Annotated in this window: 53 protein-coding genes (1 of these 53 running past the window's edge); 24 read left to right on the top strand and 29 right to left on the bottom strand. The window is 57.5% G+C overall.

The window, feature by feature from the left end:
* Positions 1–1240, top strand: the 3' portion of a protein-coding gene (locus tag BV390_RS12305; protein ID WP_032697185.1) for a bifunctional 5-dehydro-2-deoxygluconokinase/5-dehydro-2-deoxyphosphogluconate aldolase. The gene continues 674 nt to the left of window position 1, outside the view; only the last 1240 of its 1914 coding nucleotides appear in the window; its start codon lies beyond the left edge, outside the window; the stop codon is at positions 1238–1240.
* Positions 1241–1389: 149 nt separating this feature from the next.
* The gene (locus tag BV390_RS12300; protein WP_032689755.1) at positions 1390–2250 is read left to right on the top strand and encodes a MurR/RpiR family transcriptional regulator; all 861 of its coding nucleotides are present in this window, start codon (positions 1390–1392) and stop codon (positions 2248–2250) included.
* Between the two features lie 65 nt (positions 2251–2315).
* Here the strand turns inward: BV390_RS12300 and BV390_RS31815 are convergent, their stop codons facing one another.
* The 3 genes from BV390_RS31815 to BV390_RS12290 form a co-directional block, all read right to left on the bottom strand.
* Positions 2316–2450: a hypothetical protein gene (locus BV390_RS31815; RefSeq protein ID WP_255379615.1), complete on the bottom strand. Its 135-nt coding sequence runs from the start codon at positions 2448–2450 to the stop codon at positions 2316–2318.
* Between the two features lie 371 nt (positions 2451–2821).
* The gene (gene iolB, locus BV390_RS12295; RefSeq protein ID WP_032689761.1) at positions 2822–3631 is read right to left on the bottom strand and encodes a 5-deoxy-glucuronate isomerase; all 810 of its coding nucleotides are present in this window, start codon (positions 3629–3631) and stop codon (positions 2822–2824) included.
* A gap of 18 nt (positions 3632–3649) precedes the next feature.
* Positions 3650–5155, bottom strand: coding sequence for a CoA-acylating methylmalonate-semialdehyde dehydrogenase (locus BV390_RS12290; protein ID WP_032689762.1), 1506 nt, complete (start codon positions 5153–5155; stop codon positions 3650–3652).
* A 352-nt stretch (positions 5156–5507) separates the two neighbouring features.
* Between BV390_RS12290 and BV390_RS12285 the strand changes: the two genes are divergently transcribed.
* Together BV390_RS12285 and BV390_RS12280 are read left to right on the top strand one after the other, a co-directional pair.
* On the top strand, positions 5508–6329 hold the full coding sequence (locus tag BV390_RS12285) for a TIM barrel protein (protein WP_032698302.1): 822 nt from the start codon (positions 5508–5510) through the stop codon (positions 6327–6329).
* Between the two features lie 98 nt (positions 6330–6427).
* Positions 6428–7930 carry a helicase HerA-like C-terminal domain-containing protein gene (locus BV390_RS12280; RefSeq protein ID WP_047663858.1) on the top strand — a complete coding sequence of 501 codons (1503 nt, stop codon included), beginning with the start codon at positions 6428–6430 and terminating at the stop codon, positions 7928–7930.
* A gap of 39 nt (positions 7931–7969) precedes the next feature.
* Here the strand turns inward: BV390_RS12280 and lptG are convergent, their stop codons facing one another.
* Positions 7970–9052, bottom strand: a complete 1083-nt coding sequence (lptG, locus tag BV390_RS12275; protein WP_032689765.1) for an LPS export ABC transporter permease LptG — start codon at positions 9050–9052, stop codon at positions 7970–7972.
* On the bottom strand, positions 9052–10149 hold the full coding sequence (lptF, locus tag BV390_RS12270; protein WP_032697183.1) for an LPS export ABC transporter permease LptF: 1098 nt from the start codon (positions 10147–10149) through the stop codon (positions 9052–9054). Before lptF ends, lptG begins: the two co-directional genes overlap by 1 nt.
* A 267-nt stretch (positions 10150–10416) precedes the next feature.
* Here lptF and pepA point away from each other — a divergent pair, with 267 nt between their 5' ends.
* From pepA to BV390_RS12245, 4 genes are all read left to right on the top strand, one after another.
* A complete protein-coding gene (gene pepA / locus BV390_RS12260) occupies positions 10417–11928 on the top strand; it encodes a leucyl aminopeptidase (protein ID WP_004857309.1) in 1512 nt (503 codons plus the stop codon).
* A 122-nt stretch (positions 11929–12050) separates the two neighbouring features.
* The gene (gene holC / locus BV390_RS12255) at positions 12051–12494 is read left to right on the top strand and encodes a DNA polymerase III subunit chi (protein ID WP_004857306.1); all 444 of its coding nucleotides are present in this window, start codon (positions 12051–12053) and stop codon (positions 12492–12494) included.
* The gene (locus BV390_RS12250) at positions 12494–15349 is read left to right on the top strand and encodes a valine--tRNA ligase (RefSeq protein WP_085396970.1); all 2856 of its coding nucleotides are present in this window, start codon (positions 12494–12496) and stop codon (positions 15347–15349) included. The genes holC and BV390_RS12250 overlap by 1 nt, the downstream gene beginning before the upstream one ends.
* Before the next feature lie 120 nt (positions 15350–15469).
* On the top strand, positions 15470–15973 hold the full coding sequence (locus tag BV390_RS12245) for a GNAT family N-acetyltransferase (protein ID WP_032689769.1): 504 nt from the start codon (positions 15470–15472) through the stop codon (positions 15971–15973).
* Between the two features lie 133 nt (positions 15974–16106).
* Here BV390_RS12245 and miaE read toward each other — a convergent pair whose 3' ends face one another.
* Both miaE and rraB read right to left on the bottom strand, forming a co-directional pair.
* Positions 16107–16874 carry a tRNA isopentenyl-2-thiomethyl-A-37 hydroxylase MiaE gene (gene miaE, locus BV390_RS12240; RefSeq protein WP_032689770.1) on the bottom strand — a complete coding sequence of 256 codons (768 nt, stop codon included), beginning with the start codon at positions 16872–16874 and terminating at the stop codon, positions 16107–16109.
* A 173-nt stretch (positions 16875–17047) separates the two neighbouring features.
* Entirely contained in the window at positions 17048–17473 is a 426-nt protein-coding gene (gene rraB / locus BV390_RS12235) for a ribonuclease E inhibitor RraB (protein WP_004857292.1), read from the bottom strand.
* A gap of 98 nt (positions 17474–17571) precedes the next feature.
* Here rraB and argL point away from each other — a divergent pair, with 98 nt between their 5' ends.
* Positions 17572–17667, top strand: a complete 96-nt coding sequence (gene argL, locus BV390_RS32095) for a putative translational regulatory protein ArgL (protein WP_371033352.1) — start codon at positions 17572–17574, stop codon at positions 17665–17667.
* Complete coding sequence (gene argF / locus BV390_RS12230) at positions 17637–18641, top strand: ornithine carbamoyltransferase (protein ID WP_046853201.1); 1005 nt, start codon at positions 17637–17639, stop codon at positions 18639–18641. Before argL ends, argF begins: the two co-directional genes overlap by 31 nt.
* 110 nt (positions 18642–18751) lie before the next feature.
* On the opposite strand, the gene BV390_RS12225 is transcribed toward argF, so the two are convergent.
* Positions 18752–19207: a NanQ anomerase/TabA/YiaL family protein gene (locus BV390_RS12225; RefSeq protein ID WP_032698304.1), complete on the bottom strand. Its 456-nt coding sequence runs from the start codon at positions 19205–19207 to the stop codon at positions 18752–18754.
* Positions 19208–19400: 193 nt separating this feature from the next.
* Between BV390_RS12225 and BV390_RS12220 the strand changes: the two genes are divergently transcribed.
* The 5 genes from BV390_RS12220 (at position 19401) to ridA (ending at position 21506) form a co-directional block, all read left to right on the top strand.
* Positions 19401–19505 carry a pyrBI operon leader peptide gene (locus BV390_RS12220; RefSeq protein ID WP_015585298.1) on the top strand — a complete coding sequence of 35 codons (105 nt, stop codon included), beginning with the start codon at positions 19401–19403 and terminating at the stop codon, positions 19503–19505.
* Entirely contained in the window at positions 19480–19539 is a 60-nt protein-coding gene (locus BV390_RS31930) for a pyrBI operon leader peptide (RefSeq protein WP_112150686.1), read from the top strand. Before BV390_RS12220 ends, BV390_RS31930 begins: the two co-directional genes overlap by 26 nt.
* A 2-nt stretch (positions 19540–19541) precedes the next feature.
* The gene (gene pyrB, locus BV390_RS12215; RefSeq protein ID WP_085396969.1) at positions 19542–20477 is read left to right on the top strand and encodes an aspartate carbamoyltransferase; all 936 of its coding nucleotides are present in this window, start codon (positions 19542–19544) and stop codon (positions 20475–20477) included.
* Positions 20478–20489: 12 nt separating this feature from the next.
* Positions 20490–20951 (top strand): aspartate carbamoyltransferase regulatory subunit, encoded by a 462-nt coding sequence (pyrI, locus tag BV390_RS12210; RefSeq protein WP_004857283.1) that lies wholly within the window; start codon positions 20490–20492, stop codon positions 20949–20951.
* 168 nt (positions 20952–21119) lie between these two features.
* Entirely contained in the window at positions 21120–21506 is a 387-nt protein-coding gene (gene ridA, locus BV390_RS12205) for a 2-iminobutanoate/2-iminopropanoate deaminase (protein ID WP_032689775.1), read from the top strand.
* A gap of 56 nt (positions 21507–21562) precedes the next feature.
* Here ridA and BV390_RS12200 read toward each other — a convergent pair whose 3' ends face one another.
* The 3 genes from BV390_RS12200 to mgtL form a co-directional block, all read right to left on the bottom strand.
* A complete protein-coding gene (locus BV390_RS12200) occupies positions 21563–23956 on the bottom strand; it encodes a beta-N-acetylhexosaminidase (RefSeq protein WP_085396968.1) in 2394 nt (797 codons plus the stop codon).
* A 167-nt stretch (positions 23957–24123) separates the two neighbouring features.
* Complete coding sequence (gene mgtA, locus BV390_RS12195) at positions 24124–26832, bottom strand: magnesium-translocating P-type ATPase (RefSeq protein WP_032698306.1); 2709 nt, start codon at positions 26830–26832, stop codon at positions 24124–24126.
* Positions 26833–26977: 145 nt separating this feature from the next.
* Positions 26978–27031, bottom strand: a complete 54-nt coding sequence (gene mgtL, locus BV390_RS31925) for a mgtA regulatory leader peptide MgtL (RefSeq protein WP_155417144.1) — start codon at positions 27029–27031, stop codon at positions 26978–26980.
* 179 nt (positions 27032–27210) lie between these two features.
* On the opposite strand from mgtL, the gene treR reads away from it, so the two are divergent.
* The 5 genes from treR to nrdG all read left to right on the top strand — a co-directional run bounded on the left by treR (position 27211) and on the right by nrdG (position 34664).
* Positions 27211–28158, top strand: a complete 948-nt coding sequence (gene treR / locus BV390_RS12190; protein WP_032697178.1) for a trehalose operon repressor TreR — start codon at positions 27211–27213, stop codon at positions 28156–28158.
* 129 nt (positions 28159–28287) lie between these two features.
* Positions 28288–29706: a PTS trehalose transporter subunit IIBC gene (gene treB / locus BV390_RS12185; protein ID WP_032689779.1), complete on the top strand. Its 1419-nt coding sequence runs from the start codon at positions 28288–28290 to the stop codon at positions 29704–29706.
* 51 nt (positions 29707–29757) lie between these two features.
* Entirely contained in the window at positions 29758–31413 is a 1656-nt protein-coding gene (treC, locus tag BV390_RS12180) for an alpha,alpha-phosphotrehalase (RefSeq protein ID WP_085396967.1), read from the top strand.
* A gap of 491 nt (positions 31414–31904) precedes the next feature.
* On the top strand, positions 31905–34040 hold the full coding sequence (gene nrdD, locus BV390_RS12175) for an anaerobic ribonucleoside-triphosphate reductase (RefSeq protein ID WP_032689781.1): 2136 nt from the start codon (positions 31905–31907) through the stop codon (positions 34038–34040).
* 159 nt (positions 34041–34199) lie between these two features.
* Positions 34200–34664, top strand: coding sequence for an anaerobic ribonucleoside-triphosphate reductase-activating protein (nrdG, locus tag BV390_RS12170; RefSeq protein ID WP_032689783.1), 465 nt, complete (start codon positions 34200–34202; stop codon positions 34662–34664).
* Between the two features lie 6 nt (positions 34665–34670).
* On the opposite strand, the gene BV390_RS12165 is transcribed toward nrdG, so the two are convergent.
* The 12 genes from BV390_RS12165 to pmbA form a co-directional block, all read right to left on the bottom strand.
* Positions 34671–36581 (bottom strand): BglG family transcription antiterminator, encoded by a 1911-nt coding sequence (locus BV390_RS12165; RefSeq protein ID WP_049266846.1) that lies wholly within the window; start codon positions 36579–36581, stop codon positions 34671–34673.
* Between the two features lie 22 nt (positions 36582–36603).
* A complete protein-coding gene (locus BV390_RS12160; protein ID WP_032698310.1) occupies positions 36604–37755 on the bottom strand; it encodes a lactonase family protein in 1152 nt (383 codons plus the stop codon).
* A gap of 77 nt (positions 37756–37832) precedes the next feature.
* The gene (dagF, locus tag BV390_RS12155; protein ID WP_032697173.1) at positions 37833–38573 is read right to left on the bottom strand and encodes a 2-dehydro-3-deoxy-phosphogluconate aldolase; all 741 of its coding nucleotides are present in this window, start codon (positions 38571–38573) and stop codon (positions 37833–37835) included.
* The gene (locus BV390_RS12150) at positions 38570–39688 is read right to left on the bottom strand and encodes a DgaE family pyridoxal phosphate-dependent ammonia lyase (RefSeq protein WP_032698311.1); all 1119 of its coding nucleotides are present in this window, start codon (positions 39686–39688) and stop codon (positions 38570–38572) included. Before BV390_RS12150 ends, dagF begins: the two co-directional genes overlap by 4 nt.
* Positions 39672–40805, bottom strand: coding sequence for an amidohydrolase/deacetylase family metallohydrolase (locus BV390_RS12145; RefSeq protein WP_032697172.1), 1134 nt, complete (start codon positions 40803–40805; stop codon positions 39672–39674). Before BV390_RS12145 ends, BV390_RS12150 begins: the two co-directional genes overlap by 17 nt.
* A 42-nt stretch (positions 40806–40847) precedes the next feature.
* On the bottom strand, positions 40848–41492 hold the full coding sequence (locus BV390_RS12140; protein ID WP_032689791.1) for a DUF4310 family protein: 645 nt from the start codon (positions 41490–41492) through the stop codon (positions 40848–40850).
* A 13-nt stretch (positions 41493–41505) separates the two neighbouring features.
* A complete protein-coding gene (locus BV390_RS12135) occupies positions 41506–42282 on the bottom strand; it encodes a DUF4311 domain-containing protein (RefSeq protein WP_032689792.1) in 777 nt (258 codons plus the stop codon).
* 21 nt (positions 42283–42303) lie between these two features.
* Entirely contained in the window at positions 42304–42603 is a 300-nt protein-coding gene (locus tag BV390_RS12130) for a DUF4312 family protein (protein ID WP_047663842.1), read from the bottom strand.
* Between the two features lie 2 nt (positions 42604–42605).
* Positions 42606–42968, bottom strand: a complete 363-nt coding sequence (locus BV390_RS12125; RefSeq protein ID WP_004098072.1) for an SFCGS family glycine-rich protein — start codon at positions 42966–42968, stop codon at positions 42606–42608.
* Between the two features lie 10 nt (positions 42969–42978).
* Complete coding sequence (locus tag BV390_RS12120) at positions 42979–43317, bottom strand: hypothetical protein (protein WP_015585305.1); 339 nt, start codon at positions 43315–43317, stop codon at positions 42979–42981.
* Between the two features lie 300 nt (positions 43318–43617).
* On the bottom strand, positions 43618–44007 hold the full coding sequence (gene cybC / locus BV390_RS12115; RefSeq protein ID WP_032689794.1) for a cytochrome b562: 390 nt from the start codon (positions 44005–44007) through the stop codon (positions 43618–43620).
* A gap of 106 nt (positions 44008–44113) precedes the next feature.
* Complete coding sequence (gene pmbA, locus BV390_RS12110) at positions 44114–45466, bottom strand: metalloprotease PmbA (protein WP_004857202.1); 1353 nt, start codon at positions 45464–45466, stop codon at positions 44114–44116.
* 95 nt (positions 45467–45561) lie between these two features.
* Between pmbA and yjgA the strand changes: the two genes are divergently transcribed.
* Positions 45562–46113, top strand: coding sequence for a ribosome biogenesis factor YjgA (gene yjgA, locus BV390_RS12105; RefSeq protein ID WP_004857200.1), 552 nt, complete (start codon positions 45562–45564; stop codon positions 46111–46113).
* A gap of 434 nt (positions 46114–46547) precedes the next feature.
* Positions 46548–47756, top strand: coding sequence for an aldose 1-epimerase family protein (locus BV390_RS12100; RefSeq protein WP_064384601.1), 1209 nt, complete (start codon positions 46548–46550; stop codon positions 47754–47756).
* A 1-nt stretch (position 47757) separates the two neighbouring features.
* Here the strand turns inward: BV390_RS12100 and BV390_RS12095 are convergent, their stop codons facing one another.
* Complete coding sequence (locus BV390_RS12095; RefSeq protein ID WP_049266870.1) at positions 47758–48336, bottom strand: GNAT family N-acetyltransferase; 579 nt, start codon at positions 48334–48336, stop codon at positions 47758–47760.
* Positions 48337–48403: 67 nt separating this feature from the next.
* Positions 48404–49777, bottom strand: a complete 1374-nt coding sequence (gene mpl / locus BV390_RS12090) for a UDP-N-acetylmuramate:L-alanyl-gamma-D-glutamyl-meso-diaminopimelate ligase (RefSeq protein ID WP_032689797.1) — start codon at positions 49775–49777, stop codon at positions 48404–48406.
* 175 nt (positions 49778–49952) lie between these two features.
* Between mpl and fbp the strand changes: the two genes are divergently transcribed.
* Complete coding sequence (gene fbp / locus BV390_RS12085) at positions 49953–50951, top strand: class 1 fructose-bisphosphatase (RefSeq protein WP_032689798.1); 999 nt, start codon at positions 49953–49955, stop codon at positions 50949–50951.
* Between the two features lie 39 nt (positions 50952–50990).
* Here the strand turns inward: fbp and yjfF are convergent, their stop codons facing one another.
* The 4 genes from yjfF to ytfQ all read right to left on the bottom strand — a co-directional run bounded on the left by yjfF (position 50991) and on the right by ytfQ (position 55623).
* A complete protein-coding gene (gene yjfF, locus BV390_RS12080) occupies positions 50991–51989 on the bottom strand; it encodes a galactofuranose ABC transporter, permease protein YjfF (protein ID WP_032689799.1) in 999 nt (332 codons plus the stop codon).
* Positions 51976–53001 (bottom strand): galactofuranose ABC transporter, ATP-binding protein YtfT, encoded by a 1026-nt coding sequence (ytfT, locus tag BV390_RS12075; protein WP_004857188.1) that lies wholly within the window; start codon positions 52999–53001, stop codon positions 51976–51978. The genes yjfF and ytfT overlap by 14 nt, the downstream gene beginning before the upstream one ends.
* 10 nt (positions 53002–53011) lie before the next feature.
* On the bottom strand, positions 53012–54514 hold the full coding sequence (gene ytfR, locus BV390_RS12070; RefSeq protein WP_085396966.1) for a galactofuranose ABC transporter, ATP-binding protein YtfR: 1503 nt from the start codon (positions 54512–54514) through the stop codon (positions 53012–53014).
* A gap of 152 nt (positions 54515–54666) precedes the next feature.
* Positions 54667–55623: a galactofuranose ABC transporter, galactofuranose-binding protein YtfQ gene (ytfQ, locus tag BV390_RS12065; protein WP_004857179.1), complete on the bottom strand. Its 957-nt coding sequence runs from the start codon at positions 55621–55623 to the stop codon at positions 54667–54669.
* Between the two features lie 403 nt (positions 55624–56026).
* On the opposite strand from ytfQ, the gene ppa reads away from it, so the two are divergent.
* Positions 56027–56554, top strand: a complete 528-nt coding sequence (ppa, locus tag BV390_RS12060) for an inorganic diphosphatase (RefSeq protein WP_004857176.1) — start codon at positions 56027–56029, stop codon at positions 56552–56554.
* Positions 56555–56945 lie beyond the last annotated feature (391 nt).

The raw sequence follows: 56945 nt of genomic DNA, 5'->3' as shown, positions 1-56945 counted from the left end.
TACGCTGACCGCGCTGAAAAATGTCCGCCATGCGACCAAAGCGACGCTGGTCTGCAAACGGGGCCCGATGGGCTGCGTGGTGCTGGAAGGCGACATTCCCGATAGCTGGGACAGCATTCCGCTCCAGCAGGGCGTACGGGTTGAGGTACTCAACGTGCTGGGCGCTGGCGATGCCTTTATGTCCGGTCTGCTGCGCGGCTGGCTGAATGATGAAGGCTGGGAACAGGCATGTCGCTACGCCAACGCCTGCGGCGCGCTGGTGGTCTCGCGCCACGGCTGCGCGCCGGCGATGCCGACCAAAGTCGAGCTGGATGATTATCTGCTGCGGGCGCAATCCGTGCCACGTCCGGATATCGACGCGCGATTAAACCATTTACACCGCGTCACCAGCCGCCGTCAGCAGTGGCCGGAGCTGTGCATTTTCGCTTTTGATCATCGTAAACAGTTGGCGGATCTGGCCCATGAAACCGGATGCGATCCGGCCTCTATTCCCCGGCTCAAGCTGCTGCTGCTGGCAGCCGCCGAAGCGGCCGCCAAAGAGGCGGGGCTGGAACAGCGGAGCGGGATTCTCGCCGACGGCACCTACGGTCAGAGCTCGCTGAATGCCATTACCGGTAAAGGCTGGTGGATTGGTCGCCCTATCGAGCTGCCGGGTTCGCGCCCGCTGCGTCTGGAACACGGCAACATTGGTTCCCAGCTGATCGACTGGCCGCTGGAGCATGTGGTGAAATGCCTGGTCTTCTATCATCCGGCAGATCCGGCACCGCTGCGGGCTGAGCAGGATGCGCTGCTGCTGGAAGTCTGGCAGGCCTGCAACAAGTCCGGACACGAGCTGCTGCTGGAAGTGATCCAGCCGGAAAATGGCCCGGATAAAGACGAGCGTCACTACCACACAATGCTGGAACATTTTTACCAGCTCGGCATTCAGCCGGACTGGTGGAAACTGCCGCCGCTCTCCAGCGCCAGCTGGGAAAAGATCGCGGGTCTGATCGCGCGCGAAGATCCCTGGTGTCGCGGGATCCTGCTCCTTGGCCTCGATGCGCCGTCAGATCGGCTGCGCGCCGGGTTTGCCGAGGCCGCCGGCCACCCGATCATCAAAGGCTTCGCCGTCGGACGTACCATCTTTGGCCAGCCTTCACGGCGCTGGATGGCGGGCGAACTGAGCGATGAGGCGCTGATTGGCGAGGTGAAACGCAACTACCTGACGCTCATCGACTACTGGCGTGAAGCCCGCGGTTAACCGCGATAAAACCCGCCCGCGCCTCCCGGTGCGGGTTTTTTTCTGTTTCTTCGTGAAATGAATCGCGTATTTCATCGCAAAAAATGAAAAATTCGCTTCATTTGGTACACTGGAAGTTATATTCCTTTCATTTTCTCAGAGCGCAATCTATGGCCAATAATCCGACCCAACTGACCATCCTGCAGGATGAAATCCGGCGTCGCTACGATACATTAAGCAAACGCTTAAAACAGGTGGCACGCTATATTCTGGATAACAGTAATAGCGTCGCTTTCGATACCGTCGCCTCCATCGCCCAGCAGGCGGATGTCCCGCCATCGACGTTGATCCGTTTCGCTAATGCGTTCGGCTTTAGCGGCTTTAATGAAATGAAGCAGATGTTCAGACAGCATCTGATGGAAGAGACCGCCAACTATACCGAACGCGCGCGCCTGTTCCGCCAGACCACCAACGATGAAACGTCGCCGCCGGAAACGCCGACTGAAATTCTCAATATGTTCACCATGGTGAATACCCAGGCGCTGCAGCAGCTGGCGATGCAGACCTCTGGCGATGATCTCGAGCGCGCGGTCGCCCTGCTGGCGGAGGCGGAGAATATCTATGTGATTGGCCTGCGCCGCTCGTTTAGCGTCGCCTCCTATTTGACCTATGCGCTGCGTCATCTTGACCGTAAAGCGTTTCTGATCGATGGCCTCGGCGGAATGTTCACCGAGCAGCTGAGCCTGGTGGGACCGAAAGATGTGGTGGTCGCCGTAAGCTTCTCGCCCTACGCGCGTGAAGTTGTCGAGCTGGTTGAACTTGGCGCCCAGCGCAAGGCGCGACAGATTGCGATTACCGACAGCCAGGTCAGCCCGCTCGCGGCCTTCAGCGATGTCTGCTTTGTGGTACGTGAAGCGCAGGTTGACGGTTTCCGCTCCCAGGTGGCCTCTCTGTGCCTGGCTCAGACGCTGGCCGTGTCACTGGCGCTGAACAGTAGCAAAGAACCGCAAACCCAGCAGAACCTCGCCTGACCCTGCCCCCTCTCCCGGATTCCGCGCCAGCGCCTTATCCGGGCGACCATCCCCTGTAGCCCCGGTCAGCGCAGCGCCACCGGGGGAATATCTCCGCCCATCAGGAAACCTCCCGGATTGCCGCGCCAGCGCCTTATCCGGGCGGCCATCCCCCCGTAGCCCCGGTCAGCGCAGCGCCACCGGGGAATATCTCCGCCCATCAGGAAACCTCCCGGATTGCCGTACCAGCGCCTTATCCGGGCGACCATCCCCCGTAGCCCCGGTCAGCGCAGCGCCACCGGGGGAATATCTCCGCCCATCAGGAAACCTCCCGGATTCCGCGCCAGCGCCTTACCCGGGCGACCATCCCCCTGTAGCCCCGGTCAGCGCAGCGCCACCGGGGGAATATCTCCGACCTTCAGGAAACCTCCCGGATTGCCGCGCCAGCGCCTTATCCGGGCGACCATCCCCCCGTAGCCCCGGTCAGCGCAGCGCCACCGGGGAATACTATCGGGCAGCCACCGGGGAACAGGAGCAGACAAAAAGGGCCGCTAAGCAAAAACTTAGCGGCCCTTTTAACGCTTGCGATCCGTCAGTCGTGACGAGGATAGTCAGGACTGTTGATCCACGCGTGGTCCTCTTCCCAGGTAAACAACCACTTGCGCTCCGGCCCGGCCATCACGTTCAGATAATAGCTGTCATACCCGGCAATCGCCGCGACCGGGTGATAGCCGCGCGGCACCATCACCACATCGTGGTTGTAAGGCGCCATGCAGGCATCCAGGCTGCGATCATCGGTATATACCCGCTGGAGTGCGAAGCCCTGCGGCGGATCGAAACGGTGATAGTAGGTCTCTTCCAGCTGGGTCTCTTTACCCGGCTGCGCGGTATCGTGTTTATGCGACGGCCAGGAGCTGGTGGCGCCTTCATCGGTATACACCTCCACCACCAGCAGACAGTCGGCCTGCGCATTATCCGGCAGGATATTGTGCACCAGACGCTGATTACGCCCTTTGCCACGATGTTCAACGCCCACATCCTGCGGACGAATCACCCGCGCCGGCAGCGTACCCTTACCTGGCGCGCTACACACCGCCAGTTCAAGGTCAGAATCCGCCGTCACCTCCACCTTGTCCTGCGTCGGGACATACACCGCCCACGGCGGCGTACGTTCAAACGGCGACATTCGCTGTCCCAGCCCGGGGAAGTCGGCCTTCGTCGTTTTAACCGACGCCAGCCCGGCAACCAGCACCAGACACAGCTCGCGCTCGCCGCTTTCCAGCGTAATGCTCTGCCCTTTTTTCAGCATCCACACATCAAAACCGATATAGCGCCAGCCGGCGCTTTGCGGCGTGATGTGCTGGATCTGCCCCTCTTTTCGTGATTTAGCCAGTAACGACATGGCGTTCTCCTTCGCCGATTAACCTAATGTCGGCATGCTGAATTCAGATACGGTTTGCTGCCCTTCCGGCCAACGCACGGTGGCGGTTTTCATCCGGGTGTAGAAGCGCACGCCGTCAGGTCCATGGACGTTGAGGGCGCCAAATACCGAGCGTTTCCAGCCGCCGAAGCTGTGGAAGGCCATTGGTACCGGAACCGGCACGTTCACCCCGACCATTCCGGCCTGGACATCATGCACGAATTCACGGGCGGTGTGTCCATTGCTGGTGAAGACGGCGCTGCCGTTGCCAAATTCGTGGCTGTTCACCAGCTCCAGCGCGCTGTGATAGTCCGCCACGCGGACAATGCCCAGTACCGGTCCAAAAATCTCTTCCCGCCAGATGGTCATATCCGGCGTCACGTGGTCGAACAGCGTACCGCCGACATAGTACCCGTCATCATAGCCTGACACGCGCAGCTTACGCCCGTCGACGACCAGTTTCGCCCCTTCGCTGGCGCCTTTATCGATATAGCCCAGCACTTTCTTCTGATGGGTATCGGAAACCACCGGGCCCATTTCGTTCTCTTCTTTGCCGCGCATGCATCCCGGCCCGACTTTCAGCGCTTCCACCAGCGGCTTCAGACGCGCAATCAGCTTATCCGCCGTTTCATCACCCACCGCGACCACGACCGGCAACGCCATGCAGCGCTCGCCCGCAGAACCAAACGCACCGCCCATAATCGCATTTACCGTCGCATCCAGATCCGCGTCCGGCATCACAATCGCATGGTTTTTCGCCGCGCCAAAGGCCTGCACGCGTTTACCGTGGGCGCTGGCGGTTTTGTAGATATATTCGGCAACGCCGGAGGAGCCGACGAAGCTGACCGCCGCAATACGCGGATCGGTATACAGCTGCTCGGCATCATCGTTGCTGCAGTGCACAACGTTAAAGACGCCATCCGGCAGGCCTGCTTCCTTCAGCAGTTCAGCCAGGCGTACCGCGGCCGTCGGGGCCAGCGCCGGCGGCTTGAGGATGAAGCTGTTGCCGCAGGCCAGCGCCAGCGGGAACATCCACATCGGAACCATCGCCGGGAAGTTAAACGGCGTAATCCCCGCCACCACACCCAGCGGCTGCATCAGCGAATAGCTGTCCACGCCGGTGCCGACGTCAGATGAGTATTCACCTTTAATCAGATGCGGAATACCGCAAGCAAATTCAACCACTTCCAGACCACGGGTCAGTTCACCCAGTGCATCTGACCAGACCTTACCGTGCTCGCTAACGATGATTCCCGCCAGCTCCTCAGCATGTTGCTCAAGCAGCATTTTAAAGTTGAACAGCACGCGGGCGCGGCGTAGCGGCGTGGTGCGCGACCAGCTTTCAAAGGCATCACGGGCAACCTGAATGGCATCAGAGACTTCCTGAGCGGTCGACAAAGTGACTTCGCGCACCACCTTGCCCGTCGCCGGGTCGTACACCGGCATCGTTTCATTGCTGCTGCTGGTGACGGTTTTCCCGCCAATAAAGTTTCCTGTGATCGTCATCTTCTCGCCTCATGATGTGGGAAGGCCAACGCTGCGGCCCCTTTCCGATTTTGCTGTGCTATAACCGTAGTAAAATGAAACTTATATTTCAATGTTGATGTAGAATGAAATTCTATTTTGGTGATGACCGTCGCATTTCCCGGCCCCGGCGCTCGAGTTTCGTCAAGAAAGCGCCTGCGATAAGATTCAGCTGCCACGCCATCTGTACCTGATGTAACTTAGAGCGGTAAAGAACGATTATTTGCGAAGCAGCTCAAAGATCCACCATTTCAGTCATTGCTAATTATGAAATAAATGTTTTGACTTACAGTCGATCGAATAAACCCAACCTATCGTCATTCAGGAGAGCCACATGGCTATCGCACTGCAACGTTTCTGTCTTAATCGCAAGATCGCCCCATCGCTGAGCATCGAGGCCTTTTTCCGTCTGGTGAACAGTCTTGGGCTGAATAAGGTCGAGTTGCGTAATGATTTGCCCGCAGGCAAAGTGACCGACGATCTCAGCCATCAGCAGGTGCGCGAGCTGGCCGACCGCTACCATATTGAGATTTTGACCATCAATGCGGTGTACCCGTTTAACCGCCGCACGGAGCAGGTTCGCGGCCTGGCCGAATCGTTGTTGCAGGAGGCCAGAGCCATTGGCGCTAAATCGCTGGTCCTGTGTCCGCTCAACGATGGCAGCGAAGTACCGGCCAGCGAAACGCTGAGCGCGCTGCGCGATCTGTCGCCGCTGTTCTCGTTTTACGGCGTGCGGGGCCTGGTTGAACCGCTAGGTTTCCCGCAGAGCTCACTGCGCTCTGCCGCGCAGGCGCAGACGCTCATCCGCGATGCGAAAGTCCCGTTTAAGCTACTGATTGATACCTTCCACCACCATCTCTATCCGCAGGCGGATGCCGAGTTTAGCCAGGTGGATATCGCTGACATTGGTCTGGTGCACCTCTCCGGCGTGGAAGATGCCCGTCCACGGGAAAACCTGACCGACGACGAACGTATCATGCTGACGGAAAAAGATCGGCTGCATACCTGTGAGCAAATCAAACACCTCGAAGCCCGGGGTTATCAGGGGGTGTATGCGTTCGAACCGTTTGCGCCGGAGCTGGCATCCTGGAGCGAAGAGGATATCCGCCGCGAGACGGAACGGAGCATCGCGCTCATTCAACGCCATTGCGCCTGAGAGAAATCAACGCCACGCCAGGCGAATGCAGCGATTTCTCACGTCGGTTTGCGGCCAGTTTGCCTATAATCGACGCAGGATAAATGGAGGAATCGATCATGAGCGCACCCCTGCTGATTGCCCGCACGCGGGAAAAACAGCTGCATTTGCTACCGGGAATGGCCAACCGCCACGGCCTGATTACCGGTGCGACCGGCACCGGTAAAACCGTCACCCTGCAAAAACTGGCGGAGTCCTTTTCCGAAATCGGCGTACCGGTGTTTATGGCCGATGTAAAAGGCGATCTGACCGGGATTGCCGCAGCGGGCCAAAGCTCAGAGAAACTGCAGGCGCGGCTGGAAAAAATCGGCGTCACCGACTGGCAGCCCCACGCTAACCCGGTGGTGGTGTGGGATATTTTCGGCGAGAAAGGCCACCCGGTCCGGGCGACGGTGTCCGATCTCGGGCCGCTGCTGCTGGCGCGATTATTGAATCTCAACGAGGTCCAGTCCGGCGTACTGAATATTATCTTCCGCATCGCCGACGATCGCGGCCTGCTGCTACTCGACTTTAAAGATCTGCGCGCCATCACTCAGTATATCGGTGACAACGCCAAAGCTTTTCAAAACCAGTATGGCAACATCAGCAGCGCCTCGGTCGGCGCTATCCAGCGCGGCCTGTTGACCCTGGAGCAGCAAGGGGCGGAGCACTTTTTCGGCGAGCCGATGCTCGACATCGAGGACTGGATGCGCCTCGACGAGAACGGCAAAGGGGTGATTAATATCCTCAGCGCCGAAAAACTGTATCAGATGCCGAAACTCTACGCCGCCAGCCTGCTGTGGATGCTCTCGGAGCTCTACGAGCGCCTGCCGGAAGCCGGAGATCGGGAAAAGCCGAAGCTGGTCTTTTTCTTCGATGAAGCGCATCTGCTGTTTAACGATGCGCCTCAGGTGCTGCTGGATAAAATCGAGCAGGTTATCCGCCTGATTCGCTCCAAAGCCGTGGGGGTTTACTTCGTCTCACAGAACCCGTCGGATATTCCCGATGCGGTTCTCGGCCAGCTGGGCAACCGGGTTCAGCACGCCCTGCGCGCCTTTACGCCGAAAGATCAAAAAGCGGTGAAAACCGCGGCCCAGACCATGCGCGCCAACCCGGCTTTCAGCACCGAACAGGCTATCCAGGAGCTGGGTACCGGCGAAGCGCTGATCTCCTTCCTCGATGAAAAAGGCAGCCCGTCGGTGGTCGAGCGCGCGATGGTGATCGCCCCCTGCTCACGCATGGGACCGGTGACGGACGACGAGCGTAATGGCCTGATTAACCACTCCGCGCTGTACGGCAAGTATGAAGAAGAGGTCGATCGCGAGTCCGCATTTGAAATGTTGCAAAAAGGGGTACAGGCAACCCCAGAACAACAGGCGGCTCCGCCGGCAAAAGGCCAGACGGGCAGCGCTGACGACGGTCTGCTGGGCGGGCTGAAAGATATTTTGTTCGGCACCACCGGTCCACGCGGCGGCAAACATGATGGTCTGGTACAAACGGCCGCTAAAAGCGCGGTTCGGCAGGTGACCAATCAGATAGTCAGGGGCATGCTGGGGAGTTTACTCGGCGGGCGAAAACGGTAGTCTCATCCCCCTCCCGGCAGGCGGGAGGGGGACCGGCGGCTAGTTTCTTTTCATCATCAGCCAGAGGCTTATCAGGAAGAAGCTGGCGCTTGGCAGCAGCGCGCCGATAATCGGCGGGATGCCGTAGACCAGCGTCAGTGGGCCAAAAATCTGGTCCAGCACGTAGAAGATAAAGCCAAAGCTGATCCCGGTGACCACCCTTACCCCCATCGCCACGCTGCGCAGCGGGCCGAAGATAAACGACAGCGCCATCAGCATCATCACCGCCACCGACAGCGGCTGGAAGATTTTGCTCCACATGTTGAGCTGGTAGCGTCCCGGGTCCTGTCCGCTGGATTTCAGATAGGTCACGTAGTTATGCAGGCCGCTGATCGACAACGCATCCGGGTCCAGCGCCACCACGCCCAGCTTGTCGGGCGTCAGCCTGGTTTTCCAGGTGCCGCTGACCATCTGCGAGCCGGTGATCTGTTTCGGATCGGTCAGGTCAGACTCATCGACCTGCGACAGGCGCCAGACTTTCGTCTCGTTATCAAATTTCGCCGAAGCGGCGTAGCGCACGGTCTGCAAACGGCGCTGGTCGTTAAACGCGTAAATACTCACGCCGCCCAGCTCATCGTTGCCTTTCACCCGTTCGATATAAACGAAGTTATGGCCGTCTTTCGCCCACAGCCCCTGCTGGGTCGACAGCAGCGAACCGCCGTACATCTGCTGGGCGCGATAATTACGCGCCATCTGCTCGCCCTGCGGCGCCACCCATTCACCGATCGCCATGGTCAGCAGCACCAGCGGAATCGCGGTTTTCATCACCGCCAGCGCCACCTGTAATCGGGTGAAGCCGGAGGCCTGCATCACCACCAGTTCGCTGCGCTGCGCCAGCATCCCCAGGCCAAGCAGGGCGCCAAGCAGCGCCGCCATCGGGAAGAAAATCTGCACATCTTTTGGCACGCTGAGGAGGGTATACAGCCCGGCACCGAGCGCGTCGTAGCTGCCCTGGCCGGCTTTTTTCAACTGGTCGACAAACTTGATAATGCCCGAGAGCGAAACCAGCATGAACAGCGTCATCATGATGGTGTTGAAAATCGTCCTGCCGATATAACGGTCGAGTACGCCAAACGCCTGCATCACACCGCTCCTTTGTTAAAACGGGCACGGAAGCGGCGCATCGGCACCGTATCCCACAGGTTCAGCAGCACGGCCAGCGCGAAATAGAGCAGGTTAATCCCCCACATCCAGATCATCGGGTCGATTTTACCTTTACCGCCGTTTGACTTAATCGAGGTTTGCAGCAGGAAGAAGACCAGATACAGCAGCATCGCCGGCAGCATCGACAGCACGCGGCCCTGACGCGGGTTCACCACGCTCAGCGGAACCACCATCAACGCCATAATGAACACCGTCGCCACCAGCGTGAAGCGCCAGTGCAGCTCGGCGCGCGCGCGGTCAGTATCGGTGCGCCACAGCGTGCGCATGCCCATCTGTTCGGTGTCGTCAGGGTCCGAGGCCACCGCCTGATGGCCAATAATGGCCTGGTAATTTTTAAAATCGGTGATGCGGAAATCGCGTAGCATCGCCGTACCTTCAAAGCGGGTACCCTGATTCATGGTCACCACCTGCGAACCGTCTTTCTTCTGCGTCAGTTCGCCGGAATCGGCCACCACGACGGAAGGTCGCGCGTTACCTTTCGGCTTCAGCTGCGCCAGGAAGACATCATGGAAGCGCTTGCCGTTGACGTTTTCAATAAACAGCACGGCGCTGCCGTCGCTGGCCTGCTGAAACTGTCCCTGGGCCAGCGCCGCCATCCCGGGGTTGGCTTTCGCTTCCGCCAGCACTTCGTCCTGATGGCGGGACGACCAGGGGCCGGCCCACATCACGTTGACCGCCGCCACCGCGCCGGTAAACAGCGCGAGGATCATCGCCGCTTTCACCAGTACGGCCTTACTCAGGCCGCAGGCATGCATCACCGTGATTTCACTTTCGGTATACAGTTTGCCCAGCGTCATCAGCAGCCCGAGGAATAAACTCAGGGGCAGAATGAGCTGCGCCATTTCCGGTACGCCCAGCCCTAACAGCGAGAGCACCAGATTTGTCGGGATATCGCCATCCACCGCGGCGCCAAGGATCCTGACCAGTTTCTGGCAAAAGAAAATCAGTAACAGGATGAACAGGATCGCCAACTGGCTTTTCAGCGTCTCACGAACCAGATATCTTATGATTATCACTATAAATACGCCCGTAAAAACCCGTCTTATTGCAGGAAAATTGCTTGTTTCATGGCTTAAACGTCATTTATTCTCTTTGGTCTTCGAAATCATCGCTAAGATTAAATGACTCACTGGTTCCGCGTATCAGGTTTTTTTCTGACGAACCAAAGCCGTAATAACGTTAAGATTAACACGAAGTCACCGCAACAGCGGACATGAGTTACGAAAGCTTGCAATTCTATCCGTAGCCACCGTCGTTGTCTTTAAGATTCAGGAGCGTAGTGCATGGAGTTCAGTGTAAAAAGCGGTAGCCCGGAGAAACAGCGGAGTGCCTGTATCGTAGTCGGCGTCTTTGAACCGCGTCGCCTCTCCCCGATTGCCGAACAACTCGATAAAATCAGTGACGGCTATATCAGCGCGCTGCTGCGTCGCGGTGAACTGGAAGGTAAGCCTGGCCAGACGCTGCTGCTGCACCATGTGCCCAACATTCTGTCAGAACGTATTCTGCTGATTGGCTGTGGCAAAGAGCGTGAGCTGGACGAGCGTCAGTACAAGCAGGTCATTCAGAAAACCATTAATACTTTGAATGATACCGGTTCAATGGAAGCCGTCTGCTTCCTGACCGAACTGCACGTGAAAGGCCGTAACAACTACTGGAAAGTTCGCCAGGCCGTTGAGACCGCCAAAGAGACGCTGTACAGCTTCGATCAGTTGAAAACCAACAAAAGCGAGCCGCGTCGCCCGCTGCGTAAAATGGTCTTCAACGTCCCGACCCGTCGCGAGCTGACCAGCGGCGAACGCGCCATCCAGCACGGACTGGCCATTGCCGCCGGTATCAAAGCGGCGAAAGATCTCGGCAATATGCCGCCCAACATCTGTAACGCCGCCTATCTGGCCTCTCAGGCCCGTCAGTTGGCCGATACTTACAGTAAGAATGTGATCACCCGCGTCATCGGCGAACAGCAGATGAAAGAGCTGGGTATGAACTCTTACCTGGCGGTTGGCAACGGTTCGCAGAATGAGTCGCTGATGTCGGTGATTGAATACAAAGGCAACCCGGCGGAAGACGCGCGCCCGATCGTTCTGGTCGGCAAAGGGCTGACCTTTGACTCCGGCGGTATCTCCATCAAGCCTGCCGAAGGCATGGACGAGATGAAGTACGACATGTGCGGCGCGGCGGCGGTCTACGGCGTGATGCGCATGGTTGCTGAACTGCAGCTGCCGCTGAACGTGATCGGCGTCCTCGCCGGCTGTGAAAACATGCCTGGCGGCCGCGCCTATCGTCCGGGCGACGTCCTGACCACCATGTCCGGTCAAACCGTTGAAGTGCTGAATACCGACGCCGAAGGCCGTCTGGTGCTGTGCGATGTACTGACCTATGTTGAGCGTTTCGAACCGGAAGCGGTGATTGACGTCGCCACGCTGACCGGCGCCTGCGTGATTGCCCTGGGCCATCACATCACCGGCCTAATGTCTAACCACAATCCGCTGGCGCACGAGCTGATCGGCGCATCCGAACTGGCGGGCGACCGCGCATGGCGCTTACCGCTGGGCGACGAATTCCAGGATCAGCTGGAGTCAAACTTCGCGGATATGGCCAACATCGGCGGGCGTCCTGGCGGCGCGATCACCGCCGGCTGCTTCCTGTCGCGCTTTGCCCGTAAGTACAACTGGGCACACCTGGATATCGCCGGCACCGCCTGGCGTTCCGGGAAAGCGAAAGGCGCCACCGGCCGTCCGGTCGCCCTGCTGTCGCAGTTCCTGCTCAATCGCGCCGGGTTTACCGGCGAAGAGTAATTGCCGTCTGATGCCCGGCGGCGCTACGCTTGCCGGGCCTACGCAAAGATGCCGTTTGTAGGCCGGGTCAGCGCAGCGCCGCCCGGCTTAAGCATTTAAAGTCACCACAAGAAGCCCCATATATGAAAAACGCAACGTTCTACCTTCTGGACAACGACACACAACAAGACGGTTTAAGCGCCGTTGAACAACTGGTGTGTGACATTGCCGCAGAACGTTGGCGTAGCGGCAAACGCGTGCTTATCGCCTGTGAAGACGAACAGCAGGCCATCCGTCTGGATGAAGCGCTGTGGGCCCGCCCTCCGGAAAGCTTTGTCCCGCATAATCTGGCGGGAGAAGGTCCCAGAGGCGGAGCGCCGGTGGAGATCGCCTGGCCGCAAAAGCGCAACAGCAGCCCGCGGGATATTCTGATCAGTCTGCGGCTAAACTTTGCAGATTTTGCCACCGCTTTCACAGAAGTGATAGACTTTGTCCCTTACGAAGATTCTCTGAAACAACTGGCGCGCGAACGCTACAAAGCGTACCGCATGGCTGGTTTCAACCTGAATACGGCAACCTGGAAATAATGGAAAAGACATACAACCCACAAGATATCGAACAGCCGCTCTACGAGCATTGGGAAAAGCAGGGCTATTTCAAACCGAATGGTGATGAAAGCCAGGAGAGCTTCTGCATCATGATCCCGCCGCCGAACGTCACCGGCAGTTTGCATATGGGTCATGCCTTCCAGCAAACCATCATGGATACCATGATTCGCTACCAGCGCATGCAGGGTAAAAATACTCTGTGGCAGGCCGGTACCGACCACGCGGGTATCGCGACCCAGATGGTGGTTGAGCGTAAGATTGCCGCAGAAGAAGGGAAAACTCGCCACGACTACGGTCGCGATGCCTTTATCGATAAAATCTGGCAGTGGAAAGCGGAATCCGGCGGTACCATTACCCGTCAGATGCGTCGCCTGGGCAACTCCGTGGACTGGGAGCGCGAGCGCTTCACCATGGATGAAGGCCTCTCCAATGCCGTAAAAGAAGTCTTTGTTCGTCTGTACAAAGAAGACCTGATTTACCGCGGCAAGCGCCTGGTTAACTGGGACCCGAAACTGCGTACCGCTATCTCCGATCTGGAGGTGGAAAACCGCGAGTCTAAAGGCTCCATGTGGCACATCCGCTACCCGCTGGCCGACGGCGCGAAAACCGCCGACGGGAAAGATTACCTGGTTGTCGCGACCACCCGTCCGGAAACCCTGCTGGGCGACACCGGCGTGGCCGTTAACCCGGAAGACCCGCGTTACAAAGACCTGATCGGCAAATTCGTGATTCTGCCGCTGGTTGACCGCCGCATTCCGATCGTCGGCGACGAACACGCCGACATGGAAAAAGGCACCGGCTGCGTGAAAATCACCCCGGCGCACGACTTTAACGACTATGAAGTCGGGAAACGTCACGCCCTGCCGATGATCAATATCCTGACCTTTGACGGCGACATCCGCGAAAGCGCGCAGGTGTACGACACCAAAGGCGAAGAGTCCGAGGTTTACTCCGCAGAGATCCCGGCTGAATTCCAGAATCTGGAGCGTTTCGCTGCACGTAAAGCCGTTGTGGCGGCTATCGATGCGCTCGGCCTGCTCGAAGAGATCAAACCTCACGATCTGACCGTGCCGTACGGCGACCGTGGCGGCGTGGTGATCGAGCCGATGCTGACCGACCAGTGGTACGTGCGTGCCGACGTGCTGGCGAAGCCTGCCGTAGAAGCGGTTGAAAACGGCGACATTCAGTTCGTGCCGAAGCAGTACGAAAACATGTACTTCTCCTGGATGCGCGATATTCAGGACTGGTGTATCTCCCGTCAGCTGTGGTGGGGTCACCGTATCCCGGCGTGGTATGACAACGAAGGCAACGTTTACGTTGGCCGTACCGAAGACGAAGTGCGTCAGGAGAATCACCTCTCCGCCGACGTTGCGCTGCGTCAGGACGAAGACGTTCTGGATACCTGGTTCTCCTCCGCGCTGTGGACCTTCTCCACCCTCGGCTGGCCGGAAAACACCGACGCGCTGCGTCAGTTCCACCCTACCAGCGTGATGGTCTCCGGTTTCGATATCATTTTCTTCTGGATTGCCCGCATGATCATGATGACCATGCACTTCATCAAAGATGAAAACGGCAAGCCGCAGGTACCGTTCCATACCGTCTACATGACCGGTCTGATTCGTGACGACGAAGGGCAGAAGATGTCCAAATCCAAGGGCAACGTCATTGACCCGCTGGATATGGTTGACGGCATCTCCCTGCCAGAGCTGCTGGAGAAACGTACCGGCAACATGATGCAGCCGCAGCTGGCGGAGAAAATCGCCAAACGCACCGAGAAACAGTTCCCGAACGGTATTGAGCCGCACGGCACCGACGCCCTGCGCTTCACCCTGGCGGCGCTGGCCTCTACCGGCCGCGACATCAACTGGGATATGAAGCGTCTGGAAGGTTACCGTAACTTCTGTAACAAGCTGTGGAACGCCAGCCGCTTCGTGCTGATGAATACCGAAGCTCAGGACTGCGGCTTCAACGGCGGCGAGAAAGTGCTGTCGCTGGCGGACCGTTGGATCCTTGCCGAATTCAACCAGACCGTGAAAGCGTACCGTGAAGCGCTGGATAACTTCCGCTTCGACATCGCCGCGGGCATCCTGTATGAGTTCACCTGGAACCAGTTCTGCGACTGGTATCTGGAGCTGACCAAACCGGTGATGACCGGCGGCTCTGAAGCTGAGCTGCGCGGTACGCGCCATACCCTGGTGACCGTGCTGGAAGGTCTGCTGCGTCTGGCGCACCCGATCATTCCGTTCATCACTGAAACCATCTGGCAGCGGGTGAAAACCATCGTCGGTATCGATGCGGACACCATCATGCTGCAGCCGTTCCCGGCTTACGATGCGGCGCAGGTTGATGAAGCGGCGCTGGCCGATACCGAATGGCTGAAGCAGGCGATCGTCGCGGTGCGTAATATCCGTGCGGAAATGAACATCGCCCCGGGCAAACCGCTCGAACTGCTGCTGCGCGGTTGCAGCGCTGACGCTCAGCGTCGCGTGACCGACAACCAGAGCTTCCTGCAGTCCATGGCGCGTCTGGAAAGCATTACCGTACTGCCAGCCGATGACAAAGGTCCGGTTTCCGTCACCAAAATCATCGACGGCGCCGAGCTGCTGATCCCAATGGCGGGTCTCATCAACAAAGAAGATGAGCTGGCGCGTCTGGCGAAAGAAGTGGCGAAGATCGACGGTGAAATCAGCCGCATCGAAAGCAAACTGGCCAACGAAGGCTTTGTCGCTCGCGCACCGGAAGCGGTGATCGCCAAAGAGCGTGAGAAGCTGGACGGTTATGCCGAAGCGAAAAGCAAACTGATCAAACAGCAGGCGGTCATCGCCGCGCTGTAACCCTCCCGCCCCTTGCCGGCTCAGGCAAGGGGCGTTTTTATCCGCGATACCCGCTTGCGCTTCCCCCGCTCGCGATGTTATTAACAACACCATCCGTCATTTTTTGCTATGAGTCATCGTATGAATACGAGCGCGACCATTACGGCGTCGCTGCGCCGCATCACCGCTGAAGATAATGCAGCTATCGCCAACGTTATCCGCCAGGTTTCTGCGGAATACGGCCTGACGGCCGATAAAGGCTATACGGTCGCCGACCCTAACCTCGATGAGCTTTTTGAGCTCTACAGCCAGCCGGGCTCCGCCTATTGGGTGGTTGAACAGGAGGGTCAGGTGGTCGGCGGCGGCGGCATTGCCCCGCTGGCGCATAGCGAACCGGATATCTGCGAACTACAGAAAATGTATTTTATGACCTCTGCCCGTGGCCAGGGGCTGGCGAAAAAGCTGGCGCTGCTGGCGTTAGATTATGCCCGCGAGCAGGGTTTCAAACGCTGCTATCTGGAAACCACCGCTTTCCTGAAAGAAGCCGTCGGGCTGTATGAGCGCCTGGGCTTCGAACATATCGACGGGCCGCTTGGCTGCACCGGTCATGTCGATTGCGAAGTGCGGATGCTGAAAACGCTGTAACGGCTCGTCGCCGTCAGCCGCGGTTCCCCGGTCACGCGATAGTTACCGGGGCGACGGCTCTCCCCCCTCAGGTTACCCGGCGGTTTGGTAGCCCGGACAGGCGCGGAACGCACCGCCTCCGGGGAAAGGCTCTTTACGCCGCGACCATCGGCACGCCGCTGTGGAAACGGAATTCGGCCTCCGGGGCGTTAATCAGCGCCGCCTCCGCCTCGCCAAGCTGGTGAATACGTTCGCTGATATCCTCTTCGGCAATCTGCTGCGCCAAATCCAGATAGTCCTGATAGTGCCGCGCTTCGGAGCGCAGCAGCGACAGATAGAACTTTTGCAGATCGTCATTCAGCCACGGCGCCAGCGCGGCAAAGCGCTCGCAGGAGCGCGCTTCAATGTAGGCGCCGCAAATCAGCTTATCGATCAGCATCACCGGTTCGTGGGAGCGCACCTCTCTGCGCAACCCGCGGGCATAATTACTGGCGGTGATTTTGACGTACGGGATGTCGTGGGCCTGCATCATTTCCCGCACCTGCCAGAAATGGTGCAGCTCTTCTTTAATCAGCAGTACCATGCTGTCCACCAGCTGACGGCTCCAGGGATCGTCGGTTTGCGGCATGGCGCTTTTATTAATTCGTTTATGCAGCGCGATGAAATCCGGCTCGGGCCCCCAGCGATAGGTAAAGTCCTCATACGGCTTCAGGCAGGCCAGCAGCTCGTCGGCCCCTTGTTTATCAGCAACATATTTACGCACCAGCAGCAGCGCGTTTTGCGCCGCTTTTAGCTCGCAGACCATATGATCAGTCAGCAGCAGCGGGAGATTTTCCGGCTTACGGGCTTCATCGATCCACGCCTGTGGCGTTGGGCAGTGCAGGAAGTGACGTACGGGGGCGAGTATTTGCGGGTAGTCCATTGAGGTTCCTTGCTATACGGTAACGGCTGCCGGCCGTTATCGCATCCAAACAGACACAATTATTGTTCAGGGTATAACGAGACGAAAACCCCGACAACATAGAGAACGATGTCGCCGGGGTTCCTGTGCGTAGCCAGCAAAGACGCGGCCTGAAGGATGACGTGCAGATTTACTTAGTGGCGAACGCCGTCATCGTCTTCATCGACGAGATCGTCGTCATCTTCTTCATCGCCCTCTTCACCGTTCGGGTCTTCATAGTAAGTGCCCCAACCGTCATATTCGACGCCGAATTTTTCCGCCAGCGTCATCAGTTGCTCAACCTGGGCATCAATCAGCTCCACCTTCAGGGCGCTTTCGCTCAGGATGTCACAGCAGATAACCACTTCGCCTTCTTCCACTTCCAGCTCTTCCGGCTCGGTCACTTCGTAACCCAGCTTGAAGGCCTCGACAGCCACTTTCTCCAGCGTTTCAAAGTCGTCGGCAGAGAGATGGTGTTCAATGGTGTACAGCGCGTCCGGATCGCTGCCGTCTTCGAGCAGCTCTTCGATAATCAGACGCGTTTCTTCACGCTGTTCTTCCAGTAGTTCCGGGTTTGCCATGGCTCGTTCCTCATAATGTGCGGCAGATACTTCTATTGTCACATACCGCCGTGATTGCCTCCACCTTTGTGCGAAAGATTTGTGTCACGGGGTTGCAAATGAATATTCATACATATAAATTGAATTTTAATTCAATAAGGGGCTTAAGCCATGTGAGGGAATCATGTCCGCGTTTTACCAGAAGCATTTTTTAAAGTTACTCGATTTTACCCCTGCGGAAATCACCGCCCTGCTGAAGCTGGCGGCCAGACTGAAAACCGATAAAAAAAACGGTATTGAAATCCAGCATCTGGCTGGAAAAAACATCGCGCTCATCTTCGAAAAAGACTCTACCCGGACACGATGCTCTTTCGAAGTTGCCGCATTTGATCAGGGTGCCCGCGTCACTTATCTCGGGCCAAGCGGCAGCCAGATCGGCCATAAAGAATCCATTAAGGATACCGCCCGCGTGCTGGGCCGGATGTATGATGGTATTCAGTACCGCGGCCATGGTCAGGAAGTGGTCGAAACCCTTGCCGAATATGCCGGTGTTCCGGTATGGAACGGCCTGACCAACGAGTTTCATCCTACCCAGCTGCTGGCGGATCTCTTGACCATGCAGGAGCATCTGCCGGGGAAAGCCTTTAACGAAATGACCCTGGTGTATGCAGGCGACGCCCGCAACAACATGGGCAACTCCATGCTCGAAGCCGCGGCCTTGACCGGCCTGGATCTGCGCCTGGTGGCTCCGAAGGCCTGCTGGCCCGAAGAGAATCTGGTGGCGGAATGCCGGGCGCTGGCGCAGAAACACGGCGGCAACATCACGCTGACCGAAGATATCGCGGCGGGCGTGAAAGGGGCCGACTTTATCTACACCGACGTGTGGGTCTCGATGGGCGAAGCCAAAGAGAAATGGGCGGAGCGCATTGCGTTACTGCGCGCTTATCAGGTGAATAGCGACATGATGGCGCTGACCGGTAATCCGCAGGTGAAATTTCTGCACTGTCTGCCCGCGTTCCATGACGATCAAACGACCCTTGGTCAACAGATGGCGGCGGAATACGGCCTGCATGGCGGCATGGAAGTGACTGACGAGGTCTTTGAGTCGCCGGCAAGCATCGTCTTCGATCAGGCGGAAAACCGGATGCACACCATCAAAGCGGTGATGGTGGCGACGCTGAGTAAATAGTCGTTCTCTCGCGGGATGTTCCCGGATTGCGCGACGCTTATCCGGGCAACCAGACTTATCCGGGCTACCTCCCCGTAGCCCCGGTAAGCGTCGCGCCACCCGGGGATTTTTTACGCCATCAGGATCTTCACTACCGCCTTACGCACTTTGGCCGGTTCGCCCACGGTACACAGCGGCTTATGCACTTCTCCCGGGTAAAAGACCACAAAATCGCCCTCGTTCAGAATGACGGTTTGCTCCTGTTCGCCGGCCGACAGAAACGCAATATCTCTCTCCGCCAGCCAGTCGATGTCCGGGGTGCCAGCGGCAGGGCGGGTGCTGAAGGTCATGGCCTCCTGGCCGCGCAGCACAATCTGGATATCCAGATAGCGCGCATGGTATTCCGCGCGGCGGGCGGCAAGAGGTTCGGTCGTATCTTCCGAAATCATATAAAACACGTTGCTACCGTCAATATCGTATTTGCCGGGCGGCGTCTCTTCGCTCACGTGGGCTTTAACGTGCTCAATCGCCTGACGCAACGCGTCCGGCAGCCAGGCCTGCAGATGGTGAATGTGACCAACGATCATAGAACCCCTCAAAGATAAAACAGCTTTTCATTTTTGTTTTTATACGCCCCTTCACACTGCCATACCACCTCTTTTTTACGGTTTTTTGCGCTGGCGCAGCCTTATCGAAGCAATCGTTTTCTTGTTTGTGTACTAATCGCTTGATCCGAAATTTGAGCTGCGTATAATGCCGGTCGATTTGCCGGGAGGAAGCATGGTCTACTGCGTACGACATTCTGTCTTACCGCGTCTGAACACAGGCGCTGGCGTAGCGTTTTTCTTTCCGTTGCTCAATGAATTCTCGAAGCCCCTTATTTAAGGGGCTTTTTTTTTGCCCAGGCGTCAGGAGATAAACATGGCTAACCCGCTATATCAAAAACATATCATTTCCATAAACGATCTCAGCCGAGAAGACCTCGAACTGGTCCTGGCGACCGCTGCAAAACTGAAAGCGAACCCACAGCCGGAACTGCTGAAGCATAAGGTTATCGCCAGCTGTTTCTTTGAAGCCTCCACCCGTACCCGTCTGTCGTTTGAAACCTCGATGCACCGCCTCGGCGCCAGCGTAGTGGGCTTCTCCGACAGCAGCAACACCTCGCTGGGCAAAAAAGGCGAAACCCTGGCCGACACCATTTCGGTCATCAGCACCTACGTCGACGCCATCGTGATGCGTCACCCGCAGGAAGGGGCTTCGCGTCTGGCGACCGAGTTTTCCGGCGGTATCCCGGTCCTTAACGCCGGCGATGGCGCTAACCAGCACCCGACGCAGACCCTGCTGGATCTCTTCACCATCCAGGAAACTCAGCGCCGTCTGGAAAACCTCAACGTCGCGATGGTCGGTGACCTCAAATATGGCCGCACCGTCCATTCGCTGACCCAGGCGCTGGCGAAATTTAACGGCAACCGCTTCTACTTTATCGCCCCGGATGCGCTGGCGATGCCGCAGTACATCCTCGATATGCTGGATGAGAAAGGGATTGCCTGGAGCGTGCACAGCGCCATTGATGAAGTGATGGGAGAGCTGGATATTCTGTACATGACCCGCGTCCAGAAAGAGCGCCTTGACCCGTCGGAATACGCCAACGTCAAAGCGCAGTTTGTCCTGCGCGCCGCCGACCTCGAAGGCGCCCGTCACAATATGAAAGTGCTGCACCCGCTGCCGCGCATTGATGAAATCACCACCGATGTCGATAAAACGCCGCACGCCTGGTACTTCCAGCAGGCCGGCAACGGCATCTTCGCACGCCAGGCGTTACTGGCACTGGTACTGAATAGCGAGCTGGCTCTGTAAGGGGAAACGACCATGACACACGATAATAAACTGCAGGTAGAAGCCATTAAACGTGGCACCGTTATCGACCACATCCCTGCGCAGGTGGGCTTTAAACTGCTGACGTTGTTCAAACTGACCGAAACGGATCAGCGTATCACCATCGGCCTGAACCTGCCGTCAGGTGAAATGGGCCGCAAGGACCTGGTAAAAATTGAGAATACCTTCCTCACCGACGAGCAGGTGAACCAGCTGGCGCTGTATGCCCCGCATGCCACGGTCAACCGCATCGATGATTATGAAGTGGTCGGTAAGTCACGCCCGAATCTGCCGGATCGGATTAACAGCGTGCTGGTCTGCCCGAACAGCAACTGTATCAGCCACGCTGAGCCGGTTTCCTCCAGCTTTGCAGTGAAAAAGCGGGAAAACGATATCGCGCTGAAGTGCAAATATTGTGAAAAAGAGTTTTCGCATTATGTGGTTCTGGCCAACTAATTGAGGTTGGTATTGGCAACCCGGCTCCCTATAATGGCCGGGTTCCCTACGCGCTATCCTTCAAGCTGCTTCTTTGTCGGCCGTGCGGGCGGTTCGCCCCGTGCCGCGTCGATGCAACTCGAAGGATTTTGCGTCACTACTTAATAATGCTGTTATTCAGGAGAACTCATGTCTAAAACTATCGCGACGGAAAATGCACCAGCAGCAATCGGCCCGTATGTTCAGGGTGTTGATCTGGGCAGCATGATCATCACTTCCGGCCAGATCCCCGTCGATCCGAAAACCGGTAGCGTGCCGGAAGATGTCGCCGCGCAGGCGCGTCAGTCTCTGGACAACGTCAAAGCTATCGTTGAAGCCGCAGGCCTGAAAGTCGGCGACATTGTTAAAACCACCGTATTCGTTAAAGATCTCAACGACTTCGCCACCGTGAATGCCGCTTATGAAGCGTTTTTCAGCGAGCATAATGCGACCTTCCCGGCACGTTCCTGTGTGGAAGTGGCTCGCCTGCCGAAAGATGTGAAAATCGAGATCGAAGCGATCGCGATTCGTCGCTAAGCCTCGCATCCCCTCACCCATGCGCCTTTATCGCTGCGCCGGGTGAGGGAGTTTCACTACTCGACCTTCGTCGCCCGCAGCAGTTTTTCCAGCGGATAGACCGCCGCAATCACCAGCTCATCCTGGGTTTTCGCCGCCTCGTCGAGCTGCGCCTGAACCGACGCATACTCTTTATCATCCAGCGTTCCCTGACGCGCCACCAGATCGGTCAACCGTATCCCCAGCGTCGCCAGCTTATCCACCTGCGCCACCACCGGCTTTATCGCCGCCAGCTGATAGCTGTTTTCCGTCAGCGCCTGCGCATCGGCGATATTATTTTGCCAGAGGGTAAAAATATGGCGCAGCGCATCCGCGCTTTCGCTGTCTTCAGCATCGCTGATCAAGCGCGCCGCCCAACGATCGAGGCTGCGCACGGTGGCGCTTTCCGCCGGTAGCGCATCGGCGAGGCGGTTCAGCGGCTCAAACAGATGATAATGATTAGCCTGAAATTTCAGATGCTGGCGGGTGTAGTAGTGCGCCGGCTCCAGCGCCTGAGCGAGAATTTGCAGCGGCAGGGTGCTGCTGCCGTTGGCTAAGCGCGTGAACTGCACCAGCTGCTGGGTATGTTGCTGCAGGCCAACCGACACCGTAGACCAGCTGTCCATCGCCTGGAGCCGCTGATACATGTTATCGCTGTCGTTGACATCCTGCGCCGACCACAACCGCTCCGCCACCGCAAAGGCCCGCGGCCAGAGTTTAATATCCAGCACCGGCGCCGCCACGTTTTCCGCCCACAGCGCCGCCTCACCGCCGAGCAGGTTTTTCTGCTGGTCCGTATCCGGGACCACCGGCGGCGTGCCCTGGGGCACCGCTTCCAGCTTTTTCCCGCTGACCGGATAGCGGGTGTTGCCCAGCAGGAAATAGCCGCCCAGCTTATCGTCGTTCACGCGCAGCACCGGTCGGGTTTCCCCCATCCAGGTGTCGACCCGAAAGGTCAGCCGATCGTCGTCGCCCCATTCAATATCCTGCACCGCACGACGAGATTTGCCTTTGAAATCAATAAAACCGCGCCAGCCGCCCTCGCCTTTAACCAGTGTAAAGCTCCCCTCAACCGCGCTGCCCTTCAGCCGCGGCATCGAGAAGCTCCAGCTCTGCGCGCTGTCGTTATCACTTATCGTATCCACGCCGTTCAGCCCCTGAGGCACAATTTCATTGCGATAGTGATAGGCGGTGTACTGCGGCTGGTCGAGATAGAAACCGGTGGAGAGGATCCCGCGATAGCCCTGTTTTGCCACCTCGCCCAGCGCATCCTGCCCCTGCCAGGACTGAATCAGAATGCTTTTCGGCAGGTCCGGGTGATAAATTTCATCCCAGCCCACCATCTGCCGATGGTATTTTTCGAGGATCGCCTCCAGCCTGCGGTTGAAGTACGCCTGCAGCGCGTGGCTATCGGCCAGCCCCTTCTCGCGCATAAACGCCTGGATAGTCGGATTCGCTTTCCACTGACTGTCGTCAACCTCATCGCCGCCGATATGCAGATACGGGTCCGGGAAAATAGCCGCCAGCTCGCCGATCATCGCCTCGGCAAAGGCGTAGGTGGTCTCTTTGCTGGGATCGAGCACGGGTTTCAGTACGCCCCAATGACGCTCCATGTCGTAGGGCCCCGGAGCGCTCATCAGCTCCGGGTAGGCCACCGCAATCGCGGACGCGTGGCCGGGCATATCGATTTCCGGCACCACGCGAATGCCACGGTCCGCCGCGTAGCGCACCACCTCTTTCATCTGCGCCTGAGTATAAAACAGCCCGTCGCTGGCCTTCTGTTGCAGTTTCGGATACCGCGTGGAAGCGAAGCGCCAGCCCTGATCGTCGGTCAGATGCCAGTGGAAAACGTTCAGTTTAGCCGCCGCCATGCCGTCAATCTGGCGTTTAATAGCCTCCAGCGGTATGAAGTGGCGAGCGGAATCCAGCAGCAGCCCGCGCCACGGGAAGCGCGGCGCATCATCAATCGTGACGTAAGGAATCGCCGTATTTTCAGCGCCGTTGTGCATCAGCTGGAGCAGCGTTTCCATCCCGCGCAGCGCGCCAAACCGGGTATTCGCCTTGAGGGTAACGCCCTCGGCGGTCACCTTCAGCTGGTAGCTTTCATCACTGTCAGGGCGAGGAATCGCCGGCACTTTTTTGGCCACCACCACGTGAATTGTCGGCGTGTTAACCGGCGCCATTTGCGGTTGTAGCGTCCAGCCGGTCTGGCGGGCAATGCGCTCGCGCCAGCGGCCTACGGCGTCGCCGGGCACGTCGCCGGTCACGTTCAGCGTCAGCTGATGATTCAACACCAACGCGCCCGGCGACTGCGGGCGTTCGACGTGAGCCGGCCACGGCATCAGCGGCAGATCGCCGGCCGGAGCGGCATGTGCCATCGCGCCAAATAATAATCCGCTGGTCAGCAGGCCATAACGCACAGAGTTAAGCATGAGTTTTCCTTGTGATGACGGGCCAAAAAAAGCAAAACATTGGGTTAACATGCGCGCAAAAGAGCGTCAAGCAAAGGGGATGACGGGGTTCACAACTTTCTGAGATTTAAGAGAAATGCCAAAAAGACCGTCCTCCCTTGAGGGAGAACGGTCGGCACAAAGAGGGGTTATTGCCAGCCGTAGCGACGGCTGTAGAAGCCTTTTACCATCTGCGTCAGCGTCATGTAGCCTGCCAGAATAGCAATCAGCCACGGGAAGTAGCTCAGCGGCAGGGCCTGCAGCTGCAGATAGCCCGCCAGCGGCGAGAACGGCAGCGCGATACCAACCAGCATCACCACCAGCGTCATGGCAAACAGCGGCCACGCGGCGCGGCTCTGAACAAACGGAATGCGTCGCGTACGGATCATATGCACAATCAGCGTTTGCGACAGCAGCCCTTCAATAAACCAGCCCGACTGGAACAGCGTCTGGGCTTCCGGCACATTGGCCTGGAACACCCACCACATCAGGCAGAAGGTCAGGATATCGAAAATCGAGCTTATCGGGCCAAAGAAGACCATAAAGCGCCCCAGTTCCGAGGGGTTCCAGCGCTGCGGTTTTTGAATCTGCTCGTCGTCGACGTTATCAAACGGGATCGCCACCTGGGATACATCGTACAGCAGGTTCTGGATCAGCAAGTGCAGCGGCAGCATCGGCAGGAACGGCAGAAAGGCGCTCGCCACCAGCACGCTGAAGACGTTACCAAAGTTCGAACTGGCGGTCATTTTGATGTACTTCAGCATGTTGGCGAAAGTGCGGCGTCCTTCGATCACCCCCTCTTCCAGCACCATCAGGCTTTTTTCCAGCAGAATAATATCCGCCGCTTCACGCGCAATATCCACCGCGCCATCCACGGAGATACCGATATCCGCCGCGCGCAGCGCCGGCGCATCGTTGATGCCGTCGCCCATAAAGCCGACCACATGACCTTCGCGTTTAAGCAGCGTGACGATTCGCTCTTTATGTAACGGCGCAAGACGGGCAAACAGGGTCGTGCGTTTGGCCAGCGCCGCCAGCTCGTCATCGCTCATGCCTTCAATCTGGCTACCGGTGACGACCTCGCCGGCGTCCAGACCCACTTCATGGCACACTTTCGCCGCCACCAGCTCGCTATCGCCGGTGAGAATTTTGACGGTAATCCCGCTGGCCTTCAGCGCTTTCAGCGCCGGGGCGGTGGTCTCTTTCGGCGGGTCGAGGAAGGCGATGTAGCCTTCAAGGATCAGATCGGACTCGTCAATGCGCTGATAGTCGCCTTCGCGGGCGGGCAGATATTTGGTCGCCACCGCCACCACGCGCAGCCCCTGGCGATTCAGGGTATCGGTGACGCGTTTGATACGGCGCAGCATGGTATCGTCCAGCGGCACGATTTCACCGTTATGCCGCACCTGAGTCGAGACGTTCAGGATCTCCTGTAGCGCGCCTTTGCAGATCAGCTGATGCACGCCATCCTGTTCACTCACCACCACCGACATACGGCGACGTTCGAAGTCGAACGGAATTTCATCGACTTTCTGCCAGCGTTCAGAAAGCTGGCGCGCCGCATCCAGATCTACGCCTTCCAGCACCGCCTTATCGAGCAGGTTTTTCAACCCGGTCTGATAGTGGCTGTTCAGCCATGCGCAATGCAGAACCCGCTCGCTGACCTTACCGGAAATATCAGTATGGTTTTCCAGCACGATTTTATCCTGAGTCAGGGTGCCGGTTTTATCCGTGCACAGGATGTCCATCGCGCCAAAGTTCTGAATCGCGTCGAGGTGCTTCACAATGACTTTCTGTTTCGACAGCTTCACCGCCCCGCGCGCCAGGGTCGAGGTGACAATCATCGGCAACATCTCCGGCGTCAGGCCTACCGCCACCGAAAGGGCAAACAGCGCCGCTTCCCACCAGTCGCCTTTGGTGTAGCCGTTAATCAGCAGCACCACCGGCGCCATCACCAGCATAAAGCGGATCAACAGCATGCTGACGCGGCTGATACCTTTCTGGAAAGCATTGGGTTCGCTCTCCTGCTCGCTAACCCGCCCGGCCAACTGACCAAACCAGGTGTTGCCGCCGGTGGCGAAGACCATCGCCTGCGCCGACCCGCTCACCACGTTGGTGCCCATAAAGCACAGGGTATCGCACTCAAGCGGGTTGCTCTGCTGCGGGTCGCGGCTGCGGGCCACTTTTTCCACCGGCAGCGATTCACCGGTCAGCGATGCCTGGGCCACGAACAGATCCCGCGCCTGAAGAATACGCAGGTCCGCCGGGATCATATCCCCGGCCGACAGCTTCACGATATCGCCCGGCACCAGGCGGTCAATCGGCAGTTCGCACCAGCGGCTTTCGCCCTGTTCGTTGACCACCCGCAGCACCGTCGCGGTGTTGCTGACCATCGCCTTCAGCGCATCCGCCGCTTTGGTCGAGCGGGCTTCCTGAATGAAATTGAGCAGCGTGGAGATCCCCACCATCAGCGCAATCACGCCGGCAGCAAACAGGTCTTCCGTCGCATACGAGACGATACCCAGCACGGTCAGCAGCAGGTTGAACGGGTTGCGGTAGCAGGTCCAGAGGTGCACCCACCACGGCGCCGGTTTTTGCGCCGGAATTTGGTTATCGCCGTGGCGGGCAATTTTCTGCGCAACCTCGGCATCGTTAAGCCCTTCCGGGTGGCTTTCGAAGGCGCGCCAGATTTCATTTTCGTCCATCGCCGCCACGTTCAGGCAGTGCTTACCCAGCGAATCCGGAATCGGCGCGGTGGCCAGATTGCGGGCATCAGGTAACGGATCGCGCTGAACCAGTCGGCGCGGCAAATGGCGGCTGAGCTGTGCAAACAGCTGCCGGGTGATATTTTTCAGCATAAACAGTCCCTCCACGCTCTTACAAAAGAACGCGGCAAAACAGACAGGCACGATACAACCTTACCTGTCCGGTATTATTTTTTTATGGCAGGGACATCAAGGACGTCACTGCTTTACGCTTCCGGTAAAGCAGTGCTAAGCAGGCTTACCGGAAAAGGATATAACTCCATCGAGGATGAGGAGTGGGATCGGGGTCCATATAATCTCCGGTAAGTGAGTAAAAGCGGCGCGAGAGTACCGCGAACAACAGGCAATTTATAGCCACTGTCTTAATGATAACCCCGCGTAACTAAACAAGACGTAAACCAGACTTTGCTCATTGCGGTTTGGTTGAGTAGCATTAGGCTCACTTTTATCGGACCACGACGAGACCTCTGCATGCAAAACCGGCTGACCATCAAAGATATCGCGCGCTTAAGCGGCGTCGGGAAATCGACGGTATCCCGCGTGCTTAATAATGAAAGCGGCGTCAATGAGCGCACCCGTGAACGGGTCGAGGCGGTGATGCAGCAGCACGGCTTCTCGCCCTCCCGCTCAGCGCGGGCGATGCGTGGTCAAAGCGATAAAGTGGTCGCGATTATCGTCACCCGTCTTGACTCGCTGTCGGAAAACCTTGCCGTACAGACGATGCTGCCCGCCTTTTACGAGCAGGGTTACGATCCGATTATGATGGAAAGTCAGTTCTCTCCCGCGCTGGTCGGCGAGCACCTTGGGATCCTCGCCCGCCGCAATATCGACGGCGTGGTGCTGTTCGGCTTTACCGGCATTACCGAAGAGATGTTGACGCCGTGGCGGGAATCGATGGTGCTGCTGGCCCGCGACGCGCCGGGATTCGCCTCCGTCTGCTACGACGACAACGGCGCGGTGAACATGCTGATGCAGCGTCTGTACGATGGCGGCCATCGGCATATCAGCTTCCTCGGGGTACCGCATAGCGACGTCACCACCGGGCAACGCCGCCATCAGGCCTACCTCAATTTTTGCGAGCAGCACCAGTTGACCCCGTCTGCCGCCCTGCCGGGACTGGCCATGAAACAGGGCTATGAAAATGTCGCCAGCGTGCTGACCCCCGATACCAGCGCGCTGCTGTGCGCGACCGATACCCTCGCCCTCGGCGCCAGCAAGTATTTGCAAGAGCAACGTATTGGACATCTGCAGGTCGCCAGCGTCGGCAGTACGCCGCTGATGAAGTTCCTCCATCCGGAAATCCTGACCGTGAATCCCGGTTACGCCGAGGCCGGTCGCCAGGCGGCCCAACAGCTGATCGCCCAGATCGGCGGCCAGGCAGAACCACGTCAAATCGTCATTCCCGCCGCGCTGATTTAAGCTCGTTTGTTGGATTTATGTGATCGTTGCTGCGTTTCGGGAACGTTCCCATTTTGAAAGTTGAACGGAGCGGTTAGGATTCGTCTCAGGTCATTACGCAATCTCTTCCCTCTGTTTTGAGGCCTCATAATGAGCAAAGTAAATCAGCAGGACATCGATAAATTAATCGAACTGGTCGGCGGGCGCGATAACATTGCGACCGTCAGTCACTGTATTACCCGTCTACGCTTTGTGCTGAACAATCCGGCCATCGCCAAACCAAAAGAAATTGAGCAGCTTCGCATGGTGAAAGGCTGCTTTACCAACGCCGGGCAGTTCCAGGTGGTGATCGGCACAGAAGTCGGCGATTACTACAAAGCCCTGCTGGCGACCACCGGCAAAGCGTCTGCCGATAAGGAACAGGCCAAGCAGGCGGCGCGGCAAAATATGAAGTGGCACGAGCAGCTGATCTCGCATTTTGCCGAGATCTTCTTCCCGCTGCTGCCGGCGCTGATCAGCGGCGGTCTGATCCTCGGTTTCCGTAACGTGATCGGCGATCTGCCGATGAGCAACGGGCAAACGCTGGCGCAAATGCACCCGTCGCTGAAAACCATTTATGACTTCCTGTGGCTGATTGGCGAAGCCATCTTCTTCTACCTGCCGGTGGGTATCTGCTGGTCAGCGGTGAAGAAAATGGGCGGCACGCCGATCCTCGGCATCGTGCTCGGCGTCACGCTGGTCTCTCCACAGCTGATGAACGCTTATATGCTGGGCCAGCAGGTGCCGGAAGTATGGAACTTCGGCCTGTTTACGATTGCGAAGGTCGGCTACCAGGCGCAGGTCATCCCGGCGCTGCTGGCGGGTCTGGCGCTCGGCTTTATCGAAACACGCCTGAAACGCATCGTGCCTGACTACCTCTATCTGGTGGTGGTGCCGGTCTGCTCCCTGATTCTGGCGGTGTTCCTCGCCCACGCCTTTATCGGTCCGTTTGGCCGCATGATCGGCGATGGCGTCGCCTTTGCCGTGCGCCACCTGATGACCGGTAGCTTCGCGCCGATTGGCGCCGCGCTGTTCGGCTTCCTCTACGCTCCATTGGTCATTACCGGGGTCCATCAGACCACGCTGGCTATCGATATGCAGATGATTCAAAGCATGGGCGGTACGCCGGTATGGCCGCTGATTGCGCTGTCCAACATCGCTCAGGCTTCGGCAGTGGTCGGGATTATTATCGCCAGCCGCAAACAGAACGAACGTGAGATCTCGGTGCCGGCCGCTATCTCGGCCTACCTCGGGGTAACCGAACCGGCGATGTACGGGATCAACCTGAAATACCGCTTCCCGATGCTCTGCGCGATGATCGGCTCGGGTCTTGCCGGCTTGCTGTGCGGCCTGAATGGCGTCATGGCGAACGGGATCGGCGTCGGTGGGCTGCCGGGCATCCTCTCCATTCAACCGACTTACTGGCAGGTGTACGGTTTAGCAATGGTCATCGCGGTAGTGGTGCCGATTGTGCTCACCACCGTCGTTTATCAGCGTAAGTTCCGTCAGGGCACATTACAGATTGTCTGATTTTTTCTTCCGGGGCGCGCTGGCGCCCCTTCGTTGTAGCAGGAAAGCGATATGAATACCCTCCCCCACTGGTGGCAAAACGGCGTTATTTATCAAATTTATCCGAAGAGTTTCCAGGACACGACCGGCAGCGGTACCGGCGATCTGCGTGGGGTCACCTCGCGCCTCGACTATCTGCAAAAACTTGGCGTGGACGCCATCTGGCTGACGCCTTTCTACGTCTCTCCGCAGGTCGATAACGGCTACGATGTCGCGAACTATACCGCCATCGACCCCACTTACGGCACGCTGGATGATTTCGACGAACTGGTCGCTCAGGCGAAAGCCCGCGGGATCCGTATCGTGCTGGATATGGTTTTCAACCATACCTCTACCGCCCACGCCTGGTTCCGCGAGTCGTTGAATAAAGCGAGCCCGTACCGCCAGTTTTATATCTGGCGCGATGGCGAACCGACAACGCCGCCCAATAACTGGCGTTCGAAGTTTGGCGGCAACGCCTGGCAGTGGCACGCGGAGAGCGGACAGTACTACCTGCATCTGTTCGCCGCAGAGCAGGCGGATCTCAACTGGGAAAACCCGGCGGTCCGTGCGGAACTCAAAAAGGTGTGCGAGTTCTGGGCCGACCGCGGCGTCGACGGCCTGCGCCTCGATGTGGTCAACCTGATTTCGAAAGATCAAACCTTCCCGTCGGATACCCAGGGCGATGGCCGCCGTTTTTATACCGACGGTCCGCGGGTCCACGAGTTCCTGCAGGAGATGAGCCGCGATATCTTTACGCCGCGCAACCTGATGACGGTCGGCGAGATGTCCTCCACCTCGCTGGAACATTGCCAGCAATATGCCGCCCAGGACGGCCGCGAGCTGTCGATGACCTTTAACTTCCACCATCTGAAGGTGGACTATCCCGGCGGCGAAAAATGGACCCTTGCGCGCCCGGACTACGTGGCGCTGAAAGCACTGTTCAGCCACTGGCAGCAGGGCATGCACAACCGGGCGTGGAATGCGCTGTTCTGGTGTAACCACGATCAGCCGCGCATCGTGTCGCGTTTTGGCGATGAAGGGGAATACCGGGTACCGGCGGCGAAAATGCTGGCGATGGTCCTGCACGGCATGCAGGGCACTCCCTACATTTATCAGGGCGAAGAGATTGGCATGACCAATCCGCACTTCTCGCAGATCGGCGATTATCGCGACGTCGAGAGTCACAACATGTTTATTGAGCGCTCGGTGCAGGGGGAGGCGCCCGATGAGCTGCTGGCGATTCTGGCGAGTAAATCGCGCGACAACAGCCGCACGCCGATGCAGTGGGACGCTCGCGACCAGGGCGGATTTACCGCCGGTGAACCGTGGATTGCGCTGTGCGATAACTATCGGACGATTAACGTCGAGGCGGCGCTGGCGGATGCGGATTCGGTCTTTTACACCTACCAGCGGCTGATTGCGCTGCGTAAAACCACGCCGGTTCTGACCTGGGGTGATTACCTGGACCTGCTGCCTGAGCATCCGTCGCTGTGGTGTTATCGCCGTCAGTGGCAGGGGAAAACGCTGGTCGTCGCGGCGAACCTGAGCCGCGAGTTCCAGAGCTGGCAGCCGGAGGAGGTGGACGGCGACTGGCAGGTATTGATGAGCAATTACGCGGAAGCGGCAAATCGCCCTGCCGCCATGACCCTGCGGCCGTTTGAAGCAGTCTGGTGGCTGCAGGCGTAACCCCTGGAACGCTGCCTAGAACCGGGCTACGGGTTCGCAAAATTAGGCGAGCCCATAGCCCGTAGCTGGCACGCTATGCCCTGCTGCTGCGCGTCGATCTGCGCCATGACACCCTGATGGCCTGACGCATGGCATTTCCGGCCTGAATACTTCCCCCTTCAGGCCAATTTTTGCTTATTTTATAGTCAGATAAATTTACATAACTGCCAGCGCCCACCATCCGTACTCTCGTCTTTTTACTTTGTTCTGCGTCAATAAAATCGCAAACATCTTTGATGCAAATCACTACATATAGAACTTAGAATGCATCCCGGCCCTACATCTTGTATTAATCGTCTATTATGTCAGCACATCCCATCGTTCTGTGGCGGTGGTGGGATGTGGATAAAAAGGGCCGGAACCGACGCAAAACGGCGGCAGGTAAAGCCCCCGCGACGCCGGCGATACTTCCGCCTCTGTGGATAACCTGTTTTATAAAGTATGGAGTGATCATGACACCGCATGTGATGAAACGTGATGGCTGTAAAGTGCCGTTCAAATCTGAGCGCATTAAAGAAGCAATTCTGCGTGCAGCTAAAGCAGCGGGAGTCGATGACGCAGACTATTGCGCCACCGTCGCAGAAGTCGTTAGCCAGCAAATGCAGGGCCGTAGCCAGGTTGATATCAACGAGATTCAGACTGCCGTTGAGAACCAGCTGATGTCAGGGCCGTGGAAACAGCTGGCCCGGGCCTATATCGAATATCGCCACGACCGCGATATCGAGCGTGAAAAACGCGGCCGCCTGAACCAGGAAATTCGCGGTCTGGTTGAACAAACCAACTCGTCCCTGCTTAACGAAAATGCCAACAAAGACAGTAAAGTCATCCCGACCCAGCGCGACCTGCTGGCCGGTATCGTCGCCAAACATTACGCCCGTCAGCACCTGCTGCCGCGCGATGTGGTGCTTGCCCACGAGCGCGGTGAGATTCACTACCACGATCTCGACTATTCGCCGTTCTTCCCGATGTTCAACTGCATGCTGATCGATCTGAAAGGTATGCTGACGCACGGGTTTAAAATGGGCAACGCGGAGATTGAACCACCAAAATCGATCTCCACCGCCACGGCGGTAACGGCGCAGATTATCGCCCAGGTCGCCAGCCACATTTATGGCGGCACCACCATTAACCGCATCGATGAAGTGCTGGCGCCGTTCGTCACCGAAAGCTTCAAAAAGCACCGTAAAATCGCCGAAGAGTGGCAGATCCCTGATGCGGAAGGCTATGCCCGCTCGCGCACCGAGAAAGAGTGCTACGACGCCTTCCAGTCGCTGGAATACGAAGTCAATACGCTACATACCGCCAACGGGCAGACGCCGTTCGTCACCTTTGGCTTTGGTCTCGGCACCAGCTGGGAATCCCGTCTGATTCAGCAGTCTATCCTGCGTAACCGCATCGCCGGGCTGGGCAAAAACCGCAAAACTGCGGTATTCCCGAAACTGGTGTTCGCCATTCGCGACGGCCTGAACCACAGGTTCGGCGACGCGAACTACGACATCAAGCAGCTGGCGCTGGAGTGCGCGAGCAAGCGTATGTACCCGGACATTCTCAACTACGATCAGGTGGTGAAAGTCACCGGTTCGTTTAAAACGCCAATGGGCTGCCGCAGCTTCCTCGGCGTCTATGAAGAAAATGGCGAGCAGATCCACGACGGCCGCAACAATATCGGCGTGATCAGCCTGAACCTGCCGCGCATTGCGCTGGAAGCGAAAGGGGATGAAGCGACGTTCTGGAAGCTGCTGGATAACCGTCTGGAGCTGGCTTACAAAGCGCTGATGACGCGTATTGCTCGCCTCGAAGGGGTGAAAGCGCGCGTGGCACCGATCCTGTACATGGAAGGCGCCTGCGGCGTACGCCTGAAGGCCGACGACGATGTATCAGAGATCTTTAAAAACGGTCGCGCCTCCATTTCGCTGGGCTATATCGGCATCCACGAAACCATCAACGCGCTGTCGGGTAATCAGCATATGTACGATAGCGACGCGCTGCGTGAAAAAGGCGTCGCCATCGTCCGACGTCTGCGTGACGCCGTCGACCGCTGGAAAGAAGAGACCGGCTACGGCTTCAGCCTGTACAGCACGCCGAGCGAAAACCTCTGCGATCGCTTCTGCCGTCTTGATACCGCCGAATTTGGCGTCATTGAGGGCGTGACCGATAAGGGCTACTACACCAACAGCTTCCACCTCGATGTCGAGAAAAAGGTTAACCCGTACGACAAAATCGACTTCGAAGCGCCGTACCCGCCGCTGGCTAACGGGGGCTTCATTTGCTACGGCGAATACCCGAATATCCAGCACAACCTGAAAGCGCTGGAAGATGTCTGGGATTACAGCTACCAGCATGTCCCCTATTACGGTACCAACACGCCGATCGATGAGTGCTATGAGTGCGGCTTTACCGGCGAGTTCGAATGTACCAGTAAAGGCTTTACCTGCCCGAAATGTGGCAACCACGATGCCGCCCGGGTGTCGGTCACCCGACGGGTCTGCGGCTATCTCGGCAGCCCGGACGCTCGTCCGTTCAACGCCGGCAAGCAGGAAGAGGTTAAACGCCGCGTTAAGCATTTGGGTAACGGGCAAATCGGTTAATTTCGACAGTATTATTGCCCGGCAATGCGACGCTTTTCGCACAGCAATTGGCGCCAGGACAAGGCGGCAAGCAAGCGAATCCCGGGGAGCTTACATCAGTAAGTGACCCGGGTAAGCGAGCGCAGCCAATGCAGTAATGGCGTCAATTGAGAAGCGAAAATGAATTACCATCAATACTATCCGGTAGACATCGTCAACGGCCCCGGCACCCGCTGCACCCTGTTCGTCTCAGGCTGCGTCCACGAATGCCCCGGCTGTTATAACAAGAGCACCTGGCGGCTCAACTCCGGGTTGCCATTCACCACCGGGATGGCCGATCGTATCATCGCCGACCTCAACGATACGCGGATCATACGCCAGGGGATCTCCCTTTCCGGCGGCGATCCCCTGCATCCGCAGAACGTGCCGGAGATCCTCGCCCTGGTGCGCCGCATCCTCGCCGAATGTCCCGGCAAGGATATCTGGGTCTGGACCGGTTATAAGCTCGACGAGCTGAACGACGCACAGCGGGAAGTGGTTGATCTGATTAACGTGCTGGTCGACGGCAAGTTTGTCGAGGATTTAAAAGATCCGGCGCTGATCTGGCGCGGCAGCAGCAATCAGGTCGTCCACCGCTTAAGATAGTGACGCTCAAAAACGGCTGACGCACTCCACCGCCACCGCTTTGAACTCATCGAAACTGCGCGTCTCGGCAAGCCGGGTCATCGCTCGCTCGCGCAGGAAAGTGACAAAAATATCGTAGATCGCCATCGCCTCTTCATACTCGCTTTTGCTGATCGCCAGCAGGAAGATGATATGGGCAGTTTCATCGCCCCAGGCGATACCGTTCGGCGCAATGACGGTATAGACCACGGTTTTTTGCGCCAGCAGACCAAGGGCGTGAGGCAGCGCAATCCCGTCGCCCAGCATCGTGCTGACGATGGCCTCGCGTTCGACAACCGAGTCATGGAACCCGGCATCGACAAACCCTTCCTGCTGCAGCTGCTGGCACAGCCCGGCAAACAGCGTCTGCCGATCGACAGGCGTATCGATCACCTGGAAATGGGCCGCATCGAAATATTTATTCAGCACCCACGGACGGGTCCTGTCCACCAGCACCAGCTTGCCGATTTGATCCAGCTGATAATCGGTCGGGAATGGCGCAATGGTCACCACCGGCTTATCTTTTTCACCAATCCGCACGGTCGAGATAACAAAATCTTCCGCGACCGCCGCCAGCTGCTCATACTCCCGCTGCGACAGGGTGGCGGCGATTTCTAACTGCGGATATTTACGCTGCAAAATGGCTTCGATCATCCGCACCATCGCATTACTGGTATCGCATACCAATAACACCCGCGGCTGCCGCTGATAGCCAATGTTGTAATGACGTTCCAGTCCGACGCCAATATGCAATACCAGGAAACCAATCTCGTTTTCACTGATGGCATAGGGCGTGTATTTCCCCCAGCTGGTCACCGCCGCGAGAGTCATGTCCCACGCCATCGGGTAGTGCTGCTTAATATTATCGAGCAGAGGATTGGGGATCATGATCTGGTAGCGAACCCGGGTGATCATGGTCTTAACGTGGGTCAGCAGATCGGCATGTAGCTGAGCGTCGTCCAGCAGGTTGTAATTATACTGGCTGTTGATGTAGCGCAGGATGTAGTTTACCAGCGCTTCGCCATCGTCGGCGCTGATGGTGCCCGGATCGACGTCCTGAACCTGACGGGCGGCAAGATGGACGCACAGCCACGCTTCTTCTGCCGGAGAGAGGGCCTTTGCCGCCAGCTGCTGCAGTACGGCTGCCAGATCCCGCGCGGCATCACGCACGTTTTGCGCGACATCCTCCGCGCTGAATTCCGCCAGCGGATAGCCCTGGCTGACGCGACGCACCGTCACTGCGCTGTACAGTCGGATAAAGCGCTCGCCTTCATCGGTGAGGCGCACGTGGTGCCGGGTCAGGATCTCCTGCAGCACGTCCGCAAGCTGTTCCTGCACATCCGTATTCAGCGCTTGCTCATCGATCAGCGGGTTTATTCCCCCCTGCTGCGCCTGTTGCCATAACAGATCGGTCAGGCAGGCGCGAATCGATACTTCGCTGCCAAACAGCCTCATACCGTGCCGTGGGCGAGTCTCGAGAGTCAGTTGATAGCGCTGAAAGCGCTCGCGGACCTCGGCCATATCGCTTTGTAACGTCGCCCGGCTGACAAACCACTCGTCCGCCAGATCTTCGAGCTTGATGGAGAACGCGGAGGTCAAAAAGCGCACCAGCAGAAAGTTGATGCGATCCGCCGCCGTACGCGGGATCTGCTGCGGCTTCGGCGCATGCTCTTGCAGGGTCTGGTAGCGCGCCGGGTCGTCGATTTTCAGCTGATAGCCGCTGCCGCGAGTGAGCATGAATTGCGCGCCATACTCCACTAACAACGCGTTAAGCGCGGTAATGTCGGCGCGCACGGTACGAGTAGAAACCGACAGCCGCTGCGCCAGCTCATCCTGCGGCAGCGTTTCGTTTTGCAGCAAAGTAAACAGTTGCGCTAAACGGTGGTTGGGAAATCGCATGTCAGTTCCTTCATCTTACGGCTCAAGGTTGAGCGGATATCACCATCTGTGATGGACTGCCTACCGGAGTGTAGTCCGGGGCAAAAGTCAGCTTGCCGCTCTGCGGCGCCACGCTAAAACGGGTGATATTATCGCTACGCTGGTTCATGACGTACAGCCACTGCCCCTGATTATCCAGCGTCAACGTCCGCGGGTAGTCGCCGCGGGTCCAGATATCCTCCTGATGGCTCAGGCTGCCGTCGGCCAGCACGCTAAAATGCGCGATGCTGTTATGCAGGCGATTGGCGACATACAGCTGTTTACCATCGGCGCTGAGGACCAGCCCGGCGGCAAAGCTGGTGCCTTTGTAGCCCTTCGGCAGTGCGGAAACCGTTTTGCCTTCGCGCAGCAGCCCGCTTTTCTTATCAATATGATAGAACGTCAGCGTCGAGGATTCTTCATTAATCAGCCACAGGCCATCCCCTTTCGGCGTAAAGACAAAATGACGCGGCCCGGCGCCGGCAGAAGAGGCGGCGATAAACGGCGGATCGTTCGGCGTGAGCTTGCCGCTGCTATTGTCGATCCGGTACTGATAGATCCGATCCAGCCCCAGATCGGTAGAATAAACATATTTCCCGCTCGGATCGGCGGCGATCATATGGGCATGAGGACCGTTATGATCGCTGATGGCAAAACTCCCCTCGACCGCCGCGGCCGGCCGCTCTGCGCCGGCAGGGCCCTGATCCTGATGGCTATCGACCGCCTCGCCGAGGCTGCCATCGTCTTTGATCGGCAGCACTGCCACCGTTCCGCTGACATAGTTCGCCACTAGCAGATGACGACCGTCCGGCGTCAGCGACAGATAGACCGGCCCGGCCCCCAGAGAAGAGACCTGATTGAGATCGGTCAGCTCACCGTTGGCTTCAATCCGCCACGCCTGCACCACCCCCTTTTCGACTTCGCTGGCGGCATACAGAGTTTTACCGTCCCGCGACACGGTGAGTTGGGCCACGTTCGGCAACGAGCTGACCAGGGCCTTATCGCGCAGCGCGCCGGTTTTAGCGTCGACGGTAAACCGGTAGAGACCTTCGCCATTCGGGTTGTAGGTTCCGACCCAGGCATAATGCGTTTGCGCGCAGGCGGTAGCGGCCAGCAGAGAAAGTGAAGCAGCAAGCAGGTGACGAGCGGTGGGCATAGTGACTCCTTGATGGTTCGATGGGGGGTTCCGCACGCGTCTCTCGCAGAGCAACGCGTGCGGCGGGGACAGCAAACCTATTTGACGAGCGCTTTGGTCATCTCCAGCAGCTGGCGAACGTCCGCCGGGCGGGTATTGCCGCTGGCTTTATCAATAATCGAGCTATAAATGTGCGGAATAATTTTGCTGACCCCCGCGTCCAGCGCGATCTGCAGGATTTCGCTGTAGTTGTCCAGATCGATGCCGCCGGTCGGCTCCAGCCAGAAATCATGGCGGGCGCAGGCCTGCGCCACCGCAACGAACTCATCGCGGTGTTTCAGGCCGCCCATCGGGAAGTATTTGATTGAACTGCCGCCCATATCCTTCAGCAGGGCAATGGCGGTTTCCAGCGGCACAATTCCGTCCGCTGCGCCGCTGCTCAGCGGGCCGGTCGAGATCTTAACCATCCCCGGCGTGCCGGTCGGCGACACCAGACCGTTGACCACGGTCTGGTTCTGCCCAAGCAGCGCACGGCTGGCGCCGACGCCGGTAAACACCTGATTAACGTGCTGCGGCTGTACCTGACGCGAGATTTCGCTGACCATCGCCGACTGATTCGGATCGCCCGCGCCCAGCCCTACCGAGAGCGCGTTATCGATGAGCTGAGCATATTCACGCATATCCGCCACCGCGCTCGCCACGTCCGGATAGTTTTTGGAGAGCACGCCAACCAGGACGTGACCTTCCGCCGCCTCATAGATTTCGCGGGCGTTGTCTTTGCTGCCCGCCAGGACGTTCAGGCAGACGCGGTCACGGTAAAAATTAGGGGTCAGTTTCATGCGTTTTTCTCCTTGTTCAGAACCTCGGCGATGCGACGAGAGACAATCTCCAGCTGTTGCGCGTTCACGCTGCGAACATCGGCTTCAATAATGCCTTCGTTGGCCTTGTAGCCGCGGAAGTAGATGGCGTATTCGCCCTGTTTCAGCGCGTCGACCAGTTCGCCGGTGGCGATACCGGTGACGGTTTCATCGAATTTGATTTCCGCACGGGCGATGTCGCGGCCGGCGCTGTCCCAGACCACCCGGGCGGTAACGCCGTTGAGGGTATTGAGCTGGTTAATGAACGGCGTCATTTTAGCGACCATCTCATCGCCGCTCTCTTTACGCGCCAGCAGATAGTGTTCAATCGCGCAGGTCAGACCGAGGATCCCCTCTTTACCCACCTTCATCGCCCGGCCAATCCCCGCCGACTGGCGTTTCACCCACTCAACGTACTGAGTTTTCCCCACCACCAGACCGCTGGTTGGCCCTTCAATCGCTTTCGCACCGCTGTAAATCACCAGGTCAGCACCGGCACGGTAGTAGCATTGCAGGTCTTCTTCCGCCGCCGCATCGACGATCAGCGGCAGGTTATGTTTACGCGCCACCACCACCGCCTGCTCGACGCTGAGCATGCTTTTCTGCACGCAGTGGTGGGATTTGATATACAGAATCGCCGCCGTACGCGGAGTGATCGCCGCTGCCAGCTGGTCAGCGGAACATTCGTTGGCATAGCCCGCTTCCACCAGCTTGCCACCGCCCAGCGCGACCATCGAGCCCACCGGCGCGCCAAAGTTAACGTTGTGGCCTTTCGGCAGCACGATCTCATTGTTTTCAATCGGCGTAACGTGCAGGTTTTCCAGCAGCCAGCTGCTGTCTTTTACCAGCACCGCCGCCACCGACTGGGCGATCCCCGCCGAGGCGCAGGAGACGACGGTCGCCCCTTCCACGTCCAGCAGCTGCGCAATGTATTCGCCGGTTTTATTCACCAGGTCTTTGATTTCGAAGTAGTGATTCATGCCGCTCATCACCGCCTCCACCACTTCCGGACGTGGAGTGGAGACCCCCAACGCCGTCATGCGGCCGGAGGTATTGATGACTTGCTTGAGGTGGTATTTTTCAAAAATCGAAGGCATTTTCCGCGCTCCCTTGTTCGGTCAGATAGCCCTTGCCCGCGCGAATCGCGGCAAGCGGCACCAGAATATTGTCAGCCTGCAGGCTCTCTTTTTCCGCGTCGACCAGTAACGTCGGCGCATGCTGCACGGTAAACAGCGTTAAATCGGCATCATAGCCCACGGTCAGTTGCCCTTTGCTCTTCAGGCGCAGCCCCAGGGCGGCATTCACGGTGACACAGTCAATGACCTGCGGCAGCGTCATGCCGATGGCGAGGAACTTCGACATCACCAGCGCCAGCGAGCGAACCGGCCCGTCGATGCGGTTGCGGCAGTAAATATCGGAACTGATGCTGTGCGGCAGAATGCCCAGCGCGATGGCCCGTCGCGCCACTTCGAAGCTGAAGCTGGCGGTACCGTGGCCAACATCAAGGCGCACGCCACGCTGTAGCGCGCGGGTAATCGAGGCGCGCAGCTCGCCTTCCGGCGTCAGAATGCGATTCGGTTTGCCGTTATAGCAGTGGGTAATGATGTCGCCTGCGCTGAGCCGTTCGGCGATTTCATCGAGGTTCGGCGGATTATTGCCGATATGCACCATCAGCGGCAGATCGCCGTTTTCCTGCTGAATGGTCTTCGCCCGCTCCAGCGGCGTAATCCCGTTCTCGCCAACCACGCTGCTGCTCATGCGCGCCTTCAGGCCGACGATAAAATCCGGGTGGCGTGTGACCGCCTGCTTCACCGCATCCGCGTCAATGTTGGCCATGTTGGCCAGTTCGTTCTGGGCGATCAGCCCGACGCGGGAGATATTGAGCAGCGCATAAACGTCGGTGGCCGCTGCGCGGGTTAGCTGATAAAAATCATCGATGTCGTCCGCACCGGTGCTGCCGGCATCAATCACGGTAGTGACGCCGGTGGCGATACCGATGCTGTCCGGCTGGTCATGATAAATCGGTGACTTCGGGTAGCAGTGAACGTGGGAATCAATCCAGCCGGCGCTCACGTAATAACGCCCGTCCAGCGTCACTGTTTTACGCGCTGACGCGCTAATCTCGCCCAGCGCGGCAATTTTGCCGTCCTGGATGGCGATATCGGTCAGGGTATCGTCGACGAGGCGCGCACCGCGCAGGAGTAAATCAAACATGGGTCTCTCCTGGTAAAGCGGGCGCCTGAGCGCCCGCAGGACTTAACCAATAGCAATCGGGAAAAGGGATCCCAGAATCATCGCGCCGAGAATGGCGCCGCCGGTGATCGGCTTCTGCCAGATGTAAAACAGCAGTGCTCCAACCAGAGAACCGATACCGATAGGAATCGAGGCGGTCATGGCGCTGAGGATAATCAACGGCCCGAGGAAGCGGCCGGAGGCGTTACCGGCCCCCATCATCACGTCGGCGCCGTAGGTGGAGTCGCTCTGATTGATGGTGAACTTACGCGCCAGAATGATGATGTAACCCACCGCCAGCCCCAGCGCGAGGCCGGTCGCCAGCGAAGCGGCAAAGTTCGCCACCGGGAAGACAAAACCGGCCCCGAGCAGCAGCGCCGGCACGCCAAGGCCGATACCGGTCTGAATCGCGCCGCCGATATCGAGGATCCCCACCAGCGAGCCTTCGATAATACGGGCGAAGAGGAAGCTGGCGCCGAACGCGGCCACCGCGCCATAAGCCCCGGTATCAATGCCCGCTTTCAGCATGGCCACGAAGGCCACTTCGTTAAACGCGCCGATGCCGTAGAGGTAGTACATATGGGTCCCGGCGAAAACACCGGAGGAGAGCAGACCAACAAAGATCGGAAACGACCAGTCGGCATACCAAAAACCTTTATTCTGTTCCATTTCGAGGCTCCTGTTATTTGCCGCTGAGCGAGTTGTGGATCAGATCCAGCCAGTTCGGCACGGTCAGATGGAAGGATTCCAGCGTCTTGATATCAAAGCCGCGGAAGAAGGCGCTCAGGACAAACAGCGCAACAATGGCGGACATCATCACTTTGGTGACGCGGTTCCAGCCGCTCTCTTCAACGCCCTTACCGATCAGAATGCCCAGTACCAGACCCGGCACGGCGTTACCCATAATCAGCTGCGCCGCGCCGCCGAAAATAGTGGCCCAAAAGCCCGATTTTTTACCGGCGTCGATGGCCGCCAGCCAGAAGATTACCGGCATCACGGTGTTAACCAGCAGGTTAGCCGCCGGGACCAGCACCTTCACCGCGGTGACCTGCAGCGCTTCCGGTACGGAAGAGGCGGTCAGGTTTAAGAAGGAGACCACCAGCATGCCGATGATGCCGCAGGCAATCGCCATCTTCTTCGGATCGTGCAGCGTTTCGCCGACGTTACGGTTTTTCAACATCAATGCCGCGGCGCCCCAGTTCGGGATAATGCGGTGATCGACATCCTGGGTGAATGAACCTGCTGCAACGGAAGAGGCCCAGGCGTTAAAGAAGAAGCCCAGACCAAAGGAGAAGTGGGAAGCCGGATCGCCTTCGCAGGAATTCAGCTCGCCCAGAGTACGAAACGCCCCCATCCCCTGGGTGGTAGGCGCATGAAACATGCGTGCCGCTCCGGCGCCCACTCCGACGCCGACCAGGCCGCCGATAATGAGCGATTTTATTAAAATTATCAGGAACATAGTTTAACCCTATGATGAAATTCAGGTTTGCGTGACGAAATCCACTTTATCGACATTGATGGCGGTCACGTTGACGGTGACATCCAGCTCCACGCTGTAGGTCCGTCGTTCACGACGCAAAAAGAAGAACAGAAACGCTTCTTTGCGCGTCGCTTCATGCGCACGAACAACCTTCACATCCTGTGGCTCAATACGCAGTAAGATATGCGGTGAAGTTTTCATCACCGCGGCCTGTACATGGTTCAGGGCGTCGGAGAAGGCCCGTGTTTTGCTTTCGCCTTTCCCCTTCACGCTCACCGTCGTGGTGAATTGCTCTTTCATGCTCACGCGCCGTATTTCTTTTTCCAGGCTTCCACCAGGCGCTCGCCCAGCTCTTCTTTATCCATAAAGCCGAAACCCAGAACGTTGTAGCCTTCGTTGATAGCGGTCACGCCTTCGTCAACGGAGCGCATGCCATATTTAGCCTTGTAGCCGTGCTTGTTCTGCGCAGTGATGGCGCCTGCGCCGCCGCTGCCGCAGAAGGAGATGCCGAAGGTGGCGTTTTCTGCTTTCATCATGTCGCCCAGCTTCATATCAGCGGCAACACCCGGTACAACAACAGCACGAGCACCGGCTTTTTCCGCGCCAGCGGCCACTTTTTGCCCTTTACCCAGGCGGTCGCCAATCACTACGGTAATCTGTTCCATTTGTTACTCCTTACAGGTTGTCTTTTGCTACTTCGAAGTGGACGGACAGCAGCCAGGACTCTTCTTCTGGCAGGTTGCCGAATTCCGCGACCACTTCGCGGGCAAGCATCATTGAATCTTCTGAAATTTCTTCAAACAGGCTGGCATCCACTTCCGGCAGCGGCTCGCCGCTAATCGACCGGTGGGCCATTGCCCGCACGTGGGAAGTCAGCATCTGCTCCTGGACGGCGTTGGGGATGATATTGCGACGGCTTAACAGTGCATAAACCCGTGGCAGCATCTTCTCAGCCAGCTGCTCCGTTTGCTTTGCCTGTTCCCCTACGTCGTTTATTACCGCTCCGTTATTCACTTGTGTTACCCCGTTGATGTCTCTGGGGATAAAACTAGCGCCGGGGGAAAGGAGTTTGTAGCGAGTTGTTTTCCACTTCGAAGTGGAAAGGCGGACGGGCTGCGTGATCCAATGCACATAATTGCCGTGAAAGTGGCATTTTCGGCGAAATTACGTGATGTGCATCACAGGTCAATCGTGGTTCCAGCGGGAAGAAGAGGTCGAATAACCGTAGAAGAAAAAAGGAAAAGTGTGATGTCGACGGGGTTTTATGACAGGAAACGAGCAGGAGGCATCGGCTGATACCTCCTGAAACGGGGCTTAACGGTATTTCTGATGGTAGGTATTACGGGTTGTTTTGAACCCTTCAGCGGCAGCCTGCGCCTCTTTCACTTTACCTTCCTCCGCCAGCTTCAGCGCACCGTCAATCTGACCAATCAGAATATCCAGACCGTGACGATAGTCTTTCATTTCCGCACTGTCCGCCGCTTTGCCTTCCAGCTTCTGCGGGGTAGCTTTCTGCGCATCCACGGCGGCACCGCGCATCTTGGTCAATGCCGCTTTCAGTTCGCCCGCATCGGAGGTCTTCTGCACCACCTGCAGGTTTTGCGCGATAGTGTCCATATCTTCGCCCAGTTCAGCGGCGAACGCCGAAACAGACCCCATCGTAAGGGCGGAGACGGCCAGCATTGCTAACAGTTTTTTACGCATTGCTCACATCCTTTTTTATTATTTAAGCAAACGGGCGCCGCAGGGAGCGCCCTTCTGTACAGGTTATTCTGCAAACTGCATCTTGAATAGTGGGGATAATCCGCTATTACTGTCCGGCGATTTTCATCTCAGGCAACAGCACGGAACCGCACTGAATATTGCTGCGCGTTTCGATATCGTCACCCACGGTCACGATATTACGCCACATATCTTTCAAATTGCCTGCGATGGTAATTTCGCTTACCGGATACTGAATTTCACCATTCTCAACCCAGAAGCCAGAAGCGCCGCGCGAATAATCGCCGGTCACGCCACTGACACCCTGCCCCATCAATTCGGTGACGACAAGTCCGGTGCCCATCTCTTTAAGCAACTTTTCAAAACTCAGACCGCGGCCGTTAATCCGCCAGTTATGGATGCCGCCCGCGTGCCCGGTGCTCTTCATCCCCAGCTTGCGCGCCGAGTAGTTGGTCAGCAGCCACTGCGTCAGCACGCCGTCTTTAATAATGTCACGACGTTCTGTGCGCACGCCTTCGCTGTCGAACGGCGTCGAGGCCAGCCCTTTCAGCAGATGCGGATGCTCTTCAATCGTCAGCCACTCCGGGAGAATCTGCTGGCCGAGGGAGTCGAGCAGGAAAGTCGATTTGCGATAGACCGCGCCGCCGGCGATAGCGCCGACCAGGTGACCAAACAGCCCGGTGGCGACTTCGTTGGCAAAGATAACCGGCGCTTTCATCGTCGAGAGTTTACGCGGCGCCAGGCGCGACAGGGTGCGGCGGGCACATTCGTCACCGACCCACTCCGGGGTATGCAAATCCTCGAGCGCACGGCCAATGGTGTAAGCGTAATCGCGCTCCATATCGCCGTTCTCTTCCGCGATAACGCAGCTGGAGAGCGAATGGCGGGTTGAGCAGTAGCTCTGCAACATGCCGTGGCTGTTGCCAAACACTTTAATGCCGTAGTGGCTATTGAAGCTGCCGCCTTCGGTATTGGTAATGCGTTTATCCGCCTGCAGGGCGACCTGTTCCGCGCGGGCGGCCAGTTCGATTGCCTGATCCGGGGTCACTTCCGCCGGATGGAACAGGTCAAGATCCGGGGCGTCAAAGGCCAGCAGCTCTTTATCCGCCACGCCGGCAAACGGATCCGGGGAGGTGTAGCGGGCAATATCCAGCGCCGCCTGCACCGTGCGGGCAATCGCCTGCGGGCTCAGATCGGTTGAAGAGGCGCTTCCCTTGCGGTTCTGATGATAAACGGTGATGCCTAACGCACCATCGCTATTAAATTCTACGTTCTCCACCTCGCCGTAGCGGGTGCTGACGCTGATGCCAGTGGTTTTGCTGACGGAGACTTCCGCACCGTCTGATTTGCCTGCCGCCAGTTCCAGCGCCGTGGTCACGGCCTCTTCCAGCGTCTTGCGCTGTTGTGCAACTTGAGAGATGACTTTCATCGCTAATGCCATAATGTAGGAAGGTGTTAAGTGAAGTCTAACAGAGAACCGTTTTTCAGTGCGCGCCTTAACTGGTAACATTAGCCTCTTTTTTTAAGGAGCCTGAGATGACTAAGCAGCCCGATGACTGGCTCGACGACGTGCCCGGTGATGACGTTGAAGATGAAGACGATGAAATTATCTGGGTCAGTAAAAGTGAAATTAAACGTGACGCGGAAGAACTGAAGCGTCTTGGCGCCGAAATGGTTGAGCTGGGAAAAAACGCGCTGGATAAAATCCCGCTCGATAGCGACCTGCGCGACGCCATTGAACTCGCCCAGCGTATCAAGAAAGAAGGTCGCCGCCGCCAGATGCAGCTGATTGGTAAAATGCTGCGCAGCCGCGATGTCGATCCGATTCGCCAGGCGTTAGACAAGCTGAAGAACCGTCACAACCAGCAGGTTGCGCTGTTTCATAAGCTGGAAATGATTCGCGATCGTCTGATTGAAGAAGGCGATGATGCGGTACCGGAAGTGTTAAACCTGTGGCCTGACGCCGATCGTCAGCAGCTGCGTTCGCTTATCCGTAACGCCAAAAAAGAGAAAGAAGGCAACAAGCCGCCGAAATCCGCGCGCCTGATCTTCCAGTATCTGCGTGAACTGGCTGAAGGCGAAAGCTAACTCCGCGTTTACCCGCCAGATTTTCCCGGAGGCGGCGCTTTGCGCCTGTCCGGGCTACCGGATAACGCTGTACCTGTAGCCCGGCAAGCGATAGCCTCGCCGGGAATATCCGCTCTCTACGCACTCCCCACCTTTATTGCCGATTCCCGTCCTGCTTTGCTCTGCCCTGCTCTGCCGGTCAGTCGGTCGGTCGGTCGGTCGGTCGGTCGGTCTTTACCAGCCAAAAGCTGAATCGTTAAATCTAATAGTGTTTAATTTCACATATTTAAAGTCTAATTTATTGTCTGTTGCTTATAAAAAGCGATCTTTCTCGCATTTAAAAGTTTAAAAATGCGCATTTACTCACCAGGTGAGGCACTTCACGTTTTAATCAGCCACTTGCAATTAGATTCCCTTCATCGGAAACACAATCGATTCAGCAAAAGGGATAAAAAATGAAAAAAACTCTGATTTTGACGGCCATTTCCATGCTTATTTCCGGTCAGGTAGCGGCGAAAACATGGGTGCTGACAAGCGCTGAAAGCGGCACTGACAAAGGAAACTGGCAGATAACGAGCGATCAGCTGAAGATAAAAGATCTCGATTTCAGCATTGAGCAAAAAGTCCTCCACGGCGGCAAACAGGAAGGCAGTAAAATTCTCGTTATCCGCAGTAAAGATGGCCTGACTATCGCCCTCAGCCCGACCCGCGGCATGAACCTGCTGAAAATCGAAGGTTTCGGCACGCGAATGGGCTGGGATTCACCGGTGAAAGAGATCGTCAACCCGGCCTTTATCAACCTCGAAAGCCGAAATGGACTGGGCTGGCTGGAAGGTTTCAATGAGATGATGGTGCGCTGCGGCTATGAGTGGACCGGCCACCCGGTCACTGCTGACGGGCAAATGTATACTCTGCACGGTAAAGCCGGGAATACGCCGGCATCGCAGGTGGAAGTCGAAGTGGCGGATACCGCCCCGTATGAGATCCGTATTCGCGGGCTGGTGAAAGAGAGCACCTTCAAAAAAGCCGATTTGCAGACCATGACCGAGTTGCGCTATGTCCCCGGTAGCAACAGCTTCAGCCTGCATGATGTCTTAACCAACCATGCGGATTACCCGCATGACTATCAAATTATCTATCACAGCAACTTTGGCAAACCGATCCTCGAAGAGGGCGCCCGCTTCCTGGCGCCGATATCCAGCATCAGTCCGTTCAACGACTATGCCAAAGCGGGTTTGAAAACCTGGCAAACCTACGCCGGCCCGACCAAAGGTTTCGACGAGATGGTATTCAATATTCAACCGCTGGCGGATGACAACCACCAGACCCTGGCCGCAGTGGTCAACAAGGCGGGAGATAAAGGAGCATCCATCCAGTTCGATACCCGCCAGCTACCGGTGCTGACGCTGTGGAAAAATACCGATACTGAAAAACAGGGCTATGTCACCGGTATTGAGCCGGGCACCAGCTACGCCTATCCGGTCACCATTGAGCGCGAACAGAAACGCGTGAAACAGCTTCAGCCAGGAGCCAGCACGCAGTTTGACCTGACCTATACACTGCTGCACAGCAGCGAACAGGTTGCCGACGTTGAGAAGAAAATTGCCGCAATTCAGGGTGATACTAAAGTGGCAGAGGACGAAACGCCTATCGCGAAGGAGTAATTTAACGCCTTAAGCCTGCCCCGGGTTGCGGCCAACGCGTCGGACCCGGGCAACCTGCCTGTGCCATCACCACCTGACGTAAATCCTCAGCAAAACGCCGATACTGCGCTTCATCAACCGCCTGGGGGTAGCTCAGCACCAGCAATTCATGATCGGCGATGCCGGCATGATAGGTAGGATGAGTATGCGGCCATGAACTGGCGCGAAAGCCCATCGTTTCATAAAAACGCAGCCGCTTATGGGCAATGTCGCTGGTTAACGGATCGATTTCCAGAATGGTCAACGGCGCGCGTTCAAGGATCCCGGCCAGCAGGCGTTTACCATAGCCGCGAGAGCGCAGCGTATCGTCGATCGCCAGATGTTCAATATAGCTGTAGCCGGTAAACTGCCAGCAACCGCTCAGGCCAATAAAGAGGTCCCCGTCAAACCACGCTTCCAGCGCATAGTGCGGATCGCGCAGCGCCTGCTGCTTTGCCGCCAGTTCTCGCTGTTCATGCCACGGAAACGCTTTGACGTAGAGCGCATCCACGGCAGAAAAATAAACCGAGTCGATAGCGGTGATTTTTTTCGCTGTGAGCATGACAAATCCAGAGTCACAAAAGGAGATCTGCCCTCGTGCGGAGGGCAGAACGGAACAGGCCGCGCAGTTATTCCGCTGCGGCGGCTTTGCTGGCCAACTTATCGAGCAGCTTCTGGTGAATGCCGCCAAAGCCGCCGTTGCTCATCACCAGGATATGATCGCCCGGGTGTGCGGTTTTGACCACCATATCGGCCAGGACATCGACATCGGCGCTCCAGTGCGCAGGCTGCACGCAGGCGTCCGCCACTTCAGCAACCTGCCACGGAATGTGCTGCGGCTGCAGCAGGAACACTTCGTCGGCACGGCCCAGGGACGGCGCCAGATCGTCTTTGCACACCCCCATTTTCATGGTGTTGGAGCGCGGTTCCAGTACCGCGAGGATCCGCGCGGTGCCGCCGACTTTCCCGCGCAGCGCCTGCAGCGTCGCCAGGATAGCCGTCGGATGATGGGCGAAATCGTCATACACGGTCACGCCGTTGGCTTCGCCGCGCAGCTCAAGGCGGCGGCGGGCGTTGATAAAACCACCCAGCGCGTTGGCGGCATCGGCTGGCAGCACGCCAACATGACGCGCCGCGGCAATCGCCATCAGGCCGTTATGCATGTTGTGTTCGCCGACCAGATCCCACTTCACTTCCCCGGCTTTCTCGCCGTCCAGCCAGACTTCCCACTGCGAGGCATCGGCGTTCAGCTTCTTCGCCTGCCAGTGGCCCTGCTCACCCACCAGCTCCTGCTCGCTCCAGCAGCCCATCGCCATCGTCTGTTTCAGATTGATGTCGTTTTCCGGCAGGATAATTTTGCCTTTGCCCGGCACAATACGTACCAAATGATGGAACTGTTTCTGAATCGCTTTCAGGTCGTCAAAGATATCCGCATGATCGAACTCAAGGTTATTGAGGATCAGCGTACGCGGGCAGTAGTGGACAAATTTGGAACGTTTATCGAAGAAGGCACAGTCGTACTCGTCGGCTTCGATAACGAAGAACGGGCTGTCGCCCAGGCGAGCGGAAACCTCGAAGTTACCCGGTACGCCGCCGATCACGAAACCTGGCTTATAGCCGCAGGCTTCAAGGATCCATGTCGCCATTCCCGCGGTGGTGGTTTTCCCGTGGGTACCGGCAACCGCCAGAACCCAGCGATCGCGCAGGACGAAATCATGCAGCCACTGCGGGCCGGACATATACGGAATGTTATTTTCCAGTACCGCTTCGACGCACGGATTGCCGCGGGTCATCGCATTACCGATGATAACCAGGTCCGGCCGGGGTTCCAGCTGGCTGGCATCATAGCCTTGAATTAAATCGATGCCCTGGTTTTCCAGCAGGGTACTCATTGGCGGATAGACGTTAGCATCCGACCCCGTTACCTCATGACCGAGAGAACGAGCCAGCATCGCCAGTCCTCCCATAAACGTGCCACAGATACCTAAAATATGAATGCGCATTCGTCGTTTCCCTTTTTAATCTGGGGCACATTTTACCCATATGTACGGCATCAGAGAAATGCATTTCAGGCGAATCCGTTTTTTGCTGGCGCGATTCACCTGTGCGTATTTTTTTTATTCTTTGTTAAGATTGTTGCGTTCGTTTTACTTCACATAAACATGCAGGGAACGGGTTATGAAAACGTTAGGTGAATTTATTGTCGAAAAGCAACACGAGTTCTCCCACGCAACCGGCGAGCTTACTGCTTTGTTGTCGGCGATAAAGTTAGGCGCCAAGATCATCCACCGCGATATCAACAAGGCCGGTCTGGTCGATATCCTGGGTGCCAGCGGTGCTGAAAACGTCCAGGGTGAGGTACAGCAAAAACTCGACCTGTTCGCCAATGAAAAATTGAAAGCTGCACTGCGAGCGCGCGATATCGTGGCAGGGATTGCCTCCGAAGAAGAAGATGAGATCGTCGTCTTTGAAGGCTGTGAACACGCGAAGTACGTGGTGCTCATGGACCCTCTGGATGGCTCCTCTAACATCGACGTTAACGTCTCCGTCGGGACTATCTTCTCCATCTACCGTCGCATAACTCCGGTTGGAACACCGGTCACCGTTGAAGATTTCCTGCAGCCGGGCAGCAAGCAAGTCGCGGCAGGCTATGTGGTTTACGGCTCTTCCACCATGCTGGTCTATACAACCGGCTGCGGCGTACATGCCTTCACCTACGATCCTTCTCTTGGCGTTTTCTGCCTCTCTCAGGAGCGCATGCGCTTCCCGGAGAAAGGCAACACCTACTCCATTAACGAAGGTAACTACATCAAGTTCCCGATGGGGGTGAAGAAGTACATCAAGTTCTGCCAGGAAGAAGATACCGCAACCCAGCGCCCATACACCTCGCGCTATATCGGCTCGCTGGTGGCGGATTTTCACCGCAACCTGCTGAAAGGCGGCATCTATCTGTATCCGAGCACCGCCAGCCACCCGGACGGTAAGCTGCGCCTGCTGTACGAATGCAACCCGATGGCGTTCCTCGCGGAACAGGCGGGCGGTAAAGCCAGCGATGGTAAAGAGCGTATTCTCGATATCATCCCAACCAGCCTGCACCAGCGTCGTTCTTTCTTCGTCGGCAACAACCATATGGTTGAAGACGTCGAGAACTTCATTAAAGAGTTCCCGGACGCGTAACGCTTCCCTTCCCCTCCCGCCCGGGAGGGGAATTTTCCGCTAACGATGCGCCGTTCCGCTCACCCGGGTAACCGGGGAGTTCTGCCGGTTTTCCCACAACACCGTCAGACCTCGCTGCAACGCGATAAAAACAAACAGCAAAATCCCGATGGCAATTTTTGTCCACCATGAGCTCAGGGTGCCGTCGAAGTTAATGTAGGTCTGAATCAGCCCCTGAATCGCCACCCCGAACAGCGTTCCCAGCACCGTCCCGACGCCGCCGCTCAACAGCGTGCCGCCAATCACCACCGATGCAATCGCATCCAGCTCAACGCCAACGCCGGCGAGGGCATACCCGGCCTGGGTATAGACAGAAAACACGATCCCCGCCAGCGTCGCCAGCCCGGTGGAGAGCATATAAATTCGAATGGTCGTACTGCGGGTCGAAATGCCCATCAGGTTCGCCGAAACCGCGCTGCCGCCGATGGCGTACACCTGGTTGCCAAAGCGGGTGCGATGGGCCATCAAGATACCCGCCACCACCACCAGCAGCATCAGCAGCCCCATTGCGCTCAGGCGCCCGCCGCCAGGAATCGTCCACGCCAGCCCGGAGAGAGTGTCATACAGCGGATGATCGATAGGAATCGACTCTTCGGACACCAGATAGCTGACGCCACGCAGAAAAAACATCCCGGCGAGGGTAATAATAAACGCCGGGATTTTTAGCGCATCAATTAGCCAGCCCATCAGTGCGCCAAACGCGCAGCCCATCGCCAGCACCAGCGGGAACGCCAGCAGCGGCTCAATGCCCCAGGCCCCTATCGCCTTCGCCAGAAACACGCCGGTGAAGGCGATAACCGACCCGACCGAAAGATCGATCCCGCCGGAGAGGATCACGAAGGTCATCCCGACGGCAATGATGCCAAGAAAGGCGTTGTCAGTCAGAATGTTGCAGATAACCCGCGTCGAAGCAAAGCCGGGAAACTGGGTCAGGCAGTACAGATAGCCCAGCACAAAGACGGCCAGGGTGATCATCAACGGTAAATTACGTTTTATCATGGCCGCGTACCCCTTTCAGTAAGCCAATAAAGCGCGGCGACTGGACGATCAATACGCACAGAACCACCACCGCCTTCACCACCTGATTCATCTCCGGCGGGAAGCCCGACAGCAGGATCCCGGTATTCATTCCCTGGATAATCAGGGCCCCGACCACCGACAGTAGCAGGTTAAAGCGCCCGCCCATCAGCGATCCACCGCCGATCACCACCGCCAGGATGGCATCCAGCTCCAGCCACAGCCCGGCGTTATTGGCATCAGCACCGCGAATGTCTGCCGCCACGATGATCCCGGCAATCGCCGCACAGATACCGCTCAGCACGTAGGCCAGCATCACCACAATCCGGGTATTCACTCCGGCGTTTTTCGCCGCCCGAATGTTGATCCCCACCGCTTCGATAAACATCCCCAGCGCCGTTTTACGGGTGAACAGCCAAAACAGCAGCAACGTCGCGGCCGCGATCAGCACCGGCGTCGGCAGTAGCAGCAGCGAACCGCTCCCGAGCCAGGCCAGGTGCGGTGAATCGAAGGTCACGATCTGTCCGGAGGTAATCAGCTGCGCGACGCCGCGTCCGGCTACCATCAGAATCAGCGTGGCCACAAAAGGCTGGATCTTCAGGATCGCGACCAGAATACCGTTCCATAAGCCCGCCAGCGCCCCCGCCGCCAGGGAGGCCAACAGCACCACTGGCAGACTGTGTCCGGCAACGGTCATCGAGGCCGCTGTCGCGCCGGCAATCGCCATCACCGCGCCAACCGACAGATCGATTCCGCCGGTGGCAATCACCAGCGTCATGCCTATCGCCAGCAGCGCCACCGGCGCCGCGCGGTTGAGAATATCAATCGGACTGCCGAACAGACGCCCGTCCTGTAACACAATCTGAAAGAAGTGCGGCGCCACGAAGCTATCCACCACCAGCACGAGGATCAGGGCGATAATTTGCGGCATACCTTTTGGCCAGCTGAAGCGCCGCTTTGGCTGGCCGGTTTGGGGAACTGATCGAGGCATCATGGGTTACTCCTTATGCCGCAATAGCGTTCATGATCGCCGGGACAGAAAGCTCGGCTAGCGGGATCTCCGCGACTTGCTTACGATCGCGCATGATAATCACCCGATCGGCATAGCCCACCAGCTCTTCCAGCTCCGAGGAGATCACCAGCAGCGCCAGACCATCGGCGCACAGAGTTTCAATCAGACGGATGATCTCCGCATGGGCGCCAACATCGATCCCGCGCGTCGGTTCATCGAGGATCAGGAACTGCGGTTTGGTCAGCAGCCAACGAGAAAGCAGCACCTTCTGCTGATTACCGCCGGAGAGAAATTCGATCGGCTGTTCGGCGCTGGGGGTGCGAATACCGAGCTGGCGGATAAAGCGATCGGCAATGTCATTTTGCTCGCGTCGCGGAATCGGCCGCAGCCAGCCACGCTGGGCCTGCAGTGCCAGGACGATATTTTCCCGCACCGATGCCGCGGCGATAATCCCGTCGGTTTTACGATCCTCAGGACAGAAGCCGATGCCCAGGCTTGACGCCTGGTGCGGCGAACGCAGCCCCTGCGCTTTACCTTTGATCCACGCGGTGCCGCTGTCTGCCGGTTTGATGCCGAAAATGACCTCGGCGGTTTCCGTGCGCCCCGAGCCGAGCAGCCCCGCCAGGCCGACGATCTCGCCGGGACGAACCTGGAGGTCAAACGGCGCAATAACCCCTTTCTTGCCAAAGCCCTCAAAGGCGGCGACCGGTTTGTCGCTCAGTAAAGTACGACCCGCGCGATGCAGAGCATCGTGCTCAAGCTCACGGCCAAGCATCATCTTCACCAGCTCGATCTGCGGCAATTCGCGGGTTTCCCGGCAGCCAACAAAACCGCCGTTGCGCAGAACGGTAATCCGGTCGCTGACGGCATACACCTGATCGAGGAAGTGGGTGACGAAAATCAGGCTGACGCCATCATCGCGCAGCTGGCGCATCAGAGTGAAGAGCATCTCCACTTCCTGAGTGTCCAGACTGGCGGTCGGTTCATCGAGGATCAGCACTCTGGCCGACAGGTCAATGGCCCGACAAATCGCGACGATCTGCTGCATCGCCACCGAAAAGCGGTTCAGCGGTTCGCGGACGTCGAGGGAAAAACCGTAGGAGGACATCAGCGCGGTGGCGCGCTGTTCCATCTCTTTACGCCGCAGCAGGCCAAAACGACGGGGTTCACGCCCGAGAAACAGATTGTCCGCCACCGACATGTTCGGCAGCAGGTTAACCTCCTGATAAACCGTGCCGATACCCAGTTGCTGGGCATGAGCGGTATTCTTCGGCGATATTTCCTGCCCCTCCAGCCAGATCGCCCCGCGATCGGCGTGGTACACGCCGGTGAGGGCTTTAATCAATGTGGATTTACCCGCCCCGTTTTCGCCCAGCAGCGCCATGATTTCACCGCGCCGCAGACTAAAATTGACGTTATCCAGCGCTTTGACGCCGGGGAAAAACTTGCTAAGCCCTTCCGTGCGAAGGATTTCCTGGCTTACCTCGGCGTTCATATTCAGTCTCACCTTCAGGGGATGAAAGACGGTTCCCGATCACAACGCTGACCGGGCGACCGACAGGAGTGGATCGATGGACCGCCAGCACTGGCCGGGGAGCCATTCAGGCGATGCGCCACATCGCCTGGTTATTGCTTCTCCCGACGTCCTCAGTAGCCCATGTTTTTCTTCTTCTCGAGCTCTTCTTTCGCCGTATCCGGGAGATAAAGCGTCGATTTAGTGATGGTCAACTTCTCTGGCAGCGTGCCGTCCTTTTTATATTTCTCCAGCGCATCAAATGCGGGGCCGGCCATATTCGGCGTCAGCTCGACGCTGGCGTTCGCTTCCCCTGCCATCATCGCTTTATAAATATCCGGCACGCCGTCAATTGAGCCGGTGAGGATATCTTTACCCGGTTTCAGCCCGGCTTCTTTAATGGCCTGGATAGCACCAATAACCATGTCATCGTTATGGGCAAAAACCATGCAGATGTTCTTGCCGTTATTTTCCGCTTTAATAAAGCTCTCCATCACCTCTTTGCCTTTGCTGCGGGTAAAGTCGCCGGACTGAGAGCGGATAATTTTGATGTTTGGCGTTTTCGCGATAACGTCGGCAAACCCTTTCTTACGATCGATAGCCACGCTGGCGCCAACGGTGCCCTGCAGCTCAACCACGTTACACGGCTTGCCGTCGACCGTTTTCACCAGCCAGTCACCAATCAGCTGACCTTCAAGAACGTTATTGGCGGTAACGGTAGTCATGTAGAGATCTTTATCTTTGACATCAATCGAGCGGTCGAGCAGGAATACCGGAATTTTGGCCTCTTTGGCCTCTTTCAACACCGGTTCCCAGCCGGTCGCCACCACCGGCGCGATAAAGATGGCGTCGACGCCCTGGGCGATAAAGGAGCGAACGGCTTTAATCTGGTTTTCCTGTTTTTGCTGGCCGTCGGCAATCTTCAGAGTGATTCCGCGTTTGGCGGCCTCCTCCTTCGCAACGTTGGTTTCGGCCGCACGCCAGCCGGATTCAGATCCGACCTGCGAAAATCCTACGGTCAGAGGGGCAGCCATTGCCATAGACGACATAGCTGCGGAAACTGCTGTGACAAGAAGTAAGCGCTTCCACATAAAAAGGTCCTCATCGGGTTACTTTGGGTTAAATCGTCATCTGCGGACAAACTATAGACAACTCGTGATGTAACTGAATGCGTTACATCACACTTCGAAAAAGTAAATTAAATGTTAATTACCGTGATTTAATCCAGCTGAGAGCGGATAAGGCTTCCCGCAGCTCGCATCTGCCGACGTATAAGGTGATATTTTACGCACGTTGAGAAATCAAACAGATGCAATGTAAACGGTTACATTGTTTTATTCAGGATGCGGCTATGTTTATGGATTTTCAGGTTGTTTTTCAGGGGGAAATTCAGACTGATTACCGGTGGGCAAAATAAAAAGAAGCCAAGACATTCGATGTGAGTTGGCTATAATACCAGGCACTTGTTTGCCATACATTTTAAAGGAAACAGACATGAGCTTACTCAACGTACCTGCGGGTAAAGATCTGCCGGAAGACATCTACGTCGTGATCGAGATCCCGGCTAACGCAGACCCAATCAAATACGAAGTCGACAAAGAGAGCGGCGCGCTGTTCGTTGATCGCTTCATGTCCACTGCGATGTTCTATCCGTGCAACTACGGCTATATCAACCATACCCTGTCTCTGGACGGCGACCCGGTTGACGTACTGGTCCCGACGCCGTACCCGCTGGAGCCAGGCTCTGTGATCCGCTGCCGTCCGGTTGGCGTACTGAAGATGACCGACGAATCCGGTGAAGATGCGAAACTGGTTGCCGTACCGCACACCAAGCTGAGCAAAGAGTACGATCACATCAAAGATGTGAACGACCTGCCGGAACTGCTGAAAGCACAGATCACCCACTTCTTCGAGCACTACAAAGACCTGGAAAAAGGCAAATGGGTGAAAGTTGACGGTTGGGACAATGCTGAAGCGGCTAAAGCTGAAATCATTGCTTCCTTCGAGCGCGCTAAGAAGTAATTCCGCCGCACTCAGATTGTCGAAAACACCGCCTCAGGGCGGTGTTTTTGTTTCTGGCGCAGAGCTATTTCCCGGGTGGCGGCTCACGCCTTACCCGGGCTACAAATGCTCAAAGGCATCGCTCCGGGCGGCAAAACCAAATACCGCACTTGCCCGTAGCCCCGGTCAGCAACGCGCCACCGGGGGACAAGCGCTGCCAGTGCCGCAGACCGGCCATCAGCCTCCCAAGGCATCGCTCCGGGCGGCAGAACCCAAACACCGCACCCGCCGTAGCCCCGGTCAGCAACGCGCCACCGGGGGACAAACGGTGCCAGTGCCGCAGACCGGCCATCAGCCCCCCAAGGCATCGCTCCGGGCGGCAGAACCCAAACACCGCACTTGCCCGTAGCCC

The organism is Klebsiella sp. YJ, from assembly GCF_002108615.1.
In the GTDB taxonomy this organism is placed as follows: Bacteria; Pseudomonadota; Gammaproteobacteria; order Enterobacterales; family Enterobacteriaceae; genus Klebsiella; species Klebsiella planticola.
Note: the sequence above shows the minus strand (reverse complement) of the source record. Positions and strands in the feature narration are given on the sequence as shown.

What these genes read in the sequence shown, in the direction of transcription:
- ytfR (WP_085396966.1), bottom strand. Translation starts at nt 54,514, where the DNA reads ATGAACGCCGAGGTAAGCCAGGAAATCCTTCGCACGGAAGGGCTTAGC.
- BV390_RS12290 (WP_032689762.1), bottom strand. Translation starts at nt 5,155, where the DNA reads ATGACGATCACAGGAAACTTTATTGGCGGGAAAACCGTCACCAGCAGC.
- ytfT (WP_004857188.1), bottom strand. Translation starts at nt 53,001, where the DNA reads ATGATGCCTCGATCAGTTCCCCAAACCGGCCAGCCAAAGCGGCGCTTC.
- cybC (WP_032689794.1), bottom strand. Translation starts at nt 44,007, where the DNA reads ATGCGTAAAAAACTGTTAGCAATGCTGGCCGTCTCCGCCCTTACGATG.
- nrdG (WP_032689783.1), top strand. Translation starts at nt 34,200, where the DNA reads ATGAATTACCATCAATACTATCCGGTAGACATCGTCAACGGCCCCGGC.
- holC (WP_004857306.1), top strand. Translation starts at nt 12,051, where the DNA reads ATGAAAAACGCAACGTTCTACCTTCTGGACAACGACACACAACAAGAC.
- BV390_RS12160 (WP_032698310.1), bottom strand. Translation starts at nt 37,755, where the DNA reads ATGCCCACCGCTCGTCACCTGCTTGCTGCTTCACTTTCTCTGCTGGCC.
- yjgA (WP_004857200.1), top strand. Translation starts at nt 45,562, where the DNA reads ATGACTAAGCAGCCCGATGACTGGCTCGACGACGTGCCCGGTGATGAC.
- treR (WP_032697178.1), top strand. Translation starts at nt 27,211, where the DNA reads ATGCAAAACCGGCTGACCATCAAAGATATCGCGCGCTTAAGCGGCGTC.
- BV390_RS31815 (WP_255379615.1), bottom strand. Translation starts at nt 2,450, where the DNA reads ATGGGCGGAGATATTCCCCGGTGGCGCTGCGCTGACCGGGGCTACGGG.
- iolB (WP_032689761.1), bottom strand. Translation starts at nt 3,631, where the DNA reads ATGTCGTTACTGGCTAAATCACGAAAAGAGGGGCAGATCCAGCACATC.
- BV390_RS12250 (WP_085396970.1), top strand. Translation starts at nt 12,494, where the DNA reads ATGGAAAAGACATACAACCCACAAGATATCGAACAGCCGCTCTACGAG.
- BV390_RS12165 (WP_049266846.1), bottom strand. Translation starts at nt 36,581, where the DNA reads ATGCGATTTCCCAACCACCGTTTAGCGCAACTGTTTACTTTGCTGCAA.
- BV390_RS12135 (WP_032689792.1), bottom strand. Translation starts at nt 42,282, where the DNA reads ATGTTCCTGATAATTTTAATAAAATCGCTCATTATCGGCGGCCTGGTC.
- BV390_RS12300 (WP_032689755.1), top strand. Translation starts at nt 1,390, where the DNA reads ATGGCCAATAATCCGACCCAACTGACCATCCTGCAGGATGAAATCCGG.
- treB (WP_032689779.1), top strand. Translation starts at nt 28,288, where the DNA reads ATGAGCAAAGTAAATCAGCAGGACATCGATAAATTAATCGAACTGGTC.
- BV390_RS12145 (WP_032697172.1), bottom strand. Translation starts at nt 40,805, where the DNA reads ATGTTTGATTTACTCCTGCGCGGTGCGCGCCTCGTCGACGATACCCTG.
- mgtA (WP_032698306.1), bottom strand. Translation starts at nt 26,832, where the DNA reads ATGCTGAAAAATATCACCCGGCAGCTGTTTGCACAGCTCAGCCGCCAT.
- BV390_RS12140 (WP_032689791.1), bottom strand. Translation starts at nt 41,492, where the DNA reads ATGGAACAGAATAAAGGTTTTTGGTATGCCGACTGGTCGTTTCCGATC.
- BV390_RS12200 (WP_085396968.1), bottom strand. Translation starts at nt 23,956, where the DNA reads ATGCTTAACTCTGTGCGTTATGGCCTGCTGACCAGCGGATTATTATTT.
- dagF (WP_032697173.1), bottom strand. Translation starts at nt 38,573, where the DNA reads ATGAAACTGACCCCTAATTTTTACCGTGACCGCGTCTGCCTGAACGTC.
- nrdD (WP_032689781.1), top strand. Translation starts at nt 31,905, where the DNA reads ATGACACCGCATGTGATGAAACGTGATGGCTGTAAAGTGCCGTTCAAA.
- BV390_RS12150 (WP_032698311.1), bottom strand. Translation starts at nt 39,688, where the DNA reads ATGCCTTCGATTTTTGAAAAATACCACCTCAAGCAAGTCATCAATACC.
- pmbA (WP_004857202.1), bottom strand. Translation starts at nt 45,466, where the DNA reads ATGGCATTAGCGATGAAAGTCATCTCTCAAGTTGCACAACAGCGCAAG.
- argL (WP_371033352.1), top strand. Translation starts at nt 17,572, where the DNA reads ATGAATATTCATACATATAAATTGAATTTTAATTCAATAAGGGGCTTA.
- argF (WP_046853201.1), top strand. Translation starts at nt 17,637, where the DNA reads ATGTCCGCGTTTTACCAGAAGCATTTTTTAAAGTTACTCGATTTTACC.
- treC (WP_085396967.1), top strand. Translation starts at nt 29,758, where the DNA reads ATGAATACCCTCCCCCACTGGTGGCAAAACGGCGTTATTTATCAAATT.
- pyrI (WP_004857283.1), top strand. Translation starts at nt 20,490, where the DNA reads ATGACACACGATAATAAACTGCAGGTAGAAGCCATTAAACGTGGCACC.
- ridA (WP_032689775.1), top strand. Translation starts at nt 21,120, where the DNA reads ATGTCTAAAACTATCGCGACGGAAAATGCACCAGCAGCAATCGGCCCG.
- BV390_RS12225 (WP_032698304.1), bottom strand. Translation starts at nt 19,207, where the DNA reads ATGATCGTTGGTCACATTCACCATCTGCAGGCCTGGCTGCCGGACGCG.
- yjfF (WP_032689799.1), bottom strand. Translation starts at nt 51,989, where the DNA reads ATGATAAAACGTAATTTACCGTTGATGATCACCCTGGCCGTCTTTGTG.
- BV390_RS12130 (WP_047663842.1), bottom strand. Translation starts at nt 42,603, where the DNA reads ATGAAAGAGCAATTCACCACGACGGTGAGCGTGAAGGGGAAAGGCGAA.
- pepA (WP_004857309.1), top strand. Translation starts at nt 10,417, where the DNA reads ATGGAGTTCAGTGTAAAAAGCGGTAGCCCGGAGAAACAGCGGAGTGCC.
- rraB (WP_004857292.1), bottom strand. Translation starts at nt 17,473, where the DNA reads ATGGCAAACCCGGAACTACTGGAAGAACAGCGTGAAGAAACGCGTCTG.
- fbp (WP_032689798.1), top strand. Translation starts at nt 49,953, where the DNA reads ATGAAAACGTTAGGTGAATTTATTGTCGAAAAGCAACACGAGTTCTCC.
- lptG (WP_032689765.1), bottom strand. Translation starts at nt 9,052, where the DNA reads ATGCAGGCGTTTGGCGTACTCGACCGTTATATCGGCAGGACGATTTTC.
- BV390_RS12095 (WP_049266870.1), bottom strand. Translation starts at nt 48,336, where the DNA reads ATGCTCACAGCGAAAAAAATCACCGCTATCGACTCGGTTTATTTTTCT.
- miaE (WP_032689770.1), bottom strand. Translation starts at nt 16,874, where the DNA reads ATGGACTACCCGCAAATACTCGCCCCCGTACGTCACTTCCTGCACTGC.
- mpl (WP_032689797.1), bottom strand. Translation starts at nt 49,777, where the DNA reads ATGCGCATTCATATTTTAGGTATCTGTGGCACGTTTATGGGAGGACTG.
- BV390_RS12280 (WP_047663858.1), top strand. Translation starts at nt 6,428, where the DNA reads ATGAGCGCACCCCTGCTGATTGCCCGCACGCGGGAAAAACAGCTGCAT.
- BV390_RS12125 (WP_004098072.1), bottom strand. Translation starts at nt 42,968, where the DNA reads ATGGAACAGATTACCGTAGTGATTGGCGACCGCCTGGGTAAAGGGCAA.
- BV390_RS12245 (WP_032689769.1), top strand. Translation starts at nt 15,470, where the DNA reads ATGAATACGAGCGCGACCATTACGGCGTCGCTGCGCCGCATCACCGCT.
- ytfQ (WP_004857179.1), bottom strand. Translation starts at nt 55,623, where the DNA reads ATGTGGAAGCGCTTACTTCTTGTCACAGCAGTTTCCGCAGCTATGTCG.
- ppa (WP_004857176.1), top strand. Translation starts at nt 56,027, where the DNA reads ATGAGCTTACTCAACGTACCTGCGGGTAAAGATCTGCCGGAAGACATC.
- BV390_RS12285 (WP_032698302.1), top strand. Translation starts at nt 5,508, where the DNA reads ATGGCTATCGCACTGCAACGTTTCTGTCTTAATCGCAAGATCGCCCCA.
- pyrB (WP_085396969.1), top strand. Translation starts at nt 19,542, where the DNA reads ATGGCTAACCCGCTATATCAAAAACATATCATTTCCATAAACGATCTC.
- BV390_RS12220 (WP_015585298.1), top strand. Translation starts at nt 19,401, where the DNA reads ATGGTCTACTGCGTACGACATTCTGTCTTACCGCGTCTGAACACAGGC.
- BV390_RS12100 (WP_064384601.1), top strand. Translation starts at nt 46,548, where the DNA reads ATGAAAAAAACTCTGATTTTGACGGCCATTTCCATGCTTATTTCCGGT.